Below are 56,111 nucleotides of genomic sequence, written 5' to 3' on the forward strand. Positions count from 1 at the left end.
CACTGGTGAAGCCTTCGGAGGCGAGCACCTGGCCGACCATCTCGTCGACGTCGAGAGCTTCCATGAACAGCGCCGAGCGCTCGACGAATTCCTTCTGGCGGCGCTCGGATTCCTCGGCCTCGGTCAGGATGTCGATATCCCAGCCGGTGAGCTGCGAAGCGAGGCGCACATTCTGGCCGCGGCGGCCGATGGCCAGCGACAGCTGGTCGTCCGGCACCACCACTTCGATGCGCTCGGCGTCTTCGTCGAGCACGACCTTGGCGACTTCCGCCGGCTGCAACGCATTGACGATGAAGGATGCGGCCGAGGGCGACCACGGAATGATGTCGATCTTCTCGCCCTGCAATTCGGCGACGACCGCCTGGACGCGGCTGCCGCGCATGCCGACGCAGGCGCCGACCGGATCGATCGAGCTGTCGCGCGAGATGACGGCGATCTTGGCGCGCGAACCGGGATCGCGGGCGACCGACTTGATCTCGATAATGCCGTCATAGATCTCCGGCACTTCCATGGTGAAGAGCTTGGCCATGAACTGCGGATGGGTGCGCGACAGGAAGATCTGCGGGCCGCGCTGCTCACGGCGCACGTCGTAGACATAGGCGCGGACGCGATCGCCATATTTGTAGTTTTCGCGCGGGATCAGCTCGTCGCGGCGGATGATCGCTTCGCCACGGCCGAGATCGACGATGACATTGCCGTATTCGACGCGCTTGACGGTTCCGTTGACGATCTCGCCGATGCGGTCCTTGTATTCGTCATACTGGCGGTCGCGCTCGGCCTCGCGCACCTTCTGCACGATGACCTGCTTGGCCGACTGGGCGGCGATGCGGCCGAAATCCATCGGCGGCAGCTGTTCGGCGATGAAGTCGCCGAGCTGGGCGTCGGGATTGCGCTCGCGCGCCGAGGAAATGGCGATCTGCGTGGCATAGTCGTCGACCTTCTCGACCACTTCCATCAGCCGCTGCAGCTTCATCTCACCGGTGTTGGGGTTGATGTCGGCGCGGATGTTGGTCTCCTGGCCATAACGCGAGCGTGCCGCCTTCTGGATCGCATCAGCCATGGCGGCGATGACGATCGACTTGTCGATCGACTTTTCACGCGCGACCGCATCGGCAATCTGCAGCAGTTCAAGTCTGTTGGCGCTTACAACCATGTTTTTTCTCCCGAGCCTGTTTGCCGGCCCCTGGGGCCTGGCAGCTCAATCAACTTTCCTGTTCGTGTTCTTCCGTAGCGCCCGGTTCCGTACCCTCCGGTACGTCGTCGTCCGGTTCGCCGCGGCGTTTCTTGGCTTCCTTGCGCGCCCTGTTGTCCTTCGACAACGCATCACGGATGAGGTCGTCGGTCAGGATCAGCCGGGCTTCGGCAACGGCGTCGTAGGGCACGCGCACTGTCGGCTCCTCACCGTAGGCCGCCTTGTCGCGCTCGATCAGCACATCGTTCTCACCGGCTTCGGCGATCTTGCCCTTGAAGCGCTTGCGATCCGCGACAACGACCGATGTTTCCATCTTCACCAGATGACCGGTCCAGGTCGAGAAATCCGATTTGCGCACCAGCGGCCGGTCAATGCCGGGCGATGAGACTTCGAGATGATACGCCTTCTCGATGGGATCGTCGACGTCGAGCGCCGGCGACACCGCACGGCTCACCTCTTCGCAATCCTCGACCGTCATGGTGCCGTCCTCGCGCTCAGCCATGATCTGCAGCGTCAGCCCGTTCTGGCCGGACAGATGCACGCGTACAAGGCGAAAGCCGATGCCGCGCAGCACCGGCTGGACGATCAGCGCGATGCGCGCATCGATGCCGCTTTCGCGGATGATGCGATCGTCGCTCTCGCTTGCCGTTGACGTCATTCGATTCCTGTCGATCATTCTCTAGCCGTCGGCAGGTAATAAAAAAGAGCGGGACCGGGTGGACCCACTCTTCGTCATACCGACCAAGAATTTGAGGCTGATATAAACGATCCGCCCCGGTGTTTCAAGCCCGCCGTCCCAACTGCGCGAATGTCCTGGCGCATTGGGGTTGCGCCAGGTGCATGCCATCCATGCGGCAACGGCCCTTGTTGGTCCTCAAGCCGCGCTCCTATCTATGTTGCATTGCACAAAACGACAGCGATAGCGCGTCACCGCACGCGAAAGGACATGACAATGAACAGCCGCAAGGTTTTTTCCGCCATAGGCGATCTCTTCACCACATTCGGCAGCGCCGTAGCCGCGTCGCGGGCGGTGGAAGCCGGCCGCAAGCCGCGCGCCCAGGATCTGCGCAGCCTCGGCATGGATCCGACGGCTTTCGACAAGATCGGCCGTTTCTGAACTCCGGCCAACGGGCGACATTCGATTTCTGTGTCCCCGCAACAATTGAAGATCTCTCCCTCACGAAGGGCCCAGATCCTGATGCCCAAATCCCGATGCCTGGGACCTGATGCCTAGGTCCTGATGAAGGTAAGATAGGCCGGCCGCCTGCCCTCGCGGACGGCTTTCGCCTCGTAGCGGGTGCCTGGCCAGCCATCGTAGGGGCGATGCCAGTCGACGGCCTCTGAAGCCTGCCAGGCGAAACCGCCATGCGCGCGGCAATGCAGCAGTGTCCAGTTCACATAGGTGTCGATGTCGGAAGCGAAACGGAATTCGCCGCCACGCTTCACAACGCGTGCGAAACGCTCGAGATTGACCGGGCTGACGAAACGGCGCTTCCAGTGCTTCTTCTTCGGCCACGGATCGGGATAGAGCAGGTCGATGCCATCGAGCGAGGCCTGCGGCAGCCAGTCGAGCAGCCGCGTGGCGTCGTCGTCGTAGACCCTGAGGTTGGCCAGCGGCTTTTCCCGCACCGCCATCATCATCTTGGCCATGCCGTTGACGAAGGGCTCGACACCGATAAAGCCGGTCATCGGCGCTTCGGTCGCGCGATGCAGGAGATGCTCGCCGCCGCCAAAGCCGATTTCGAGGCGAACGGCGGAAACATCGGCTTCGAACAGAGCCCGCAGATCCGACGGCGCCTCGGTCGTCAGATCGATCCGATAGGTGTCGAGGCCGCTTTCCAGCGCCGCCGCCTGCTGCGGGCGAACCGGCTTTCCGCGCCGACGGCCGAAGAAGGCTTCTGTCGCGCGGCTTGGCCTGTCCCCGGAACTCATCGGCTGATCAAGGTCCTGTCGCCGCCCTCAGGCAGCGACAGCATCCTTGAGCGCCTTGGCGAGATCGGTCTTTTCCCAGGAAAAAGATCCGTCGCGGCCGGCCTTGCGACCGAAATGACCGTAGGACGAGGTCTTGGCGTAGATCGGCTTGTTAAGGTCGAGGTGGCGGCGGATGCCGGACGGCGACAGGTCCATCACAGTGCGCAGCGCCTCCTCGAGCCTTGCCTCGTCGACCTTACCGGTGCCGTGCAGGTCGACATAGACCGACAAGGGCTGGGCGACGCCGATGGCGTAGGAAAGCTGGATGGTGCAGCGGTCGGCAAGTTTCGCCGCCACAACGTTCTTGGCCAGGTAGCGCGCCGCATAAGCGGCCGAACGGTCGACCTTGGTGGTGTCCTTGCCCGAGAAAGCGCCGCCGCCATGGGGTGCGGCGCCGCCATAGGTGTCGACGATGATCTTGCGGCCGGTCAGCCCGGCGTCGCCATCAGGCCCGCCGATAACGAACTTGCCGGTCGGATTGATGTACCACATGCAATCGTCGGCGATCTTGAGGTCACCCAATGCCTCGCGGATATAGGGCTCGACGACCTTGCGCACCTTCTTGGAATCCCAGCTCGCATCGAGGTGCTGGGTCGACAGCACGATCTGCGTCGCTTCGGCGGCCTTGCCGTCGATATAGCGGACGGTGACCTGGCTCTTGGCGTCCGGCCCGAGCTTGCCTGCATCGCCGTTGTTCTGGTGGCGGGCGGCGGCCAGAAGTTCGAGGATCTTGTGGCTGTAGTAGATCGGCGCCGGCATCAGGTCCGGCGTCTCGCGGCAGGCATAGCCAAACATGATGCCCTGGTCGCCGGCACCCTCCTCGCCCTGGCGGTCGGAGGCATTGTCGACGCCTTGGCCGATGTCGGGCGACTGGCCATGCAACAGAACGTCGATCTTGGCCTTTTTCCAGTGGAAGCCGGCCTGCTCATAGCCGATCTCGCGGATCGCCTTGCGGGCGACCGACTTGAACTTCGCCGGGTTGACGACCGGATGGCCGGCGGCATCCCTCAGGATGTTGCCTTCCTTGTCCTTCTTCAGCAGCGTCTCGGGAACGCGCACCTCGCCGGCGATGACGACGCGGTTGGTGGTCGCCAGCGTCTCGCAGGCGACGCGGACTTTCCACGGGTCCATGCCCGTCTTCTTGGCCTCACGGTAGACCAGGTCGACGATCTCGTCGGATATCCGGTCACAAACTTTGTCGGGATGGCCCTCGGCAACGGATTCCGAGGTAAAGAAGTAGTTCTGCCGCGTCACGGGTGTCCCCTCTTGAAAAAACGATCGGCAGGCTGCCGATTTGGCGCGCCACGTGTTAGCGGGGCGAAGCGCCGCTCGTCAAGCGGTGCCGCCCTTCTGGCATGAATGTCGATGTCGATATTTTGTACCACCAGCGGCCGAAATGCCGCCGGTCGAGTCCTGTTGCGGATCAGTCGGAATCTTCGGACGCCAGCGACTTCACCAGGTCTATGATCCTGCGACGCACCTTGACGTCGGCGATCTTGACGAAGGCCCGGTTGAGTTGAAGGCCCTCCGGGCTGCCGCAGAATTCCACGGCGAAAGCCATCGAAGCATCCTCCGCGAAACCGCGGCCGGCCGGGCTCTCCTGGCCCGGCGCATCCTCGAAAAAGAAGGCGACAGGCACGCCGAGTATGGATGCTATCGCCTGCAGGCGGCTTGCGCCGACCCGGTTGGTGCCCTTTTCATATTTCTGTATCTGCTGAAATGTGATGCCGAGGTTCTCGCCTAGTTTTTCCTGGCTCATTCCCAACATATTGCGGCGAAGCCGGATGCGACTTCCAACATGGATGTCGATCGGATTCGGTTTCTTCTTGTTATCTTCTGTCATTTTTTCCTCGCCGAATTTTTTCGGCTTTGTGATTTTTTTCCTACCCAAACAAAGCCGGAGGCGACTGCCCCAACAGAACGATCCACCGGCTTCGAGAAATTTTCAGGCGTTACAGTATGAGTTTCTAATGTGTCGACTGTCAATTCACCCGTAGCCTTTGCCTTACATTGAACAGGACGGCAGCCAGGGCAAACAGCAACATGATCAGCATTCCGTTAATGCGCAGCTGGCCGGCGGACACGACAGCTTGCCGCGAGATTGGCACACGGACGTCGATGGCCCCGCGCGCGTCGATCGCCAGCGCATCGACGATGCGCCCCCGTGGGTCGACAACCGCCGAGATGCCGTTGTTGGCCGCGCGCAACAAGGGCAACCCGTTCTCCACCGCGCGAATCTGAGCCTGCCTGAAATGCTGATAGGGACCCGGCGTATCGCCGAACCACGCATCGTTGGTAACGTTGACAATAAGCTGCGCTGACGTTGCGTCAACCGCTACCAGTTCGGGAAAGATCACTTCGTAGCAGATAAAGGGCAAGGCGCGGACGCCGTCCGGCAGCGTGATCGCATGCCGCTCATTGCCTGCCGTGAAGGTCACCGGGCCAGCGACCAGTTGTTCGATGCCGAAACGATCGAGCAGGTCGGCGAAAGGCAGGTATTCGCCGAACGGCACCAGATGGACCTTGTCGACGGCGTCAGCGATTTCGCCCTTGTCGTTGATCGCCACCACGGAGTTGTAGTAGCGGCTGCCGGCACCGGCCGCCGCACCGCCTTCCTCGCGCACGACGCCGGCGATCAGCATCTGGCCGGCGTCCAGCATGTCGCCCAGTGCGGTCAAAGCGTCCGGCCGCTCGGTGAGGAGGAACGGGACCGAGGTTTCGGGCCACAGGATCAGTTGCGGCTTTTCATGGCCGGGGTCCGGCGCCTTGGCCGACAGGCCTATCAAGGTGGCGAAGATACGGTCGCGCACCGAGGCGTCCCACTTTTCCGAAAGGTCGACGGCCGGCTGGACGATGCGCACATCGATCGTGCGGGCCTCAGGCGCGGCCGGAGCGTTGAGCCTGAGATAGCCGAAGCCGGCATGAGCGGCGACGAGCACGACAAGCAGCGCGACGCCAAGACGAAGATGCGTGCGCGCCGCCAGCAGCGCCGGCAGCGAGAAGACGAACACGGCGAGCACGTTCATGCCGACCATCCCGGTGACCGAGACGCTCTGCATCAGCAGGGGCACCGGCATCGCCGCGTAGCCGATCGCGTTCCAGGGAAAGCCGGTGAACAGGAAGCCGCGCAGCCACTCGGCCAGCCCGAAGGCGGCGGCCAGGGCCGCGATGCGGCCGATGTCGTTGCTCCACAGGAGCCGGGCGACCATGGCCGCAAAGCCGTAGAAGAAGGCCAATGCAAAGGGGATGCCGACCACCGCGAAGGGCAGCGCCCAGGCGAAACTGTCGGCCTCTACAAGCAGGGCCGAGCCGATCCACCACAGGCCGGCGAGGAAATAGCCGAAGCCGAACCACCAGCCGACGGCAAAGGCCGGCCGCAGCCGCGCAAACAGGCTGCCCGAGGCCTCACCGGTCGCCCCGTCGAGCAGCCAGACCAGCAGCGGAAACGAAATGAAACAAGCGGCAAAGAAATCGTACGGCGCCTGGCCGAGCACCGCCAGGGCGCCCGCGAGGAACGCCACGAGCGCACGCCGCCAACCCCAAAACAGAATTATCCGGCCGGCCAGGCGGTTCATGCATTGTTCCGAGTCGTGCGAATCACGGCAGCAGATTTATCAGGCCGCGGCCTGCGCTCCAAACTTCGGGTGGTCTGCCGTGAAACCCACTCACCACTGCTGGAGCGCATCGCGTTTGAACTGATCAGACGACGCGCCTTAGGTCTTTGTTTTTGTGCATGTCCTCCTCCCAAAACCGAAGTTACTTAGGGCGACATGGATCAGCGGTGCCACCCTTCTATGCGCACGTCGCCGAGCCGTTCGGCCTCTTCCAGCGGAACGGAGCGGATGGTCTGGGTGAAGGTCCAGACATGGCCCTCGGGATCGCGCGCCCGATACTGGCGCTCGCCGTAGAACTGGTCCGCCGGCTCCTGGATTATACCGGCACCCGCCGTCCGCGCCTGCTCGCAATGTGCATCAATGCCGTCTTTCAGCCTGACATAGACCGACTGCGTGTTCTTGCCCGAGACCGAGGCCGGGCTGGCGACGTAGTCGCTCCATTCGGAATCGACAATGATGTAGCAGTCGCCGAACCGCATCTCGGAATGGACGAGCTTGCCGTCGGCATCGCTGACCACCATGCTGCGCTCGAAGCCGAAAGCTGCCTCCAGCCAATCCAGCGCGGCCCGCGGATCCCTGTAGAACACGCCGGATCCCAAGGCGGCGTGCTTGAAGGGGTCTTCGGTCATCCGCAGGCGCTTAAGCCTGCTCGGTGCGCGCCGCGGCGCGGCGGCGACGTTCGCCCTTCTGGTTCTGCACGATGCGCACGCGCTTGACGCGGCGCGGATCGGCGTCGAGCACATGGAACTCGAAGCCAGGGATGGCCTGCACCACCTCGCCGCGCGCCGGCACCCGGCCAAGCGTGTTGAAGATCATGCCGCCGATGGTGTCGACATACTCGCCATGTTCGCCGGCGGCGAAATCCCCGCCGATCATCTTGGCAACCTCGTCGATCTCGGCCTTGCCGTCGACGACGAACACGCCTTCACCGGTCTGGGTGATCATCGGCTCGTCGTCGTCGTGCTCGTCCTCGATGTCGCCGACCACCATCTCGACGATATCCTCGAGCGAGACGAGCCCGTCGGTGCCGCCATACTCGTCGATGACCAGCGCCATCTGCGTGCGGGTCGTCTGCATGCGGCCCATCAGATCGGAGGCCAGCATGGACGGGGGCACGAACAGCACCGGCCGGATCAGGTTCAGTTCGCCTATGGTGCGCGAGAGGTCGACCTGGGTGAGGTCGAGAACCGTGGCGGCGGGTGTCTTCCTGGTCGCCCGGCCTTTCCTGACGCGCGCAATCTTGGTGATATGGGCCAGCACGTCGCGGATATGGACCATGCCGCGCGGGTCGTCGAGCGTCTCGGCATAGACCGGCATGCGGGAATGGCCGGACTGCTCGAACATGCCAAGCAGATCGCCAAGCGTGGTCGTGATCTCGACCGCCTCGATGTCGGCGCGCGGCACCATGACGTCCTCGACGCGCACCTCGCGCAGCCGCAGGATGTTGTTGAGCATGGCGCGTTCGCCCGGCGAAAAGGATTCGACATCGCTCGTCGTCTCGGCGAGCGCGCCGGCGATCTCCTCGCGCAGGCTGGTTCCGTTGCGTTGCCTGAACAGGCCCAGAACGCGGTTGAACAGGGAAGGCCCGGCAGGCGACGGCTCACTGGCAGCGCTGCCGGTGTTGGCAACGCCAGGGGTAATGGTACTCGGACTTGATCCCTCTTCCGACGTATCGGAAGCCTTGGTCGCACTGCCGGCGTCGGGGCGGACGGCAGTTTCAGGTTTGTCGTTCATCTTCGTCCGTCAATTGGTGTTTTGTAGTTACGCGTAGGGATCGGGAATGGCAAGTCTGGCGAGCGCGGCGCGCTCGACGGCCTCCATCTCCTCGGCCTCGGCATCGGTCTCGTGATCATGGCCCATGAGATGCAGCAGGCCGTGGATGACGAGATGGGAAATATGGTTCTCCAGCGGCTTGTCTTCCAGTGCCGCCTCGCGCGCCACCGTCTCCGCGGCCAGTACGATATCGCCGAGCATCGGCGGCAGCGGACCGCCCTTGGGGAAAGGAAATGCCGGAAAAGACAAGACGTTGGTCGGCTTGTCCTTGCCGCGCCAGCCGGCGTTGAGCGCCTGGACATGGGCATCGTCGGAAAAAACGACGCTGAGTTCGGAACGGCCAGCCGCACCCGTCTCGGCGAATGCCGCGGCGGCGGCGGCGCCGACCAGCCGGACAAGCTCGGCTTCGTCCGGCCAATGCCCAGCCTCGACCGTCAGATCAATGTCGACGGGCAGCGGCGGAGCCGGCCCGTTCGGCGTTTCGGGCTCAACCATGAGGTCGCTCGATCAAATCAGCCTTCGGTCCCCAGGCCGCGGGCTAGCTTGCCGTCCCGGTCGTAGGCCTTGACGATCTCGGCGACCAGCGGATGCCTGACGACGTCGCCTTCATTGAAGCGGACCGTCACCATGCCGGTCACACCGTCGAGGATCCGGAGCGCCTCGACAAGGCCGGACTTGGTGTTCTGCGGCAAATCGATCTGCGTTGGGTCGCCGGTGACGATCATGCGCGAATTCTCGCCCAGACGGGTCAGGAACATCTTCATCTGCATCGGCGTGGTGTTCTGCGCCTCGTCGAGAATGACGGCGGCATGCGCCAGCGTGCGGCCGCGCATGAAGGCGAGCGGTGCGATCTCGATCACCTCGGCGGCGATGGCGCGTTCGACCTTGTCGGCCGGCATCATGTCATAGAGCGCGTCGTAGAGCGGCCGCAGGTAGGGATCGACCTTCTCCTTCATGTCGCCCGGCAGGAAGCCCAGCCGCTCGCCGGCCTCGACGGCAGGCCGCGACAGCACGATGCGCTCGACCATGCCGCGTTCGAGCAGCATCGCCGCATGCGCCACCGCCAGGTAGGTCTTGCCGGTACCGGCCGGGCCGATGCCGAACACCAGTTCCGAGCGCTCCAGCGCCCGCATATACGCGTCCTGCGTGAGCGAGCGGGCGTAGATCGTCTTCTTGCGCGTCGAGATCTGGGCGGCGGAAACCTTGCCCTTGCGCTCCAGCGTCGGCAGCGTGAGCTGGTCATCGGCGGCGACCGCCATGCGCACGGCGCCGTCGACATCGGACTGGCCGATATCCACCCCCTTCTGGAGAATGCCGTAGAGATTGTCGAGCGCCCGGCGGGCCTGCTCGGCGGCGGAAGCCGATCCCTTGATGGTCAGCTGGTTGCCGCGCGAGCGGATGTCGACGCCCAGTTTCTGCTCGAGCCGGGCGAGGTTCTCGTCGAACTGGCCGTAGAGGGCGCTGGCAAGCTTGTTGTTGTCGAAAGTCAGTACGATGTGCGCCATGTCAGAAGCCCCAGATGCCGGTACCGGGGGCAGGTTCTTCAGCTCCGCTGCGCTCAACCGTCTCTCCTCATCTGCCGAGGTCATCAGACCAATTCGGCGAACAGGCTATTGTAACCCGTCTTCGTGATTCGCACCTGGATAATGTCACCGATTTCGCCGGCCTTTTCATCAACAATAACGGGCTGAAGCCAAGGTGAGCGTCCGACCTTCTGGCCGGCCTGGCGACCGGGCTTCTCGATCAGCGTATCTATGGTGCGGCCGACGAGACTCAAGCCGAAATCCTGCTGCTGCTTCAAAAGCAGCGCCTGGAGCCGCTGCAAACGCTCGTCCTTGACCGCTTCCGGCACATGGCCGGCCATCTCGGCGCCCGGCGTGCCGGGGCGCGGCGAATATTTGAACGAAAAGGCCGAGGCGTAGTTCACCTGGCGCACCAGCTCCATCGTCGCCTCGAAATCCGCCTCGGTCTCGCCGGGGAAACCGACGATGAAATCGCCCGACAGCGCGATATCGGGCCGCACGGCGCGGATGCGGTCGAGCAGCGCCAGATAATCATCCGCCGTGTGCCTGCGGTTCATCGCCTTCAGGATGCGGTCGGACCCGGATTGCACCGGCAGATGCAGATACGGCATCAGTGCCGGCAGGTCGCGATGGGCCGCTATCAGCTCGTCGTCCATGTCGCGCGGGTGGCTCGTGGTGTAGCGCAGGCGCGCCAGCCCGGGAATTTCGGCCAGCCTGAACAGAAGGCGGCCAAGGCCCCATTCCTCGCCGTTTTCGCCTTGTCCATGCCAGGCATTGACGTTCTGGCCAAGCAGCGTCACCTCGCGCACCCCGGCTTCGGCCAGGCGCTCGGCTTCGGCGACGATCTGTGCCACCGGCCGCGACACTTCGGACCCCCTGGTGTAGGGCACGACGCAGAAGGTGCAGAACTTGTCGCAGCCCTCCTGGACGGTGAGGAAGGCGGTGACGCCGCGCTTGATCACCTCGGCGCGCTTCGGCTGCGGCAAGTGCTCGAACTTGTCCTCGATGGCGTAGTCGGTTTCGACGATCTTCTCGCCGCCGCGCACCCTGGCCAGTACGTCCGGCAGCCGGTGATAGGTCTGCGGGCCGATGACCAGGTCGACGGCGGGCGAGCGGCGGATGATCTCGGCCCCTTCGGCCTGCGCCACGCAACCGGCGACGCCGATCAGCAATTCGCGGCCGGCGGCGGCGAGTTCGGCCTTCATTTCGCGAATGCGGCCGAGCTCGGAATAGACCTTTTCAGCCGCTTTTTCCCTGATGTGGCAGGTGTTTAGCAGCACCAGGTCGGCTTCGCCGATGGTCTGCGTCGCCGTGTAGCCGTCGGCGGCCAGCGCATCTGTCATGCGCTGCGAATCATAGACGTTCATCTGGCAGCCATAAGTCTTGACGAAGACCTTTTTCGCTGCCGCGGAAATCACTGCCTGCTGTCCAGCCGCAGTGCCGATGTCGTCGCTTTCAACCGTGTTCAAGTCCATCCGGCGGCTTCTAACGCCTTTCCGCGACAAAAAACAGACGATTCTGCCTGGGAGCCTTCGGGATTCAGCGGCTCGGGCGCGGCGCGGCCAGTGCCGCCTGCATCATTTCGCGCACGCGGCTTTCCATCAGCTTCGCCGTTTCCTTCCGGTTCGACCCCTTGGCGAAGGCGATCGGCTCGCCGAAATGCACCTCGACATCGAGCGCGCCTTCCGCCATCAGCACCTTGAGGTGCGGCATCAGATCCTCGTCGCCGATCCACGCCGCGATCGGCCGGTGCCGGCGGCCGAGCGGCACGCCATGCAGCCGGGTATAGGCGATCGCTACCGGCTGGATGAAGACCTGCTCCGCCGCGCCCTCCGAAATCGCCATTGAGGCGGCACCGAACAGCGTGCTCTTGAAGGGCAGGACGATGTTGCCGTCGCCCGTCGAGCCCTCGGCAAACAGCACCATGGCATCGCCCTTGGCCATGCGGTTGGCGATCTCGCTCGCCTGGTCGCCGGACGAGCGCTTGCGCTCACGCTCGATGAAGACGGTGCGCTGCAGCTTCGACAGCATGCCGATCAGCGGCCAGCCTTCCATGTCGGCCCTGGCGATGAACTTCACATCGGCAAACGAGCCCAGCACCATGATGTCGGTCCAGGAGATGTGATTTGAGGCAATCAACAAGGGGCGGCGGTCGGACATCGTGCCGTTTACATGGATGCGCATGCCGAGCGCCCTGACGATCAGCCTGTGCCAGATCTTGAGGATGAAGGTTTCCGGCCACCAGCCGGTCTTCATCGACAGGACCTGCAAAGGCACCAGGATCAGCGAACCGGCGACGACCAGCCCTATCGCCAGGAAAATCCTGATTTTTCCGATCATCGCTCCACCCCGAAACCCTGGCTAGCGAAGATCGCGGCGCATGACAAGCGCGCCGGTCGGGCCATGCTCTGGCGACCTGTAATAGTTGGGGCGCTTGCCGACCTCGCGGAACCCGAGACGCCTGTAGAGGGCGATCGCGGCGACATTGGTCTCGTCGACCTCGAGGAAGAGCGCTTCGGCGCGTTGCGCGTGCAGTTCGCGCAGCACCGCATCCATCAACTGCCAGCCGAGCCCCTGGCGGCGATGCGACCGCGCCACTGCAACGGTCAGGATCTCGCCCTCGCCGGCCGCCAGCCGGGCCAGCACGAAGCCGACCGGCGGCTTGGCGCCGTGCCCGGTTTCGCGCGCGGCATAGCCGAACACGGTGTCCTGTTCGAGCAAGGCCGCGAACTCGCCATCGGTCCAGGGGCGGACGAAGTCCTCGCGGTGCAGCAGCGAGACCGCCGGACTGTCGGTGGTCCTGAGCGGTTCGAGCGCGTAATCGCGGCGGCGCGGCTGGAGAAAAGGTATGCGCATTATTTCCCTTGCCTGGAAAGTATGAACCCGGCCTGCGGCTTGGCGTCGGCGCCGCGCAGATAAAGAGGTTTCGGCCTCTCGCCCTCGCCCTTGGCGGCCGCCAGGCGGGCGTAAGTGAGAATGTCCGCGGTCGCCGTCTCGGGTCCGATGTCGAAGGCGCGTCCGGCGGATGCCGCGATCCGCGTCGCGGCGGTTCCGGCGAGCACCGAAGACCGCTCGTTCGCCATGGCCACGGCATCCGCCAGCGTGACCACGGCCGGACCGTAAGTCAAAACCGACATTTCATCATAGAGAGCGGCATGGATCTCCTCGCGGCCGGCATCGAGCGCGGCCAGCACGGCGCGGCCGGGAAATGCCCCTGCCGTCTCGGCCGCCAGCGCCTCGAGCGTCGTCACGCCGATTGCAGGCACCTTGAGCGCCAGCGCCAGGCCACGCGCCGTGGAAACCCCGACGCGCAGGCCGGTGAAGGAACCGGGGCCGACGGAGACGGCGATGGCGCCAAGGCCGGCATAGGCGGTTGCGCCGGCCTTCAGCGCCTCGGCGATGACTGCCATCAGATGCTCGGCATGGCCCTTGCCTAGATCGAGCACCGCGCGGCCGAGTTCCTGCCTCGCCCCGGCATCATAGACGCAGGCGGCGCAGAGGTTGGCGGCACAGTCGATGGCGAGCACTTTCATGAAACGACCGGTTCGAAAAACAATTCCCTGTGCCTGCCACAGCGCGCCACCGCAAGGGGATAGCGCATAATTTGTTAAGCGGCTTCGTTCCGCCGCAGCGGGAACGGTGTCTATGCGGCAGGCGCTATGCGCAGCATGTGGTTGTCCCAGACATAGTCCGGTTCGGACCGTGTCGCGCCATTGCCCTCGACGATTTCGCCGGCTCCGGTGGTAGCCATGAAACCCGTCCCGTCGGGCGCCACGCCGCAGACCTCGACCAGTGCGCTTGACGAGACGAGCCGCCCGCTCGCCGCATCGATCACCACAAGCGAATTGCCTTCCGGCGAAGAGACGGCAATGGTGCCGGCAACCGGATTGGCGGCGACGGAACCGATATAGTTGCGGAAGCCGGACAGGACATCCCGCGGCATGTCGAGGAGCTGCAAATCCTTGCCGCGCGCGGCGCGGCCGACCAGCAGCGGACGGTCGGTGCCGGGCCCCCTGTACTGGCAGCCGAACCAGACGGTGCCGGTCTGGTCGGTGTCCATGTGGCGGATCGACAGCTGGTGCAGCGCCGCCGGCAATTCGTGCTTCTCGACCAGATCGCCGGTGACACGGTCGATGAGCACATAGGACGGCTTCATGGTGGCGATGTTGAGTTCGGCGCGGCCATAATCGGGATGAGTCTCGATGCCGCCATTGGCAACGGCGATCGTCCTGCCGTCGCCCAGGAGCAGAAGCTCGTGGGGTCCCATGCCATAGGTCGGGAATTCACCAAGGCGCTTGAATTTCGCCCACGCGTCGTAGACGCCGACGACGCCGGCCGCGTTGTCGAAATCGTTCTCGGTGGCATAAAGCAAGGCGCCGTCCGGGGAGAACACGCCATGGCCGAAGAAATGCCGGCCGGTGATGCTGGCGATGGTCAGCGGTTCATCGCGCCCGGCGTGATCGAAGACCACGGCGAAGGTGCCGGGCTGGCGGGCGAACACCACTGAGCGCTTCGATATGGGATCGAAGGTGACGTCGTGGCCGCGGTCGGGCAAGTCGATCGCGTGCAGGAGCTTGCCGGCCTCGGACAGGATTGCGGCGCCATAGCTGCCGTCGCGCTTGACGAAGGCGGTGGCGAAGACGGCATCGGCGGCAAGCGTATTTGCCCAGGCCGGCGGCGCCATCGCGGCGGCAAAACCGATGCCCGCGGCTCTCAGGAAATCGCGACGGTCAATGAGGGAGGTTTTCACGCTCAGTCCCCATCCAGCGAGGAAAAACCGGCGGTCAGGCCGAATTCGGCGGTCAGCCTGGTGCCGAACAGGGTCGACAGGCTGGAGGTGATCAGCGCGAGATGCTCGAGCTTTGCGCGCAGCGCCGGGTCGGCGAGCGCCATGTCGATCGGCCCCTGGACCGACTTCGCGGTGGCGACGCCGTTGACCAGCTGGATACGGATCGATTCCGCCATCCAGCGCGCATCGGCCGGCAGCGCATCGCCGAGCTTCGAGGCCTCGAACAGCCCGTCGATGCCGGCAAGGTTTCCAGCCAGCGAATTGGTGGTGTTTTGCGAACGCCAGTAGATCGCCTGTTTCGGCTTGTCCGCCTCCGGCTTGCCGCCCAGGAAGCCTTTCAGGCGCACGTCGCGAACCATGTCCAGCTCGTTGATGAAGATGCCGACCAGTTCCGTCACCGCTTCCGTGCCGTCGCGATAGAGCGGATTCTGCGGCCCCGGATTGGCCCAGAGCGCCGCAAAGCCGTCCGGCCTGTTCCAGGCGTCGGCGACATCGCCGGCCATGGTTTCGATGTTGCCGGCAACCGCCGCGCCATAGGCGCAGCGATAGGGATCGTTCTTGCCGGCAAGCGCATCGGCGCCGTCACCGTAGAGCACGAACTCCAAGGCGCCGAGCCCCTGCATGGCGACGCTCTTGCCGGAAAGCTGTGCCGGATCGGTGGCGCTCGGGTCTTGGGCGGCCAACGCGGCCTGCACCTGTTTCAGGCCGATGCTTTTGCGATCCGGCCAGAACAGCATTCGTTCCAGCCGGTTGTTTTCCTTGACCGGGCCGAACCCGATGATCTCGGCCGACGACCAGGCATCCACCGTGCGCGAGAATTCGGCGCGTGCCGCATCGAGATCGCCCTTTGAGGGTTTTTCGCAAAGCGCGTGCATCGCCTTGTTCAAGCCCGCCGCGCGGTCGTGCAGACTGGCATAGGCCGGCCGGACAAAGCCGTCGATTGCCCGCTGGATGACGTCGGTGGCCTTCACCGCCGCCGATGCGGGGCTGACGCCCAGCAGGGCCAGAGGAAGAAGGATTACCAGCGCGGGACGCTTCAACATCACAGGGACTCCAGGAATTTGAGCAATGCCTCGCGGTCGGCGGCGCCGGCGGCGGCGAAGCGGTCGCGCGATTTCTGGCCCTCGCCGCCATGCCAAAGAATCGCCTCGACCAGGCTGCGGGCGCGGCCATCGTGCAGATAAAAATTGTTGCCGTTGACCGTTTCGGTGAGGCCTATGCCCCATAGCGGCGGCGTGCGCCATTCGTTGCCCGTCGCCTCGCCCACCGCCTGGCCGTCGGCAAGGCCGGGGCCCATGTCGTGCAGCAGGAAGTCGGAATAGGGCCAGATAAGCTGGAAGGCCTGCGCCTTGTTGGGCGCGTCGCGGCGGGTTACGAATTTCGGCGCGTGGCAGGAAACGCAGCCGATCTCGTAGAAGAGTTTCTTTCCGGCGAGCACATCAGGGGCGCCGAGGTCGCGGCGCGCCGGCACGGCCAGGTTCTGCGAATAGAAGGTGACGAGGTCCATGACCGGCGCCGGCGCCTCGGCCGGACCGAGCCGCTCCTGCACGCCGTCCGGCATGGCAAGGCAATCCTTCTCGGCGGCGGTGCAGTCGCCCCAGTGTTTGGGCTCCTCCGGCGTCGAGATGCCGATGTCGCCGGCAAAGGCATCCGCGGCCTGCTGGCGGATTGACGCGGTCTGCGCCTTCCAGCCGAAACGACCAAGGGTGAGCGCGCCGCTCATGCCGTCGCGCACGATGTTCGGCCTGCCGGAAATGCCGTCGCCGTCCCGGTCGTTCGGATCGGCATGGGCGATTATATCAGCGGGCGCGATCTGCTCGATCAGGCCGAGCCCGATCATCGGCGGCGTCAGGCGCGGCGACAGCGTGGTGCGCGGATCGAGCAGGCCGTAGGCCAGATCATCGACCGCGTAAGTGGGCTTGCGCAGTGAAACCACGGTGCCGTCGCCGAGCCCGACTTTTTCCTCGCTGTAGTCGACGCGCATCCGGCCCTCGCCGCGCAGGCCGGGGACGGCAAGATCCTGCAGCTGCGAACCGTAGACCGGATCGGGGATGTTGAGCAGCCTGTGGTCGGCAAGCCCAGCCTTCTCCTCCTCGGTGTTCGCCTCGCGCGCCAGCCGCAGGAACATCGACGTGCTGCCGGTGCCTTGCGGCGGACGGCCGCGGCCGTCCTTCAGATGACAGTTCTGGCAGGCGCGTTCGTTGAACAGCGGTCCGAGCCCGTCGGAAGCCTGCGTCGAGGACGGCGACGACACCCAATTCTTGCGGAACAGGGCGTTGCCCAGCTTGAAGGTGCCTTCTTCCTCGAAGGTGATGTTGGCCGACGATTGCGAGAAGGAATCGCGGTTGACGTCCTTCCTGGATGTGCCGGCGCCGCCTTGCATCAATTCGAACTGCTCGGGTTTCGAGAAGTCCTTGGTCGGCCTGGTAACGGCTGTGACGCGCACCTGATCCTTCGGGCTGAGGTCGGTGCGCGTGGCGGCGAAATTGGCGGGCTGCTGCGAGCCGGACCCGCCCGTGGCGAAGGTCAAAAGAATGATGGCGGCCGAACCGGAAAGCACGACGCTTCCCGGTTTTCTGTTTGACGACAGGCCTTCGGCCCGCCGCCAGCGGCGCAGCAATGCTAGGGTGCGCCGCATTCCCGCATGCCCTTACTCCGCCTCGTCCGCCGATGCGGCATTGAGCTGGCCGTATTTTTCCTCGCCGATCGAGGCAAGCAGATCGAGCTGCGTCTCGAGGAAGTCGATGTGCCCCTCCTCGTCGGCCAAGAGTTCCTCGAACAGTTTCATGCTGACATAGTCGCCGGCTTCGTTGCAGACCTCGCGCGAGCGCTTGTAGGCGGTGCGAGCGTCATACTCGCCGGCAAGGTCGGATTCGAGCACTTCCTTCACGTTCTGTCCGATACGCAGCGGCGCCACGGACTGCAGATTGGGGTGCCCTTCCAGGAAGATGATCCGGGCCACGAGCTTGTCGGCATGGTGCATCTCCTCGATCGATTCGGCGCGTTCCTTCTTGGCGAGCTTGGCGTATCCCCAGTCCTCCAGCAGACGGAAATGGACCCAATACTGATTGACGGCACCAAGCTCCAGGAACAGAGCCTCGTTAAGCCGCTCGATGATCTGTGGTTCGCCTTTCATGGGTTCTGCTCCCGTATTGGACGCGCAGGCCTCTGACGCGATCCAGATGTGAAACGATGTCCACGCCGCTCGCCTGCGAGCGGGCGTGGTAGTTCTCGGTGACCCGAATGATCGTTTCGACCACATTTGGGAAGCAGCCGCAACAGCGACCGCGCTTGTGCATGGCGTGATAGACTTTTGCCGGCACGATGAGCTGCCAGGGATCCTGGTCCAGCAGCCCGACGATCGTCTGCTCAATCTCCTTCTCGGTGATGATGTTGCAATGGCAGATCAGCATAAACTTGCTCGGATGGCTGACGGCGCCTTCCGCGCCGTGTGGCTTGACTCTATCTTCCCCGCGCCGAAGCCCTTTGTGACTTCGGCCCGGGCTTCCAGGCTTCGACGCTTACTGGAACACCTTGTCCGGCGCATCAAGGCTGTCTGAACCCTCAAAGGCTATGGCGTTGAGCTTCAGCGCGCCGACGGCGCGTTCGACCGATTTGGTCTGGTCGACCAGTGCGTCGATTGCCGCCTGCACCGTGGCGTTGCCCTCGGTGTTGCCTTCGGCGATCTGCTGGTCGTAAGCCTCGCCGCCTTCGGCGCGGGCCTTGATCGCCTCCATCTTGGCGACGGTGACATCGAGCTTGTCAGACAGTTCCTTGTCGATGGCCGGATCAGCCGCCTTGACCATGTCCGCCACCGACGGCCCTGAAATAACGGTGCCGTCCAGCCTGGTGTAGCTGGCGTGATAGGCGGCGCGGATGCCGACGGCGTCATAGAGATGGGAATTGTAGGTGTTGTCGGAGAAGCAGTCATGCTCCTCTTCCGGATCGTGCAGCAGCAGGCCGAGTTTCATGCGCTCGCCGGCGAGTTCGCCGTAGGAGAGCGAGCCCATGCCGGTAAAGATGGCCGAAATGGCGGCGTTCGGCTCGCCGTCGACCAGGTTCTTGCGCGCAGCGCCGCCTTCCTTCCAGTCGCCGACCATCTCCTGGAGGTCGGACACCAAAAGCGTGCTGGCTGAGTTCAGATATTCCGCGCGGCGGTCGCAATTGCCGCCGGTGCAGTTCTTGAGATCATAGTCGGTGTAGGGGCGCTCGCCGGCGCCCGGTCCGGTGCCGTGCAGGTCCTGACCCCAGAGCAGGAACTCGATGGCATGGTAGCCGGTGGCGACATTGGCCTCCACGCCGCCGGCCTCCTGCAGCGTGCCGGAGAGGAATTCCGGCGAAAGCTTCGAGGCGTCCACCTTCTTGCCGTTGATCTCGATCTCCTTGTTGGCGATCACATTGGCCGTGTAGAGCGAATTCGCGTCGGATTCTGTGCCGTAGCTCTTGGCGACATAATCGATCAGGCCTTCGTCCAGCGGCCAGGAATTCACCTTGCCTTCCCAGTCGTCGACGATCTTGTTGCCGAAGCGGTAGACCTCGGTCTGCTGGTAGGGAACGCGCGATGCCTTCCAGGCCTCGCGGGCGGCATTGAGCGTCTCGGCCGAAGGCTTGGCCAACAAGGTATCGACCGCCTTGTCGAGCGCCTGCGCGGTGGTCAGCGAATCCTCGTATTTGGCAAGCGCGATGTCGGCATAGGTCTTGATGACCGCCTTGGGATCGCTCTCGGCCTTGGCCGGCAGCACGAACACCGCCGCCGTCAGCAGCGCCGTGGCACTGATCGCCGCAAGCCTGCTGCCATGTCGTGCCGTCATTATCACTCTCCAGTTTTTCGGGAATTTTGTGAACGGCGCGCGCGACAACCGGCGCCAGGCCATGTGCAGGCCGTCATTCGCGGGGCACGCCGCGCTGTCGCGCGGATCGAAGAAGAAAGACACCAAAATGCCTCCAATCGAAAGGGTTCAAGGCCCAGACATCAAAGGGATGCGCCGATGCGCGAGGCCCCATAAAGCTTCAGGACAGATGGAAGTCAACGAAAATCGACAGGAAAACTCAATCGAAACAACAGTTTATAATTATTCTAAACTGCGATAGTCAACTTTAGCCGCCTGCACGTGTGCAGAGTTCGCCATCGAACTGTCCGATTGACAGCCGCCGTTCCGGGTGCGACCCGCAAATGCCCCCTTGCGGCGGCGCCAGACAATTGCCACGTGGCGAGACATCCTAAAATCAAAGTTCGGGATCGGAATGCGATGAAGAACGGCGTGGTCATTGTCGGTGCGGGACATGCGGGCGTGCAGGCGGCGGCAAGCCTGCGCGAGGACGGTTATGACGGGCCGGTGATCCTCGTCGGCGATGAGAACGAGCTGCCCTATCACAAGCCGCCGCTGTCGAAGACCTTCATCAAGGATGCCGAGGCCAAGCCACAACCCTTGCGTGGCGAGGCATTTTACACCGGCAGCGCCGTCGACTACCGGCCGGGCGTTCGGATCGACCGGATCGATGCCGGACGTCGCCGTTTGGAGATATCAGGCGGCGGCGAACTTGCCTTCGATCATCTGATCCTCGCCACCGGCTCGCGCCCGCGCCTGCTGCCGCTGCCCGGCGCGGATCTGTCCGGTGTAGTGTCGCTGCGCTCGCTTTCCGATGCGCGGCTGATCCGGGACTTGAGCACACGGAGCGAAGACGTCGTCATCCTCGGCGGCGGCTTCATCGGGCTGGAGATCGCGGCGACGCTGCGCGCGGCCGGCCGCACCGTAACGGTCGTGGAAGCGGTCGACCGGCTGCTTGGCCGCGCCGTGGCGCCGATCGTGGCGGGCCATGTCCGCCAGCGGCTGGAAGCGACCGGCGTGCACATTCTAACCGGCACCACGATCGCAAGGCTCGAAGGCGAAAACGGCCATGTCACGGCCGCGATCACCTCGTCAGGCGAAAGGCTGCCGGCGCGCATGGTCGTCGTCGGCATCGGCGCCGTGCCCAATGTCGAACTGGCCGCGGAAGCCGGCCTCACCATCGCCAACGGCATTCGCGTCGACAACCAGATGCGCAGCTCGGTGCCGGAAATCCTCGCCATCGGCGACGCCGCCTCCTATCGGCATTGGTTCACCGGCGGCGACGTGCGGCTGGAATCGGTACAGAACGCCACCGACCAGGCGCGGCTTGCCGCGCGCACCATAACGGGCCATGCCGACGCCTATTCGGCCGTGCCCTGGTTCTGGTCCGACATCGGCGACATGAAGCTGCAGATGGTCGGCCTGACATCCGGCGGCGACAGCCATGTCGTGCTGGGCGATCTCGCCGACAACAAGTTCTCGATCTACCACTATGCCGCAGACAGGCTGCTCGGCATCGAATCGGTCAACCGCCCCGGCGACCACATGCTCGGCCGCAAGATGCTGAGCGCCGGCTTCTCGCCAGCGCCACAGACGGTGGCAGCGGGGCCGGACGGATTGAAAGCGGCGCTGGCCGCGTTCCAGAACAAAGAGTCAGTCGAGGCCAGTGCCTAAGATTGCCAATTTTTGCCATAGGCTATAAAATGCCTGAATGAGCACCATGAACATCTCCCTGCCGGAAAGCTTGAAGCATTTTGTCGATCAGCAAGTGACCGATCGCGGCTATGGCACGAGCAGCGAGTATGTGCGTGAATTGATCCGCCGCGATCAGGATCGTCAGCTTCTGCGCGGCTTGCTCCTTGAGGGCGCATCGTCCGCCCCGGGCGCTCCGGTTGACGATGACTATTTCGCCGCGCTGCGGAAACGGGCGCAGGGCCAATAGAGTAAGTGCCCATAAAGGCGATCATTCCTCGAAAACTAGCCCTGCGGGATGTCGAGGATGCTGTCGATTACTATACGCGAGAAGCTGGTTCGCGCGCGGCATTGGGCTACATCGAGGAGCTTCAAAACGCCTACAAACTGCTAGCCAGCCATCCGGCATCGGGCTCTCTGAGATATGGCTACGAAATTGGATTGCCTGGTCTGCGTAGCGTGCAAGTCAGGCGGTATCCATACCTAATTTTTTATCTTGAACAGACCGGCCATATCGATGTTTGGCGGGTGCTGCACGCCAAGATGGACATTCCAGCCTGGTTACAGAATCCGAGCTCCTGACGGCACGTTCACCGGGCTCAGTGTAAGCCGTCAGGAGAAATGGGCGCCGGCCCCTCAGGCAGCGCGAACCTCGCGGATCGAGCTTTCCAGAATGTCGAGCGCCTCGTTCATGATGCCGTCCTGGATGGTGAGCGGCGCCAGGAAGCGGATGACGTTGCCGTGAACGCCGCAGGTGAGCAGGATCAGCCCCTTGTCGAGCGCCTTCAGCCTGACCGCATTGGCCATCTCCGCCGATGGCAAGCCCTTCCTGACGTCGTTGAACTCGACCGCGTTCATGAAACCGGGGCCACGGATGTCGACGATTTCGGGGACGTCGTCGCGGATCGAGCCCAGACGCTGCTTCAGCCTGGCGCCGAGCGAGTTGGCGCGGTCGCACAGCTTCTCTTCCTCGATCACGTCAAGCACCGCGTGCGCGGCGGCAACGCCGATCGGGCTGCCGCCATAAGTTCCGCCCAGCCCGCCGGGGCCAGGCGCATCCATGATCTCGGCGCGGCCGGTGACCGCCGCCAGCGGAAAGCCGCCGGCCAGGCCCTTGGCCATGGTGGTGATGTCGGCGGTCACCTCATGATGCTCCATGGCAAACATCTTGCCGGTGCGGGCAAAGCCGGTCTGCACCTCGTCGGCAATGAGCAGGATGCCATGCTGATCGCAGATCTTGCGCAGCGCGGTCATGAAATCGCGCGGCGCTTCGTAGAAGCCGCCCTCGCCCTGCACCGGCTCGACGATGATGGCCGCGACCCTGGCCGGATCGACGTCGGCCTTGAACAGGCGATCGAGCGCTGCAAGCGAATCGGCCACCGACACGCCGTGCAGCGGCACCGGGAAAGGAGCGTGGAAAACGTCGGCCGGCATGGCGCCGAAGCCGACCTTGTAGGGCACGACCTTGCCGGTCAGCGCCATGCCCATGAAGGTGCGGCCATGGAAGCCGCCGGCAAAGCCGATGACGGCTTGGCGGCCGGTGGCATTGCGGGCGATCTTGATGACGTTCTCGACCGCCTCCGCGCCGGTGGTGACGAAGATCGTCTTCTTCTCGAACTTGCCCGGAAGCATGCCGTTCAGCCGCTCGGCCAGCCGTACATAGCTCTCATAGGGCACCACCTGGTGGCAGGTGTGGGTGAAGCGGTCGAGCTGCGCCTTGACCGCCTCGATAACCTTGGGGTGGCGATGGCCGGTGTTGACGACGGCGATGCCGGAGGAGAAATCGATGTAGCGGCGGCCCTCGACATCCCAGATCTCCGAGTTCTCGGCCCGGTCGGCGTAAATCTGCGTGGTCATACCGACACCGCGCGAGATCGACTGGCTCTTGCGTTCGGAAATGGCTGAGTTCTTCATGATGTCCCTCATAGGGCCGGCGCCCGTTCTGCTTGATCAGATGTCTTCTGGGCTTATTTCATGCTTTCCTCAAGTCGGCACCGCCGGCAGGCGATTGGGCCTGAGGTAGCGCGCCTGACCAGCCGGCGATATCCGTAACCAGGGCAACGGACTGCGTTAACGGGTTCGGAGCCTTCGCGGCGCGCTGTTGAGGATCATTGAACGGAAAAACCCGCCTGTGCGGCGGGTCCCTGGCGCAACTCAGCACCATATCCAAATATCTATCATAGTTGCCTTCACCTCGTCAAGGAAAAAATTCCTATCACGAAAAGCTGCCCGGCCGGGACTGGCCGTCGTCAGGCCTTTGCAAACCCGAGTCGGATGCCTGACACGGGTACGAGTCCGGTTTCCTTTTTCGGGAGATCGACTATCGTGCCGGGATCCGCGAGGCATCGCGATCGGCGAGCGGCCTGCGGCTGAGGGAGCCCATGAGCAGGAACGCGACATCGTCCGTCTCGCCGCCATCGGTCAAACCTTCCAATTTTTCGACTTTTTCCATCGGCGTAGCGCTTTTCACTTGCACGGCCGTCCTGCTTTTGGCCGGCTGCCAGAAACAGGAAGCGGCCGAGAAAAAGCTGCCGATCATGGTGCGCACCGAGACCGTGGCGATGGCCGACTATGCGCCGAGAACCGCGCTGACCGGGGTGATCGCGGCGCGTACGCTGAATAATCTGTCGTTCCGGGTCGGCGGCCGCGTCGCCGAACGGCTTGCCGATGTCGGCCAGCATGTCGACAAGGGCGCGGTGCTTGCCCGCATCGACCCGCAGGAGCAGGAATCCGATTTGCGCTCGGCGCAGGCCGATCTCGACGCGGCGCAAGCGCAGTTGACCCAGTCCGCCGCCGCCTTCGAGCGGCAAAAGACGCTGCTTGCCCAGGGTTACACCACCAGGCGCGACTATGACGCCGCCGATCAGGCATTGAAGGTGGCGCAAGGCAGCCTCGACGCGGCGCAGAGCGCGCTCGCCAATGCCAAGCAGAACCTGTCCTTCACCGAACTCAAGGCTGGCGCCGCGGGCGTCATCACCGCCCGCCAAGTCGAAACCGGCCAGGTGGTGCAGGCTGCGCAGACCGTCTTCACCGTCGCCGAGGACGGCGACCGCGACGCGGTGTTCAACGTCCAGGAGACGTTGGTCGCCAGGACGCCGACCTCGCCGGCGGTGACGATTACGCTTCTGTCCGACCCGCAGATCAGGGCAACGGGCAAGGTGCGCGAAATCTCCCCGGCGGTCGATCCGGCGTCGGGCTCGATCCGGGTCAAGGTCGGCATTGCCGATACGCCCGCCGGCATGCCGCTGGGCGCGGCCGTCATCGGCTCGGTCGGCGCCAAACCGGCCAAGGCGATCCTGCTGCCCTGGCAGGCATTGACGTCCAGCGCCGGCAAGCCGGCGGTCTGGATCGTCGATCCCTCGACCGGTACGGTGACGATGGCACCGGTCGAGGTGCTGGCTTTCAATTCCGGCACCGTCGTCATCGCCAGGGGATTGGAGGAGGGCCAAAGCGTCGTCACCGCGGGCGGACAGCTGCTCAGTGCGGGTCAGAAAATCGAGATATCGGGAGCGGGCCAATGAGCCGGCTGCCGCGCCTCCTGCTTGGCGTGATAGCGCTTGGCGCGCTCGCCGCCTGCTCGAAATCGGAGGAGAAGCCGCCGGAGATCATCCGGCCGGTGCTGTCGGTGGTGGTCGAGCCGCGCACCACGCAGGTCTTCGGCTTCGCCGGATCGGTCGAGCCGCAGGTCAGCGCCGATCTCGCCTTTCGCCTGCTCGGCCGGGTCGTGTCCCGCGACGTCAATGTCGGCGACATCGTCAGCAAGGGCACGACGATCGCGGCACTGGACCCGACCGCCTTGGAGCTGTCCGTCCAGGCGGCCAAGGCCGAGCTCTCCAATGCCGAGGCACAGTTTGCCAACGCCGCCGCCAGCGAGGAGCGCCAGCGCCAATTGCTTGCCACCGCCAACACCACGCAAGCCGTGTTCGATGCCGCGCAGCAGGCGAGGAAGGCGGCCGAGGCCAGTGTCGAGCGGGCCAAGGCCTCGCTGGCCAAATCGCAGGAGCAGCTCGGCTATGCCAGGCTGTTCTCGGATTTCGACGGCGTCGTCACGGCTGTCGGCGCCGAGGTCGGCCAGACGGTCTCCCCCGGCCAGACGGTCGTCACCGTGGCGCGCTCGGACCCGCGCGAAGCGGTGGTCGATATTCCAGACCAGTTGACCGGCCATCTCACGGCCGGCACGCCGTTCCAGGTCATCCTGCAATCGCTGCCGACGATCCGGACCGAGGCCAAGCTGCGCGAGATCGCGCCGCAGGCCGAGGGCTCGACGCGCACGCGGCGCGTGCGGCTGACGCTTACCGATCCGCCGCAGGCCTTCCGGCTCGGCTCGACCGTGACCGCAACGCGCATGACCACGGTGGAGCCGACGATCGAACTGCCGCTGTCGGCGCTCTTCCAGAGGAACGGCTCCGACAGGGTGTGGATCGTCGATGCGCAGACATCGAGCGTGAGCACGCGCGAGATCAAGGTTGCCTCCAGGAACGGCGGAACCTTCACGGTGGCTCAGGGGCTGGAAGCGGGAATGCGCGTCGTCACCGCCGGCGTCCACAGCCTGACCGAAGGCCAGAAGGTCAAACTGCCCGCGGGAGGGGCCTCATGAAGGGCTTCAACCTCTCCGACTGGGCGCTCAACCACCGCTCGATGGTCTGGTATTTCATGCTGGTCTTCGTTGCGGCCGGCATCTTCTCCTACCTCAACCTCGGCCGCGAGGAAGACCCCGCCTTCACCATCAAGACCATGATCATCCAGGCCAATTGGCCCGGCGCTTCGGTCAAGGAGACGGTGCAGCAGGTGACCGACCGCATCGAGAAGAAGCTCGAGGAACTCGACAGCCTCGACTACACCAAATCCGTCACCACAGCCGGCCAGACCGTCATCTTCGTCAACCTGAAGGACACCACCAAGGCGCGCGACGTCGTGCCGAACTGGATTCAGGTGCGCAACATGGTCAACGATATCAAGGCGCAGTTCCCGCAAGGCGTCCAGGGACCGTTCTTCAACGACCGTTTCGGCGACGTCTACGGCAACATCTACGCCTTTACGTCGGACGGGCTGACGCCGCGCCAGCTGCGCGACTATGTCGAGGATGTCAGGACAAAAATCCTGACCGTGCCGAATGCCGGCAAGGTGGACCTGGTCGGTGCCCAGGACGAGGCGATCTACCTTGAATTCTCGACCCGCCAGATCGCGGCCCTCGGCCTAAACCAGCAGGCGATCGTGGCAAGCCTGCAGGCGCAGAACGCGATCACGCCGTCGGGCGTCATCCAGTCCGGCCCGGAACGCATCAGCGTGCGGGTCGGCGGCCAGTTCACCTCCGAAGAGAGCCTTCGCGCGATCAATCTTCGCGTCAACGACCGCTTCTTCCGGCTGAGCGACGTGGCGACGATCACGCGCGGCTATGTCGATCCGCCAACGGCACTGTTCCGCTTCAACGGCCAGGACGCGATCGGGCTCGCCATCGGCATCAAGCCCAACGCCAATCTGCTCAAATTCGGCGAGGCGCTGCATGAGGCGATGAACAAGGTGCTGGCAGACCTGCCGGTCGGCGTCGGCGTGCATCTGGTCGCCGACCAGCCGGTCATCGTCGAGGAAGCGGTCTCGGGCTTCACGCGCGCCTTGTTCGAGGCGGTGGCCATCGTGCTGGCCGTGTCCTTCATCAGTCTCGGCATGCGCGCCGGCTTCGTCGTGGCGCTGTCGATCCCGCTGGTGCTGGCCATCACCTTCACGGTCATGTCCTATCTCGGCATCTCGCTGCAGCGCATCTCGCTCGGTGCGCTGATCATCGCGCTCGGGCTTCTGGTCGACGACGCGATGATCGCGGTCGAGATGATGGTGGCGCGGCTGGAGGTCGGTGATAGCCTGCGCAAGGCGGCGACCTATGTCTACACATCGACCGCCTTCCCGATGCTGACCGGCACGCTGGTGACCGTCGCGGGCTTCATTCCGATCGGCCTCAACAACAGCGCCGCCGGCGAATACACCTTCACCCTGTTCGTCGTCATCGCCGTGTCGCTGCTGGTGTCGTGGATCGTGGCGGTGCTTTTCGCGCCGCTGCTCGGCGTCACCATTCTGCCGGCGACGATGAAGACGAAGCATCACGACCAGCCGGGCCGCTTCACCTCGCTGTTCCGGCGTGCCCTTGTCGGCTCGGTGCGCCATCACTGGCTGACCATCATCGCCACGGTGCTGTTGTTTGCCGCCTCGATCGCCGGCTTCGGCCTGGTGCAGCAGCAGTTCTTCCCGCCATCGGACCGGCCGGAGCTGATCGTCGACTGGAACCTGCCGCAGAATTCCTCGATCGCCGACACGCGCGAGCAGATGGAGCGATTCGAGCAGCGGGCGCTGGTCGGCAATCCCGACATCGACCATTTCTCGTCCTATATCGGCCAGGGCGCGGTGCGCTTCGTGCTCGCCTATGACGTGCAACCGGCCAATCCCTATTTCGGCCAGACGGTGATCGTCACCAAAAGCATCGAGGCTCGCAACCGGGTGAAGCCGGCGCTGGAAAAGCTGCTGCGCGAGGAATTCGTCGGCACCGACGCCTTCGTGAAGCTGCTCGAACTCGGACCGCCTGTCGGCCGCCCCGTGCAGTACCGCGTCGGCGGGCCCGACATCCAGACGGTGCGCGCGCTGGCGCAGCAATTCGCCGGCGTCATCTCGGCCAATCCCAAGCTCGCCGCGCCGACCTTCGACTGGAACGAGCCGCAGCGCGTGCTCAGGGTCGACGTGCTGCAGGACAAGGCGCGGCAGCTCGGCATCACCTCCTCCGACATCGCCAGCGCGCTCAACAGCACCGTCGGCGGCGCCACCATCACGCAAGTGCGCGATGCCACCTATCTGATCAATGTGGTGGCGCGCTCGCGCGAGGCCGAACGCGGTTCGATCGAGACGTTGCAGAACATGCAACTGCCGACCAGCACCGGCGAGGCCATCCCGCTCGCGGCGGTGGCCAACTTCCGCTACGAGCTCGAACAGCCGACGGTGTGGCGACGCGACCGCATCCCGACCATCACGGTGCGGGCCGGCCTGGTCGGCGACGTTCTACCGGCAACGGTGGTCAACGAATTGAAGCCTTCGGTCGATGCCTTCATCGCCAAGCTGCCGCCGGGCTATTCGATCGAGACCGCCGGCTCCGTTGAGGAAAGCGCCAAGAGCCAGGGGCCGATCGCGGCCGTCGTGCCGCTGATGCTGTTTGTGATGGCAACCATCCTGATGGTCCAGCTGCAGAGCTTCCAGCGCCTGTTTCTGGTCGTTGCGGTGGCGCCGCTCGGGCTGATCGGCGTGGTGGCGGCCCTGGTGCCGAGCGGCGCGCCGCTCGGCTTCGTCGCCATCCTCGGCGTGCTTGCCCTGATCGGCATCCTGATCCGCAACTCGGTCATCCTGATCGTGCAGATCGAGGACCTTGTCGCGGAGGGCAAGGACCGTTGGGCCGCCGTTATCGAGGCAACCGAACACCGGATGCGGCCGATCGCGCTGACGGCCGCCGCCGCCAGCCTGGCGCTGATCCCGATCGCGCGCGAAGTGTTCTGGGGACCGATGGCCTACGCGATGATGGGCGGCATCATCGCGGGTACTGCGATCACGCTGCTGTTCCTGCCGGCGCTTTACGTGACGTGGTTCAGGATCAAGGAGCCGAAGCGTCGGGATGAGCCGCCCGCTCTGGAGACCGGCGAACCGGTGCAAGCTCAGACCTGAGACATTGCCGAGTCATTCGTTGTCGTTGGTGGGTGTGGGACGCGATTTGGCCCGCTGCCAAGGTGACGATTTTGAGCTGCGCCAGGCATGCCAGCCTTCCGGCAAGTCGGCCAAGATCTGGATGCTTTCATCCCGCTGCAAAACGCTTTGCAGGTTCACGATCATTATGTCGCCTTCTTCAACAGGTCCGGTTTCGCTGTTGTGGAATTGCCAACTGCCGTCGTCATCGTCATGCGAGACATATGCGATCCAGTCGCCCCGGGTTACTATGCCCCTGTCCAAAAACACCCCGACGTTAGGAGGATCTGCAAACTGCCATTCCTTCATGACGTCCCCTAAGACGATCGGTTCGCAAGACAAGCGAATTCAAATAGCTCTCACAAACCCGTCGCTGGCCCGCAAGAGATTGCGCGTGTAATCCTTCGTCACGCGCCGCTCGACCAAGTCACCCGCCGTCAAATTCTCCACCGCCTCGCCGCTTTGCATCACCATCAGGCGCTCGCACATATGGGTGATGATGGCGAGGTCGTGGCTGACCATCAGGAAGGTCAGCTTGCGCCGCCGGCGTACTTCCTCGAGCAGGTTGAGCACCTCGGCCTGCACCGAGGCATCGAGCGCCGAGGTCGGCTCGTCGAGCAGCAGGATCGACGGTTCGAGGATCAGCGCGCGCGCGATCGCCACGCGCTGGCGCTGGCCGCCCGACAATTGATGCGAGTAGCGGAAGCGGAAGCCGTTGCCGAGACCGACCTCGTCGAGCGCCCGCTGGATGCGCTTTTCCCCGTCGCCAAAACCATGGATGGCGAGCGGCTCCTGCAGCAGGCGGTCGATGGTCTGGCGCGGGTGCAGCGAACCGTACGGATCCTGGAACACCATCTGCACTTCGCGGTAAAAGGCCTTGTCGCGGCGCGCGCCGAGCTTCTTGCCGTTGACCACGATGCTGCCCGAAGCGACCGGCGCAAGGCCGGCGATCGCCCTGAGCAGCGTCGATTTGCCGGAGCCGGATTCACCGACCAGGCCGAAGGATTCGCCCGGCTGCACGTCCAGGCTGACGCCCTTCAGTGCGCGAAAGCGGTCGAAGATGACCTCCAGCCCGTCGACGGCGATTGCTGATGTCATGCCGCCCACTCCGGCTTGCGGTCGAGCACCGGCAACGGGTGACGATCGGCGCCGATCTTGGGCATGCAGTTGAGCAGGCCGCGCGTGTAGGGATGCTGGGCGCGACCGAGTTCGGAGGCCTTGAGCTGCTCCACCACCTTGCCGGCATACATGACGATGACGCGGTCGCAAAAGGACGAGACCAGGCGCAGATCGTGCGAGATGAAGATCAGCCCCATGCCGCGCTCGCCGACCAGCCGGTCGAGAATGCCGAGCACGTCGAGTTGCACGGTGACGTCGAGCGCCGAGGTCGGCTCGTCGGCGATCATCATTTCCGGCCCGGCGATCAGCATCATGGCGATCATGGCGCGCTGGCCCATGCCGCCGGAGACCTCGTGCGGATGCAGGTCGAAGACACGCCGGGGGTCGCGGATCTGCACCGCCTCCAGCATGGCCAGCGCGCGCTCCCGCGCCTCGGCCTTGGAGACCTTCTCATGGGTGCGCAGCGTCTCGACGATCTGGCGGCCGATGCTCATCACCGGGTCGAGCGAATATTTCGGATCCTGCAGGATCATGGCGATGCGATTGCCCCGCAGCGCGCGGCGCTCACGTGGCGATGCGGCCAGAAGGTCGATGCCGTCGAAAGCCAGCCTCTTCGCCGATATCCGCGCCTGGGGCGGCGTCAGCCCCATGATGGCACGGCCGGTCTGCGACTTGCCCGAGCCGCTCTCGCCGACGATGCCGAGCCGCTCGCGGCCTAGCGAGAAGGAAACGCCGCGCACCGCCTCGATCAGCCCGGTGCGCGTCGGGAAGGTGACGCGCAGATCGTCGACTTCGAGCAATGCGCGTTCCGGCCGTGTCCTCGTTTCGCCGTTCATTGGTCGCCGCTCCGCGGGTCGAGCGCGTCGCGCAGGCCGTCACCAAGCAGGTTGAAGCCGAGGCTGACGATCAGGATGGCGAAGCCCGGCGCGCCGGCCACCCACCATTGGTCGAGCACGAAGCGGCGGCCCGAAGCGATCATCGTGCCCCATTCGGGCAGCGGCGGCTGCGCGCCGAGCCCGAGGAACCCGAGGCCGGCGGCGGTGAGGATGATGCCGGCCATGTCGAGCGTCACGCGGATGATCAGCGAGGAGATGCAGAGCGGCATGATGTGGCGCAGCACGATGCGGAAGGGCGAGGCGCCCATCAGCTCCACCGCCTTGATGTAATCGGAATTGCGCACAGTCAGCGTTTCGGCACGCGCGATGCGGGCATAGGGCGGCCAGGAGGTGATGGCGATGGCGAGCACCGCGTTCTCGATGCCGGGGCCGAGGGCCGCGACAAAGGCCAGCGCCAGGATCAGCTTGGGGAAAGCGAGGAAGATGTCGGTGATGCGCATCAGTATGGCATCGGTCCAGCCGCCGGCATAGCCGGCGACGGTGCCGACCACGAGGCCGATGGGGGCGGCGATGATGGCGACCAGGATGACGACGTACAGCGTCCAGCGCGAGCCGTAGAGAATGCGCGAGAGGATATCGCGGCCGAGATCGTCGGTGCCGAACCAGTGCTCAGCACTTGGCGCCAGCAGGCGCGCATTCTTCAGATCGCCGAAGGTCGGCGAATAAGGCGCCAGTACCCCTGCAAGGGCGGCAATGACCAGCAGCGCGATGATGATGAGCAGGCCGAGAAAGGCCAGCCGATTGGCGGAAAAACGCCGCCACGCGACATAGGCGCGGCCGAGCCTCGCCTGCATGCGCGAGGCCGGCCGCTCGCTGAGCAGCCAGTCGCGGCGGGAGAGGGGGGCGGCGTCGGAGGCGGTCATGACGATGCCTCTTGGCGCTGTCGGCCCCCACTCCGGTCTGCTTCGCAGACCAACTCTGCCCCGTTCGACGGGGGAGAGGAAAGGTGGCCCGAAGGGCCGGGGTGGGCCGCAGCCGAGCCTGAAAGTGGGATTCCTCTGCTCATCTTACCTTGGTCCTCGGGTCGAGCACGCGGTAAAGCAGGTCGGACAGAAGATTGATGGCTATGAACACCGAGCCGATGACGATGGTGCCGCCGAGCACCGCGTTCATGTCGGCATTCTGCAGCGAATTGGTGATGTAGAGGCCGATGCCGGGCCAGGAGAAGACCGTCTCGGTCAACACCGAGCCTTCCAGAAGTCCGGCATAGGAGAGCGCGATCACGGTCACCATCGGCACGGCGGCATTGCGCAAGGCATGAGCCCAGATGATGCGGGTTTCCGACAGGCCCTTGGCGCGCGCGGCGACGATGTATTCCTGCGTGAGTTCGTTGAGCATGAAGGAGCGCGTCATGCGGCTGATATAGGCGAGCGAGAAATAGCCGAGCAGCGAGGCCGGCAGGATGATGTGGCGGAACGCGTCCCAGAAGACATCCCACTGCCCCTGCATCGCCGAATCGAGAAGGTAGAAGCCAGTGATCGGCGTGAAGGTGTATTCGTAGACGACGTCGAGCCGCGCCGGGAAAGCCACCCATTGCAGCTTGGCGTAGAACAGGACGAGCCCGAGCAGGCCAAGCCAGAAGATCGGCACGGAATAGCCGATCAAGCCGATGACGCGGACCACCTGGTCGATGAGGCTGCCGCGCCTGACGGCAGCCAGCACACCCAGCGGCACGCCGAACAGCGCGCCGATCAGTGTCCCCAACGTCGCCAGTTCCGTCGTTGCCGGAAGGGCGCGGCGGATGTCGGTCATGACCGGATTGGTGGTCAGCACCGAGGTGCCGAAATCACCGTTGAGAGCATTTTTGACGTAAATGTAGAACTGCTCGATCAGCGGCAGGTCGAGACCCATCTCGCGGCGCGTGCGCTCCACGACATTGGCCGGCGCCCGGTCGCCGAGCACGGCCAACACCGGGTCGATGGGGATGACGCGGCCGATGAAAAAGGTCACCGCGAGCAGACCGAGATAGGTCGTGATCGCGATCACCAGGAAGCGGCCGATCGATGAGAAAATGGTGACGGCGCGGGCGCTGCCGCGCCCTGCCGCCGCCTGATTTTCAGCTACGCTCATCCGCCGGCGCTATTCCTTGGAAACCGGCCCAACGAAATTGGTGTCGAAGCTCGGGCCGAGCGCGAAACCCTTGAGGTTCTTGCGCAACCCGGCGACTTCCAGCTGCTGATGGATGATGACGAAGGGACTGGTGTCCAGGATCTTCTGCTGCAGATCCTTGTACATGTCGGCGCGCTTGCCCGAATCCTTCTCCAGCAAAGCGGCTTCGGTTTGCTTGGTCAGGTCCGGAATATCCCAGGCGTTGCGCCAGGCCAGCGTCTTGGACTTGCCCTCATCCGAATTGTCCGGGTTCGAGGCAAAGGTCTGGGCATTGGAGTTCGGATCGAAATAGTCCTGGCCCCACTGACCGATATAGATGTCGTGGTTGCGGGCGCGGTACTTGGTCAACGTCTGCTTGCCGTCGCCGGGAATGATCTCAAGCTTGATGCCGGCCTGGCCGAGCGTCTGCTGGATCGATTCCGCCATGCCGGTTGTCGGCTGGCCGGTGCGCACATCCATGGTCACGCTGAAGCCGTCGGGCAGGCCTGCCTTGGCCAGCAGTTCCTTGGCCTCGGCGACGTCGAGCTTGAACGGGTTCTTGTCCAGTTCTCCGAGCACGCCCTTGGGCAGGAAAGTCTGGTGGATTTCACCGATGCCCTTGAGGATGGTCGAGCTCAGCGCGTCATAGTCGACCAGATATTTGAAGGCCTGGCGGACTTCGGGCTTGGCGAGGTTCTGGTTCTTCTGGTTGAGGCTGATGTAGTAGACAGTTCCCTTCGGCGCACTGGTTGTGGTGAGGTCGGCGTTCTTGGCAATGGCGTCGAGGTCGTTCGGCTCGAGATTGCGGGCGACGTCGATGTCGCCGGCCTCAAGCGCCAGGCGCTGTGCTGAGCTTTCCTTCATGTTGCGGTAGATGACGCGGGCAAGCTTTGCCTTTTCGCCGTAGTAATTGTCGTTCCGTTCGAGCACGACGGCCTCGTTGGCGCGCCACTCACGCAGCTTGTAGACGCCCGAGCCGGCATAGCCGGTCTTCAGCCAGGCATTGCCGAAATCATTGTCCCATTTGTAGTCGGCGCTCGGCGTGACCGCCGCGACATGTTCCTTGACCAGCTTGGCGTCGACGACCGAGGCGACGGTGGCCGACAGGCAGTTCAACACGAAGCTCGGCGCATAGGCCTTGTCGACGATGAACTGGAAGGTGGTGTCATCGACCGCCTTGGCCTTTTCGGCGACATTGTCGCCGCTGATCCCGAACTGGTCGATGATGAAGGCCGGGCTCTTGTCCAGCTTGACGGCGCGTTCGAACGAATAGGCGACGTCGGCCGCGGTGATCGGGTTGCCCGAGGCGAATTTCAGGCCGGGCTTGAGCTTGAACGTGTAGGTCAGGCCATCGTCCGAGACGGTCCAGCTTTCGGCGAGGTCGCCCTTGACCTTGGAGGTGTCGCTGAGGTCGAGCCGGACCAGCAGGTCATAGGTGTTGCCGGTGACCTCGGCGGTCGACAGCTCGAACGCCTCGCCCGGATCCATGGAGATGATGTCGTCGATGGCAAAGCCTTCGACCAGCGTGTCGGCTGGCGTGACCGCGCCAGCCGGCGCTCCCGCGAGAAGCAGCGCCGACATTGCGGCACCCGCAAGCAGAATGCGGGATCGTAGAGCAAGCTTTTCCATCATCATGGTGATTGTTCCCTGTTTTGTTGACCTGAGTTCCCGGCTCAGGGTTGCGGTGTTTTTCCAGGCCGACAAGGGCCCCCTTTGACCACTTACCGTCGTGGTTTTTGTCCAGTTGGTCAACAGCATATCCGGCGGCCTCGCGGCGGGCAACGAGCATTTATGCGTCGGCTCACTGGATCATAGTGGCAGGCGGGCGAGCGGGAGCATGCGAAGGCCAACAGAGGCCAGCAGTCGAGAAAAAACCCTGACTTGAGAGTTACTTCAGAGCAGCGACCAGGCCGGCATCGGGAAAGCAGGTGGCGGGCTTGCCGTTCTTTTCCTGCCAGGCGCCGATCGAGCGGCGGGTCTTGAAGCCGGGCAGCCCGTCGGCGCTGCCGACATCATAGCCCTTGGCCTCCAGCGCCCGCTGCAGGGCGGCGATATCGGAGCGGTGGAGGTCACCGACCGCGCCCCAGTTGCCGGAAAAATTGGCATCGCCATGGGCGATGCGATCGGCGCCATGGCCTATGAACAGGGCATAGAGGTCGCTGGTGTTGTATTGCTTCAGCACGTAGAAATTGGGCGTGGCGATGAAGCCCGGGCCGCTGCGGCCGGCCGGCATCAGCAGGAAGCCCTCGGCCTTCAGCTCGCTCGCCGGGAATGCCTTGCCGCCGACACGCTTGATGCCCATTGCGGCCCATTGCGAGATTGTCTTGCCCTGGTCGGGGCCTTCGAGCGAACAGGAGACGCTCTCGGGAACGGTCACTTCGAATCCCCAGCCACGTCCCCTCACCCAGCCATAATGGACGAGATAGTTGGCGATGGAGGCGAGCACGTCAGGCGTCGAGCTCCAGATGTCGACGCGCCCGTCGCCATCGAAATCGACGGCATGCTTGAGGAACGACGTCGGCATGAATTGCGGCTGGCCGAGCGCGCCGGCCCAGGACGATTTCATCGCATCCACCGGGGCCAATCCGCGCTGGACGATCTCGAGCGCCGCCAGCAGCTCGGTGCGGAAGAAGTCCTTCCTCGTCGACATGAACGCCTTGGTGCCGAGCACCTCGAAGGCGTCGTAAGGCATCTTCGCCGCGCCGAACCCTGTTTCGCGGCCCCAGATCGCCAAAAGGACCTCGCCCGGCACGCCATAGCGCTTTTCGATCGCGGCGAGTGTCCTGGCGTTGGCCGCCTCGCGCGTCCGCCCGCCCGATGTGACCGCGCGGATGGTCTTCTCGGCGAAATAGGCGCCGGGCGAGCCGAACTCGGCCTGATGCTGCTTCTGCGGCGTCTTCGGCTTCTCGCCGGGCATGACAAGATCGGGCAGCTTGAGATTGGGTTTGACGCCGTCGAAAGCGGCATCGAAGGTCTGCTTGGAAATGCGCTTGGCCTTGGCGTCAGGCCACAGATCGCTCCGGAGCCAGGCGCGGAACTGGTCGTCGATCTTGGCGGCCGAGGCGGGAGGGGTGAGGAACAGTGCAGCCAGTATCGCCAGGAAAAACGCAAAGCAGAACTTGCGGAGGCCGCGTTCCTTGGCGCCCCCCTCTGGCCTGCCGGCCATCTCCCCCTCAAGGGGGGAGATCGACTGTTGTCTCTGCCTTCGCCAAACACCGCCGTTGAAAAGGAGATGCCGGCTGCGAAATTGCCAATCTCCCCCCTTGAGGGGGAGATGTCCGGCAGGACAGAGGGGGGCGCCACGGAACGCCAACTTTTGAGGATGCGGGATCATCGTGACAAGCATCCTTCCCCGCAATCGCGTCAAAACGCCGTCCTGGAGCGCAGCGCTGCCGCCAGCGTGCCTTCGTCGAGATAGTCGAGTTCGCCCCCGACCGGCACGCCATGCGCCAGCCGCGTTATCTTCACCTCGAAACCGGACAATTGATCGGTCAGGTAATGGGCCGTGGTCTGGCCCTCCACCGTGGCATTGACGGCCAGGATGATCTCCTTGACCTCGCCGCCGGCGACGCGGTCGACCAATGAGCGGATGTTGAGCTGATCGGGGCCGATGCCGTCGAGCGGCGACAGCGTGCCGCCCAGCACGTGGTAGCGCACGTTCATCGCCGCCGCCCGCTCCAGCGCCCACAGATCAGAGACGTCCTCGACGACGATCAGCGTGCCGGCGTCACGGCGCGGATCGGTGCAGATCATGCAGGGGTCCGACGTGTCGACATTGCCGCAGGTGGAGCAAATGCGCACCTTGTCGGCCGCCTCGCCCATGGCGGCGGCGAGCGGCGACAGCAGCTGTTCCTTCTTCTTGATCAAATGCAGCGCGGCGCGCCTGGCCGAGCGGGGACCGAGCCCCGGCACTTTGGCCAGGAGCTGGATCAGGCGTTCGATCTCGGGACCCGCGATTCGCTTGGACATTGCCCTGATCTAGAGCAATTCCGCGAAAAGTGCGAAGCGGTTTTGCGTCCGGACCGCGTCTCCAACCAGCACCGGCAGGCCGTCAAGTGCGGCCCGCCTCAGTTGGTTTCGAGCGGACGGCTCTGGCTGACGATCATCGCGCCGATGGCATCGGTGTTCTCAGGCGTCGACTGGAATCCCATCGCCGCTTCCTGCGGCGCGCCCTGCACCGAGGAAATGACCTTCGTGTTCAAGGTCCCGCCAAAACGAGCGGCATCCGGTTCCTCCATCGGCTCCTGCATCGCCACCATCGTCGGCTTCTCCTGGACGCGCGCGGATTTTGCGGCCGGGGCAGCCGATGCCGTCACGTAGGTCTGCTGGGCCGCCTTGCCGGAGCGCACCGGCTCCGCCGCCGCAGTCACGTAGGCCGCAGCGGTGCGATCGGATGTCTTGGCCGTCGGCTCGGCGGAAGCGACACGAGTCGCGGCTACTCCGGGCAAGGCTGCTGGCTGCTCGGCCGAGGCGACCGCGACCGTCGGCTCGTCCGGCAGCGGCTGCCAGTTGCGGCCGCGCTTCTCGTAGAACGCATTGCCGCCGGCGACCATGGTGTAATGCATATTCTTGTAGGGGAAGCGCAGGCCCGCGGTGTGGAAATACATCGTGTTCTTGAGCTTGGCCTTGCGCTCGCCCTTGAGCACGGCGTCGGCGGCTTCCTCGACATCGGGCATGGCACGCGAATTCATCGGCCTGGTCATGACGCCGGGCGCGAACTGGCCGCGCTCGCCCACCACCGCGCAGATGGTGTCACCATGTTTGCCGGAGCGCAGCCGGTTCATCACGACAATGCCGACGGCGATCATGCCATCGCGGCTCGACCGGTTGGATTCGAAGAACATCGCCCTTTCCAGGCATTCCCTGTCCTTCGGCGTGTGGTAGCCGCGAGAGCTCAGGAAACTCGGCGTGATGGCGTCGGTCAGGCTGGACATGCCGTGTGACGCGGTCTGGCTGCAAGCGGCCAGGAACAGGGGAGACGTGACGACGCCGAGCAACAGCGGCGTCTTCCATCGCGTGGCAATCAACAGGTAACCCTCTCACTTCGATGCCCGCCCCCAGGCTGCGGCAAGAATGAGACACTTTCGGGCAAAATGATGGCTAAAACGTTATTGGTGAGATGCTGTTGCCAAACTGGCACAGTTACGTGGCAAGATCCGGACTTCAAGCCTTTGTTTTATGCACGCCCTTGTCCAGGCCGAGACCGCTTTTGGACGACATGCATTATCGCCCGGCTGAAATCGCTGCCGGCCGTCCTGGCTCAATTTCTTCGAATTTCTCCGAGAACAGCCCGCGCTTCAGGAACAATGCTCGCGCATTGCGGGCGACCGGCGCGATCTTTCCCGGCCAGTCGCTGTCGATGAACTCGGACCTGGTGAAATCGGGGTTGGCCTCTCCGGCAGCCTCCAGGAAATCCGCGATCTCCAGCACGATGGCGCGTTCTTCCTTCGAGAGCGCCGAAGTGCCCGCTTCGATCGAGGGGCGATGCACGAAATCCTCGAACAGGTTGAAATAGCCCTTGATGCCGACGAGATCGACGCCGGCATCAGAATCGGCCAGGATTTCCAGGATCTCGTAGATCCTGTTGCGGATACGCTGCTCGATCAGCCTTTCGGACGGCTCTTCGGCCATGGCCAACTAGTCTTTGGCTTTATGCATGTCGTTATCCCCAAAACCGTCGCACACTCTTGGGCGACATGCATCTAGAACGGCAGTTTCATTCCCGGCGGAATCGGCAGGCCGGCGGTCAGCGCCTTGGTCTTTTCCTGCATGATCTGCTCGACCTTGGCCTTGGCGTCATTGTGAGCGGCCAGAAGCAGGTCTTCGAGGATCTCGACCTCATCCTCCTTGAACAGAGACGGGTCGATCTTCAGCGACTTCATCTCAAACTTGCCGGTCAACGTGACAATGACCAGGCCGCCGCCGGCCTGGCCGACGGCTTCGACCGTGGCGATCTCGTCCTGCATAGCCTGGAACTTGGCTTGCATTTCCTTCGCCTTGCCCATGAGGCCGAGAAGATCTTTCATGGTCCGATCCTTTGCAGAGTCGTGGTTTCGTCAGGGTTCGTCGTCGTCCGCCGGCGGCTCGACCGGCACTTCGGCTTCGACCGCGTCGGCTTCCGGCGCGTCGGGGATGCGCACGTCGATGATCCTGGCGCCGGGAAAACGCGCCAGGATGGCGGCGACCGTCGGATCGCTCTTGGCGTCGAGCAAAGCGTTCTCGCGCCTGGTCGATTCCATTTCGGCCAGCGTCTGGCCGCCCTCTTCCTTCGACAGCGACACCAGCCAGTTGCGACCGGTCCAGGCGCGCAGCTTGGTCGTCAAATCGTTAAGCAGCATTTTGGGCGCATCGTCGGTCAGGCTGACGTCGATGCGGCCGGGCTCGATGCGCACGAGGCGGATGCAGCGCTTGACCAGCACCTTGAAGGCGATGTCGCGCTGCGCGTCGGCAAGGGCGACAATATCGGCCAGCGATTTCAGCGGTATTGGCTGCGCCTCCGGCGCCGGCTGCACAGGCGCAATGAAGGCGGCCGGAGCGGGCGCGGCTTCCACCAGCCGCATGGTCTGCGCGCCGCCCGACCCGCCGGGCATGCGCGCCTGCGCCACTGCGCTGGCGCCGTTGCCACCAGGAGCGCCGCCATTACCGGGGCTCGCCGGCGCGCCGTTCGAACGCGGCGCGGCGCCCGGCGCCGGCAGGCCGTTCTCCAGCGATCTCAATGCTTCGTCCAGCGTCGGCAGGTCGGCCGCATGCGCCAGCCGGATCAGCACCATCTCGGCGGCACTTACAGGGCGGTTGGACGACTGCACCTCCGGGATGCCCTTGAGCAGCATCTGCCACGTCCGCGACAGCACCTTGATCGAGAGCGTCCGCGCGAAATCGGCGCCGCGCTCGCGCTCGTCCTGCGACAGCGCCGCGTCGTCGGCGGCGGCCGGAACGAAACGCAGCCGGGTGACGAGATGGTTGAATTCGGCAAGGTCTGTCAGCACGGCGGCCGGATCGGCGCCGGTGTCGTATTGCGCGCGCAATTCCGCCAGTGCCGCGGCAACGTCACCCTTCATGACATGTTCGAACAAATCGACGACGCGGGCGCGATCGGCGAGACCCAGCATCGCGCGCACGGCTTCGGCGCTGACCGCACCACCGCCATGCGCGATGGCCTGGTCGAAAATCGATTGAGCATCGCGCATCGACCCCTCGGCCGCGCGCGCGATCATCGCCAGCGCGTCGTCTTCCGCCTCGATGCCTTCCAGGCCCGCTATCCGGGCGAGATCAGCCTTCACCACAGCCGCATCGATGCGCCTCAGGTCAAAGCGCTGGCAGCGCGACAGCACGGTGATCGGCACCTTGCGGATTTCGGTGGTGGCGAAGATGAACTTGACGTGCGGCGGCGGCTCTTCCAGCGTCTTCAACAGGCCGTTGAAGGCCTGCGTCGACAGCATGTGCACTTCGTCGATGATGTAGACCTTGTAGCGGGCCGAGACCGGCGCGTAGCGCACCCGTTCGATGATGTCCCGGATGTCGTCGATGCCGGTGTGCGAGGCGGCATCCATCTCGATGACGTCGACATGGCGGCCTTCCATGATCGCCTGGCAGTGCTCGCCGAGCACGGCAAGGTCGACGGAAGGCTGGTCGATTGTTGCCGTTTTATAATTCAGGGCCCGCGCGAGAATGCGCGCGGTCGTGGTCTTGCCGACGCCGCGCACGCCGGTCAACATCCAGGCCTGGGCGATGCGGCCGGTGGCGAAAGCGTTGGTGAGCGTGCGCACCATCGGCTCCTGGCCGACCAGTTCGGAGAAATTCGCCGGACGGTACTTGCGCGCCAGCACGCGATAGGCGCCAGCCTTGCCTATCTCCAGGCTTTTTGGTCCCGAATTTCCGGCTTCGCTCATTCGCCCGCAAAACTCCAAATGGCCGCGCCAAAAGGCGGCCGATTCCTGCGCATAGTTTCGCCCGCGCTGCAATGCGTCGTCAACGTCGCGAGAAGGGCCGATGAGGTGGGAGGCTGGAACAATGACCCGTTCCGGGCTCGTTAGGGCTGCTTCCTTCCGGACCTGACCCGGTTGGCGAGTGGATCGTCCACCACCAACCTCCCTCCGTCCATATCGGCAATTCGGCGACGAAATGCAAGGGCGCAGGCAAATCGGCTGCACCAGCCACGAGATTCGCTTGCAGCCTCGATGCAGCCGCTCTAGCGTTCATGACTCTGAGGAAAACACCAAAAGCAAGGGAAACGCCGATGCTGCCGGGCCTGAAGGCCGGATTCACGCTGGATACCCGGCTGGAGGCGGACAGCGAGCAGTTGATGTGGCTTGGGCTGTGTGAACTGCGCGTGATGAACGACCGCCGCTGGCCATGGCTGCTTCTGGTGCCGCAGCGGCCGGGCGTGGAGGAAATCCACGACATGACGCCGCTCGACCAGACAATGCTGACCTTCGAGACCAATATGGTGGCGCAGGCGCTGAAGAAGGTGACCGGCTGCACCAAGATCAACACCGGCGCGCTCGGCAACATCGTGCGCCAGCTGCACATCCACGTCATCGCCCGTTCGGAAGGCGATCCCGGCTGGCCCGGCCCGGTGTGGGGACACGGCCTGCGCGAGCCCTATCAGCGCTCCGAGCTGCGCCGGTTTGCCGAAACGATAAGGGCGGCGCTATAAGCCTTCCCGTGTCCATCCCGAACATGTCCATCCCGAACGCCCAGAGTCCGCATGAGCTTTAGCCTGTTTGACGCGCCCTTGCGCGAGCCGAGCCAATTCGTCGGCTTCGCCGGCAACAGTATCGACCGACAATCCGAGAACCGCGCCGACGATTCGGTCGACAAAGCGCTCGCCGATCCCGGAACCAGGCTGCTTTTGATGCAGGGCGGCCGGCTCTACCTGAAGGTTCGTGACGGCAGCTTCGATCCCTGGTTCGGCGTCGCCGAAAGCCTGCCCTTCCAGACCTTGCCCGGCAGCGGTGTGCTGCTTGGATTCTCCGACCAGGGCCCGGTGCTGGCGGTGACCGCCGGTCTCGAGCCGGAACAGCTTCCCGAAACAGTCAAGGCCATCGACTACCGCTCGGTCTACATGCAAGGCCTGATCGACGAAGCGGCCGCCGGAGCGATGGCGCAGGGCGCCGCACTGCTCGCCTGGCACGCCAGCCATCGTTTCTGCAGCAAATGCGGGACCGAGTCACAAATGCGGGCCGGCGGCTACAAGCGCCATTGCCCGAATTGCGGCACCGAGCATTTTCCGCGCACGGATCCGGTGGCGATCATGCTGACGGCGACGCGCGAGAAATGCCTGCTCGGGCGCGGCCGGCATTTCGCGCCGGGCATGTACTCCGCCCTTGCCGGCTTCATCGAGCCGGGCGAGACGATCGAGGCGGCGGTGCGCCGCGAGACGCTGGAGGAGGCCGGCATCCGGCTCGGCCGCGTCGTCTACCACGCCAGCCAGCCCTGGCCATTCCCCTATTCGCTGATGATCGGCTGCTTCGGCGAGCCGCTCAATGAAGACATCCAGGCCGACCTCAACGAGCTGGAAGACTGCCGCTGGTTCTTGCGCGACGAGGTGCGCCTGATGCTGGCCAGGGAGCATCCGGGCAATCTGATCACGCCGCCGAAGGGAGCCATCGCGCATCACCTGATCCGCGCCTGGGTCGACAGCGAATAATGGAAATCAGGAGAGGGAAATGATCCGCCATACCGTCGTGTTCACGCTGAAGCATCCGCCGCACTCGCTGGAGGAAAAAAGGTTCCTGGTCGACGCCAAAAAAATCCTCTCGGCGATCAGGGGCGTCACCCATTTCGAACAATTGCGCCAGGTCAGCCCCAAGAACGACTACCAGTTCGGCTTCTCCATGGAATTCGCCGACCAGGCCGCCTATACCAGGTACAACGACCATCCCGGCCACGTCGCCTTCGTGCGCGACCGCTGGATTCCTGAAGTCGAGACCTTCATGGAGATCGACTATGTGCCCCTTGGCTGGTAGCTCAATCCGCTACCTTCCACTGCTCGCGTGACTCACTTGCCGGATAGACGCCGAGGATCCGCACTTCGCGCGAGAAGAAGCGAAGCTCGTCCAGCGCCAGCTTGACCAGCGGATCGTCGGGGTGGCCCTCGATGTCGGCGTAGAACAGTGTCGCCGTGAAGGCGCCGAGCTGGTAGCTCTCGAGCTTGGTCATGTTGATGCCGTTGGTGGCGAAACCGCCCATCGCCTTGTAGAGGGCGGCCGGCACGTTGCGGACGCGGAAGATGAAGGTCGTCATCATCTTGGCGGCAGGCGACGGGCGTTCGGCCCACTGCTTGTTCTTGGTCAGGACGACGAAACGCGTGACGTTGGAATCGGTGTCCTCGACATTCTCCTCGATGATGTCGAGTTCATAGAGCGTTGCGGCCAATGCCGGGGACAGGGCGGCCATGGTGCGGTCCTTGACCTCGGAGACCATCTTGGCCGCGCCCGCCGTGTCGCCGGCGACAACCGCCTTCCAGCCATTTTTGCGGACGTATTTGCGGCACTGGCCGAGCGCATGGATGTGGCTGTGCACGGTTTTGATCTCGTCACGCTTCACACCTGGCAGCACCATCAGCTGGAAATGGATGGGCAGGAAATATTCGCCGACGATGTGCAGCCTCGATTCCGGCAGCAGATGGTGAATGTCGGCGACGCGCCCGGCGATGGTGTTCTCGATCGGGATCATGGCGAGATCGGCCTTGCCGGTTTCGACCGCGTTGAACGCATCCTCGAAGGTCGGGCACGGCAGCGGCTGCATCGAGGGATAGACGTTACGGCACGCGGTGTCGGAATTGGCGCCGGGCTCGCCCTGGAAGGATATTCTGTTGGTCTTTTCAGGCATGGCCAATTCTCGTTGAAGGGGTGTCGGTTCGGCGCTCAGTTTGAAAGGATCGTCCTGGCCCGTTCCAGGTCTTGCGGCGTGTCGACGCCGAGCGGCAGCGACCGCACGATCTCGGCGTCGATGCGCATGCCGGCTTCCAGCGCCCGCAACTGCTCCAGCCGCTCGCGGCGCTCCAGCGGCGACGGCTTGAGCGCCACGAAGCGCTCGAGCGCCGAGCGGCGATAGGCATAGAGGCCGATGTGATGATAGAGAGCGCCCTCGCCCCAGGGCGCGGTGGCGCGGGTGAAATAAAGCGCCCTCAGCCTGGTGGCCGACAATGGCGAGCCAACGATCTTGACGACGTTGGGATTGGTCTTTTCCTCGTCGCGCTCGATCTCGACGCCGAGCGTGGCGATGTCCACCGCCCTGTCCTCGAACGGCCTGAGCGAGGCCACGATGATCGCGGGATTGATGGTCGGCAGGTCACCCTGCACATTGACGATGGTTTCGACCTTGTTTGCCGGATCCAGCACCGTCAGGGCCTCGAATATCCGGTCCGAACCCGATTCGTGGTCCGAGCGCGTCATCACCGCCTCGAAACCATGCGCGCGCACCGCTTCCGCCACGCCTTGCGTGTCGGTCGCCACCACCACACGGCCAAGCCCGGCCTCGGCGGCGCGGCGCGCGACATGGACGATCATCGGGGCGCCGGCAATGTCGGCCAGCGGCTTGCCCGGGAGCCGGGTCGAGGCCATGCGGGCGGGGATCAGGATCAAGGTGGACATCGGTTTGGCGGGCGTTCGAAACGAGGAGGGGAAAGTGGCAAAAGGTCTCACTGGAAGCGCCCTTATAGGTGTTGCAACGCCGGAGCAAAAGACCTAGTTTCCGCGCGATTTGACCGGCTCTGGAGGGCAGGTCTCGATACCGACGGACGGAGTGGACGGATCGGTCCGCCGGAAAAGGGAGCAAGGGGCGTATGGATTCCAACGAAGTCAACAAGCTGCTCGCCGGATTGCTCGGAACCGTTTTCGTGGTGTTCTCGGTCGGCATCGTGTCGGACGCGCTGTTTGCCTCGCCCGCTCCGGAAAAGCCCGGCTTCGCCATCGAGGCCGCCGAGCCCGCCGAGGGCGGCCCCGCCGCTCCGGCAGCCGCCGAAAAGCCGATCGCGGATCTTCTGGCCAACGCAAGTGCCGAACAGGGCGCTGCCATCTTCAAGAAATGCCAGGCCTGCCACTCCGGCGAGAAGGGCGGCCCCAACAAGGTCGGCCCGGATTTGTGGGATCTCATCGACCGCCCGGTCGCCGAGCATGAGGGCTTCGCCTATTCGGCCGGCATGAAGGAGTTTTCCAAGGGCGGCACAGAGAAGTGGACCTACGACAACATCAACCACTTCATCACCTCGCCGAAAAAATTCGTGAAAGGCACGGCGATGGGCTTTGCCGGCCTGCCGAAGGAAGAAGACCGCGCCAACGTCATCGCCTATCTGCGCACGCTGTCGGACAATCCCAAGCCGCTGCCCGCGCCGGGCGCTGCCGCCGATGCATCCGCCCCCGCCAAGCCCGCCGAAGGGGCCGCACCGGCCAAGCCGGCCGAAGGCGCAGCTCCTGCCAAGCCAGCGGCGCCTGCGGCTCCCGCCGCACCAGCTCCGGCCGCCCCGGCACCGGCGCCTGCTCAATAAACCGGATATAGTCTCGACGACCTTGAAAAAGCCGGGTTCTGCCCGGCTTTTTCGTTAGGAAAACCGCCTCTACGGCGACAAAGCCGCGCATGGCGGTTTTCACGCGCGGCAAATCATCTAGATTGCCTTTCTGGATGATGGCACGCATCGCGAAGAGGACAGTGGATGACGCTTGGCCCAGTGCTTCTCAAATCGTTGCTGGCGGCAGCCCTGCTGGCCGCGGGGTTGCAGGCGGCCCTGGCCGATGAGTGGCGCACCACCTCATCGCTGATCGGCGAATCCAAATATGGCGACAATTTCCAGCACTACGACTACGTGAACCCCAACGCACCCAAAGGCGGCACGCTGAATTCGGTGGTACTGGGCACTTTCGACAGCTTCAATCCCTATATCGTGCAGGGTTCACCGGCCGCCGGCCTGGTCGGGTTCGGCGGCGGCCTGCTCTACGACACGCTGATGGAGCAGGCGACCGACGAAGGCAGTGTCAGCCATCCGCTGATCGCCGACGCCTACAAATACCCGGCCGACTTTTCCTCGGCGACTTACCGGCTCGACCCCCGCGCGAAATGGCATGACGGCCAGCCTATCACCGTCGACGACGTGATCTGGTCATTCCAGGTGCTGAAGGCGAACAGCCCGATGTACAGCCGCTATTTCGAGAATGTCACGGATGCCGTGGCCGTCTCGGATCGCGAAGTCGAGTTTCATTTCAGCCAGAAGGGCAACCGCGAGCTGCCTAAAATCCTGGGTGACCTCGCCGTGCTGCCGAAACATTGGTGGGAAGGCACGGATGCCAACGGCAAGAAGCGCGACGTCACCAGGCCGACGCTGGAGCCGCCGCTCGGCTCCGCCGCCTACAAGATCGCCAGCTTCAAGCCTGGCTCGGAAATCGTCTGGCAGCGCGTGCCGGACTATTGGGGTGCCAAGCTGCCGGTGAAGGTCGGCCGCGAGAATTTCGACAGGCAGCGTTTCACCTACATCCTTGATGACAATGCCGCCTGGCAGGCCTTCACCAAGGGCGGACTTGACGACATCAAACCGGAAAACAGTTCGAAGCGCTGGAAAACATTCTATGATTTCCCGGCGGTCAAGGCCGGCGATGTCATCAAGCAGGAATTCAAGACCACCTCGCCAGAGCCGATGCAGGCTTTCATGCTCAACCAGAGGCGCCCGCTGTTCCAGGACCGCCTGGTGCGGGCCGCGCTGACCTATCCTTTCGACTTCGAGACGATGAACCGTACGCTGTTCTACGGGTTCAACACTCGCACCAGCAGCTATTTCCAGGGAACTGAACTGGCCTCCAGCGGCTTGCCGCAAGGCAAGGAGCTGGAAATTCTTGAACAGTATCGCGACAAGCTGCCGCCCGAACTGTTCACCCAGGAATTCAAGCTGCCGGTCTACGATTCGCCGCAAGCCGAGCGCAAATACCTGAAGCAGGCTGTCGACCTCTTCGCCAAGGCTGGATGGGTGATCAAGGGCGGCAAGATGGTCAATGCCAAGACCGGCGAGCCGTTCAAGTTCGAGATACTCGGCTGGAACGACACCGACCAAGTCATCTCCAGCCCCTATATCGCCAATCTGCGCAAGATCGGCGTCGACGCCACGTTGCGCATCATCGACCAGACCCAGTACGTCAACCGCGTCAACAATTTCGACTACGATGTCATTATCGGGCAACTCGGCCAGTCGGAATCGCCTGGCAATGAGCAGCGCGACTTCTGGAGTTCCAGGGCAGCCGACCGACCGGGGTCGCGCAACTACGCCGGCATCAAGAACCCGGTCGTCGATGCCCTGGTCGACCGCATCATCTTCGCCACCGACCGCGACGATCTGGTTGCCGCCACCCATGCGCTCGACCGCGTGCTGCTGTGGAACTACTACGTCGTGCCGCAGTACTATCGAGCCGTGGTCTGGCTGGCTTACTGGAACAAATTCGGCATTCCCGCCAAACAGCCGAGCTATATCGGCGCCGACCAGAATTCCTGGTGGATCGATCCGGAGAAGGAAAAGGCGCTGGCGGCCAAATACAAGGGCAACAATTGATGGCGGTGCTGCCCCGTCGCGATTTCCTGGGCCTGGGCAGTGCCGCCGCTGTCGCCGCCCTGTTGCCCGGAAAAGCCTTTGCCAATATTGCGACCGGCACCAAACTGCACGGCCTGTCCGCCTACGGCGACCTCAAATACAAACCGGATTTCACGCATTTCGACTACGTCAATCCGGATGCACCCAAGGGCGGCCAGATGAATTTCGCGCCGCCGAACGCCACGCTCAACCAAAGCTTCCTGACCTTCAACACGTTGAATTCCCTGGTATTGAAAGGAGATGCGCCGCCGCGCACCGAACTCTGTTTCGATTCCTTGATGGCAAGCGCGCTCGACGAGCCGGATGCGGTCTACGGCCTGCTTGCCGAGTCCGTCACCTTGTCGCAAGACCGCAACGGCTTCCGCTTCGCGCTGCGACCGCAAGCGCGTTTCCACGACGGCTCGCCGCTAACCGCCGAAGACGTCGTCTTCGCGTTGAAGCTTTACAAAGAGCAAGGGCATCCGAACCTTTCCCAGGCGTTGCGGTATATGACCGACGCGGTCGCCGAGGATCCACTCACCCTCAACCTTACCTTCAACGGCGAACAGTCCGCGCAAAACATCCTCAGGATCGTGGCGATGCCGATCGTGTCCAAGGCCTTTTATGCGGTCAATGATTTCAATGCCTCGACGATGACGCCGCCGCTCGGCTCGGGACCATACAAAATGGGGCGAGTGGCCGCGGGACAGACAGTCGAATATGAGCGCGTGCCCGACTATTGGGGCCGCGACCTCCCGGTGAATCGCGGCCAGTATAATTTCGACCGTATCCGCATCGACTTCTATCTCGACCGGCAGGCGGCGTTCGAAGCCTTCAAGAAGGGTGACACGCATTTTCGCGAGGAGTTTACCGCGCGGGTCTGGGCGACCGGCTACGATTTTCCGGCGCTCAAGGACGGCAAGGTCGTCAAACGGGAATTTCCCGGCGAGAAGACGCCAGACATGCAGGGCGTCGCACTGAACCAGCGTCGTGCGCAATTCCGCGATGAGCGGGTGCGACGGGCGATCGCCCGGTGTTTCGATTTCGAATGGATGAAGCGGGCGTTGTTTTATGGCTCTTACGAGCGCTCTCAATCGAACTTCGAACGGTCGGATTACAAGGCCGAAGGCTTGCCCTCGCCTGAGGAACTGGTCCTGCTGGAGCCATTCCGGGCCGAGTTGCCACCGGAGGTTTTTGGCGAAGCCGTGACGCAGCCTCTGTCCGACGGGTCAGGCCATGATCGCAAGCTGCTGGGCGAGGCTTCGAGATTGCTCGCGCAAGCCGGCTGGAAGCGGGCGGGCAATTTCGTCGTCAACGACAAGGGCGAGCGGCTGCGGGTGGAAATGCTGACGGAGGATGACGGCATCGTTCGCATCTACACCCCATGGTCCGAGAATATGAAGGCGATCGGGATCGACGCTTCGATCCGGCAGGTCGATTCGGCGCAATATGAACAGCGGCAGAGCGATTTCGACTTCGATCTTACCGTGCTGCATTGGTCGATCGGGGCGACGCCGACTGATGACAGCCTGGAGATGCTCTATGATTCTCGAATGGCGAAAATCCCGGGGCAGCGCAACTACCCCGGAACAGAAAGCAAGGCCATCGACGCGTTGATCGTGGCAGCCGGCAAGGCGCGAAGCCGGTCCGAACTCGTCACCGCGCTCAGAGCGCTCGATCGGGTCTTGCGCGCGCGGCTGGACTGGATTCCAACATACTATCTGGCGAATCACCGCGTCGCCTATTGGGACATGTTCGGCTTCGTCGAGCAAAAGCCTGATTTCGGCTTTCCGGTCGAGACGCTGTGGTGGTTCGACAAGGGCAAGGCGGCAAAAATTGGCAAAGGCTGAATTTCTTGCGGGCGTAAGCACCGCCCCTCACCTGCCTGCCGGCATCCTCGGCCCGTATAGTGACGGGGAAAGAGGCGCGTTCATCGACGGTTTCGTCAATCACATGCGTCGGGAGGGCACCATCTGATGGGCGCCTATATCCTGCGCCGCATCCTTTTGATGATTCCGACCCTGTTCGGCATCATGGCGATCTCGTTCGCCGTCATCCAGTTTGCGCCCGGCGGCCCGGTCGAGCAGGTCATCGCCAAGCTGACGAACCAGGGTGGCAGCGACCGTCTGGGCGGTGGCGGCGGCGATGCGGGCGGCGGTAATTTCGATGCCGCCGGTGACGTCGGTTCAAAATATCGCGGCGCGCAGGGGCTCGATCCGGAATTCATCAAGAAGCTGGAGAAGCAGTTCGGCTTCGACAAGCCGCCGCTCGAGCGCTTCGGCCTGATGCTGTGGAATTATATCCGGTTCGATTTCGGCGACAGTTATTTCCGCGACATTTCGGTGCTCAACCTGATCCTGGAAAAAATGCCGGTGTCGATCTCGATCGGGCTGTGGATCACGCTCCTGTCCTACCTGATCTCGATCCCGCTCGGCATCCGCAAGGCGGTGAAGGACGGCAGCCCCTTCGACATCTGGACCAGCGGCGTCGTCATCGTCGGCTATGCCATTCCGGGTTTCCTGTTCGGCATCATGCTGATGGTGCTGTTTGCCGGTGGTTCGTTCTGGGACTGGTTCCCGCTGCGCGGCATCGTCTCGGACAATTGGGACCAGTTGTCATGGCCGGCCAAGATCGGGGACTATCTCTGGCACATGACCTTGCCGCTGACGGCGCTGGTGCTGTCGGCCTTCGCCACGACGACGTTGCTGACCAAGAATTCCTTCCTGGAGGAAATCCGCAAGCAGTATGTGGTGACCGCCCGCGCCAAGGGCCTCTCGGAACGGCAGGTGCTCTATGGCCATGTCTTCCGCAACGCCATGCTGATTGTCATCGCCGGTTTTCCCGGCGCCTTCATCTCGGCCTTCTTCACCGGTTCGCTGCTGATCGAAAACATCTTCTCGCTCGATGGGCTCGGCCTGCTCGGCTTCCGGTCGGTGGTCGAACGCGACTATCCCGTGGTGTTCGCCAACCTCTACATCTTCTCGCTTCTCGGCCTGTTCGTCGGATTGCTGTCCGACCTCATCTACACCTGGGTCGATCCGCGCATCGATTTCGAGCGGAGAGACGTTTGATGTCGGAGGCAAGTGTTACCGCCGGGGTCGTGCCGGAGCGGATGCCGCGGCCATTTCTGTCGCCGCTCAACAAGCGCCGCCTGGAGAACTTCAAGGCCAACCGGCGCGGCTACTGGTCGCTGTGGATCTTCCTTGTCCTGTTCGTGCTGTCGCTGTTCGCCGAATTCATCGCCAACGATAAGCCGATCATCGCCTCCTACAAGGGCGAGATCCTGTTTCCGGTGCTGGTCGCCTATCCCGAAGAGAAGTTCGGCGGCTTCTATGCCGTCACCGACTATCGCGACCCAGTGATCCAGGACGAGATCAACGCCAATGGCTGGATGATCTGGCCGCCGATCCGCTATTCCTACCAGACCGTCAACAATGCCATTCCCGAAGCAGCCCCGGCCAAGCCGTCCTGGCAGTATGACGCCAAGATGCGCTGCAACCAGTACCCGCAAGGGGCTGATGATCCGGCCTGCACCATCGGCAACTGGAACTGGCTGGGCACCGACGACCAGGCGCGCGATGTGCTGGCGCGGGTCATCTACGGTTTCCGTATCTCGGTGCTGTTCGGACTGATCCTGACCGCCGGCTCGGCTTTGATCGGCGTCGCGGCCGGCGCCCTACAGGGCTATTTCGGCGGCTGGACGGACCTGCTGTTCCAGCGCTTCATCGAGATATGGTCGGCTATCCCCGTGCTCTATCTCCTGCTTATCGTCGCCGCCATATTGCCGCCGGGCTTCTTCATCCTGCTCGGGCTGATGCTGCTGTTTTCCTGGGTGGCGTTGGTCGGCGTGGTGCGGGCCGAATTCCTGCGCGCGCGCAATTTCGAGTACGTCAACGCGGCGCGCGCGCTCGGCGTGCGCAACCGCACCATCATGTTCCGGCACCTGTTGCCCAACGCCATGGTGGCGACACTGACCTTCCTGCCGTTCCTGCTCTCAGGCTCGATCTCGACGCTGACCTCGCTAGACTATCTCGGTTTCGGCCTGCCGCCGGGCTCGGCCTCGCTCGGCGAATTGCTCAAGCAGGCGCAGCGCAATCTCAACGCGCCGTGGCTCGGCATTTCCGGCTTCGTCGTCATCTCGCTGATGCTGTCGCTGTTGGTCTTCGTCGGCGAGGCGACACGCGACGCCTTCGATCCGCGCAAGACGTTCCGATGAGCGACGCCCCCTTGCTCTCGGTCCAGGACCTCAGCGTCGCTTTTGCGCAAGGCGGACAGCAGTCGCTGGCCGTCGATCACATCTCCTTCGACATCGCCAAGGGCGAGACGGTGGCGCTGGTCGGCGAATCCGGCTCCGGCAAATCGGTCTCGGCGCTGTCCGTGCTGAAGCTCTTGCCCTATCCCAGCGCCAGCCACCCCTCGGGCAGGATCCTGTTCCAGGGCGCCGACCTGCTCGCCATGAACGAGAAGCAACTGCGACGGGTGCGCGGCAACAAGATCACCATGATCTTCCAGGAGCCGATGACCTCGCTCAATCCGCTGCACACGATCGAGCAGCAGATCGTCGAGATCCTGAAGCTGCACCAGGGCATGGCCGACCGCGCGGCCAAGGCGCGCACGCTGGCCCTGCTCAACGAGGTCGGCATCCGCGATCCGCAGAAACGGCTCGACGCCTATCCGCACCAGCTGTCCGGCGGCCAGCGCCAGCGCGTCATGATCGCCATGGCGCTGGCCAACGAACCGGAACTCCTGATCGCCGACGAGCCGACGACAGCGCTCGACGTCACCGTACAGGCGCAGATCCTCGAATTGCTGGCCGGCCTGAAGAGCCGCAAGGGCATGTCGATGCTGTTCATCACCCACGACCTCGGCATCGTGCGCAAGATCGCCGACCGGGTGTGCGTGATGACCAAGGGCAAGATCGTCGAGATGGGGCCTACCAAGGACATCTTCGCCAATCCGCAGCACGCCTATACGCGCCATCTTCTGGCGGCCGAGCCCAAGGGCAAGCCACCCGCGGCCAACAGCGCCGCGGCACCCGTGATGACCGGCAAGGACATCAAAGTCTGGTTTCCGATCAAGCAGGGCTTCTTCCGACGCACCGTCGACCATGTGAAGGCGGTCGACGGCATCGATGTCACCGTGCGGGCCGGCCAGACGCTGGGCGTGGTTGGAGAGTCCGGGTCGGGCAAGACCACGCTCGGCCTGGCGCTGGCGCGGATGATCTCGTCAAGCGGAACCATCCAGTTCAACGGGCGCGACATCAACCAGCTCTCGTTCAACGCCATGCGCCCGCTCAGGCGCGAATTGCAGATCGTCTTCCAGGATCCTTTCGGCTCGCTGAGCCCCCGCATGTCCATCGCCGAGATCATCGAAGAAGGCTTGAAGATCCACGAGCCGAAGCTGTCGCTCGACGAGCGCGACGACAAGGTGGTCGACGTGCTGAAGGAAGTCGGGCTCGACCCGGCGACGCGCAACCGCTATCCGCACGAATTCTCCGGCGGCCAGCGCCAGCGCGTCGCCATTGCTCGCGCCATGGTGCTCAACCCGCGTTTCGTCATGCTGGACGAGCCGACCTCGGCGCTCGACATGAGCGTGCAGGCGCAGGTCGTCGACCTCCTGCGCAGCCTGCAGGCCAAGCATGACCTCGCCTATCTCTTCATCAGCCACGACCTCAAGGTCATCCGGGCCCTGGCCAACGATGTCATCGTCATGCGCAATGGCCAGATCGTCGAAGCCGGTCCTTCCGAACAGATTTTTGAAAAGCCGCAAACCGACTATACTCGGGCGCTGATCTCGGCCGCCTTCAAGATAGAAACCGCCCCGACGGGGGTCATCAGCGAGTGACTCCTTCCTTCGCAATTCCGGACGGAAAGCCGCCTTGCGCCTTTCCCGCAATTGCTCCAAACCGAACAACAGGACAAAATCCATAAATGGAAAAAGGCAAAATCCTGCTTGCCGTCACCGGCTTTCACCCGCAGCGCTGGCGCGAACTGCTGTCCGCAGAGCGCGAGGTGGTGCTCGAGCCGGACGGCGCCAGCGATCCTTCGATCACCTATGCGGTGGTGTGGAAACAGCGGCCGAACCTGTTGGGGTCGCTGCCCAATCTGCGCGCCATCTTCTCGATCGGCGCCGGTGTCGACCACATCTTCTCCGATCCCAGCCTGCCGGACGTGCCGATCGTCAAGGTCGTCGCCGGCAACCTGGCCCAGCACATGACCGAATATGTCGTCTGGCGGGTGCTCGATCATCACCGCCAGGGCCTGCTGTACCGGTCGCAGCAGCCGAAGAAGATATGGCGCGAGCCGGCGCAGCGCACCGCTGAAGATATCTCTGTCGGCATCATGGGGCTCGGCAGTCTCGGCCGCGCGGCGGCGTCGGCGCTGCTGTCGCTCGGCTTCGCGGTCAATGGCTGGTCGCGCACGGACCGGCCGATGGAAGGTGTCGCGACCTATTGCGGCGAGGCCGGGCTTATCCCGTTCCTCAATGCCACAGACATACTGGTCGTGCTGCTGCCGCTGACGCCGGATACCAAGGGTATCATCAATTACGGCGTGCTGAAGGAATTGCGCAAGCGCAACGGTCTTGGCGGCTCGGTGCTGATCAATGCCGGTCGCGGCCGCCTGCAGAAGGATGCCGACATCGTGCGCGCGCTGGACGACGGCACGCTGAAGGAAGCGAGCCTCGACGTGTTCGAGGTCGAACCGCTGCCGAAGACCAGCCCGCTATGGGCCCATCCGAAAGTGTTCGTGACGCCGCATGCCGCGGCCACGTCCGATCCCGTCCACCTGGCGCCGATCATGCTGCGCCAGATGGACGCCTTCGAGCGGGGCGAAAAGCTGGAGAACCTGGTGGACCGCAAAGCGGGATATTAGGCCGCTGGCATGTGGTCATCGGGATCGCCTTAGGCGACCTGCGTCAGCCGGGCAGAGCGAACTTCTTCTGCTTGTCCGGCTTGCCGCAATCGCGGCGCTCGATAGACCGGTTCATGGCGTCGATCTCGCCGCTTGCCTTGTCGGCATCGCGCTTGGTCTTGGAGCGGATATCCGGAATGAACGGGCCGAAGCCCATCGCGGGGTTGGAGAATGTCGGCTTGGCCTGCTGGGACAGATTGTATTGCCGAGCCAGGGCGTTGCGTTGCGCCAGCAACTGGCCGCAAGGCACGCTGTCATATTGCAGTGAAGACTGGACGTTTTCGTCCTGGCGCTCGGACATGGAGTTGCCGACACAGCCCGCCATAACGAGGCAAGAGGCCAAGGCCATCATGTTCCAGCGCATGGAAAATCCCTCCGTACGACACTGCCCCGACATAATCCGGCATGCGATTGGGGCTTTTTCGCAGCAGAGGCACCCACAGGCCTCAGACCGCGTCGCCTGACTGCTGCCTGGCGCTTGGCTGTAGGCCGAGTCAGCAGTCTCTTGCAACAGGCTTCCCGCGCCCGAATTAGCCACTATCTTGGAACAATGCGCGCCAGCGACCTGCTCCATCCCCGGCCCGAGGGCCTTTACTGCCCGCCGGGCGACTTCTTCATCGACCCGGTGCGGCCGGTCAACCGGGCGCTGATCACGCACGGCCATTCCGACCACGCACGCTCCGGCCACGGGTCGGTGCTGGCGACGCAGCAGACGCTGGACATCATGGAGCTTCGCTATGGCGAGGGTTTTGCAGGCACGACACAGACGGCAGGACTGGGCGAGCGAATTGCCCTCAACGGCGTCGACATCAGCTTTCATCCGGCCGGCCATGTGCTGGGCTCGGCGCAGATCGCGGTCGTGCATCAGGGCATGCGCATCGTCGCCTCCGGCGACTACAAGCGGCAGCAGGACGCGACATGCCTGCCGTTCGAGCCAATCGCGTGCGACGTCTTCATCACCGAGGCAACATTCGGCCTGCCGGTGTTTCGCCACCCGCCGGACGAGGAGGAGATCGCGCGGCTCCTGAAATCGGCGGCGCAGTTCCGCGAACGCTCGCATCTCATCGGAGCCTACGCGCTGGGCAAGGCGCAACGGGTGATGCGTCTGTTGCGCGACGCCGGCTACGACAGGCCGATCTATATCCACGGCGCGCTGGCCAAGCTCAGCGACTACTACCAGAGCCAGGGCATCGATCTCGGCACGCTGGAGCCGGCGACAGTGGAGAGCGCCAGCAAGGATGATTTCACCGGCGCCATCGTCGTCGGTCCGCCGGCCGCCTTCGCCGATCGCTGGGCGAGGCGCTTTCCCGATCCGATCTCCTGCTTCGCCTCGGGCTGGATGCGCATCCGCCAGCGCGCCAAGCAGGGCGGCGTCGAGCTGCCGCTGATCATTTCGGATCATGCCGACTGGGACGAACTGACCGCCACGATCAAGGAGACCGGCGCAGAGGAA

Annotated in this window: 55 protein-coding genes and 1 other RNA gene (2 of these 56 cut by a window edge); 18 read left to right on the forward strand and 38 right to left on the reverse strand. The window is 63.9% G+C overall.

The genetic code is table 11. The annotated features are described in order from the left end of the window. Both nusA and rimP read right to left on the reverse strand, forming a co-directional pair. Window positions 1-1,153: the 5' portion of a transcription termination factor NusA gene (gene nusA / locus FJ946_RS14050; RefSeq protein WP_140496790.1), read on the reverse strand. The gene continues 443 nt to the left of window position 1, outside the view; 1,153 of the gene's 1,596 nt are visible here — the first part of the coding sequence; it begins with the start codon at window positions 1,151-1,153; the stop codon falls past the left edge of the window. Between the two features lie 49 nt (window positions 1,154-1,202). After that, window positions 1,203-1,850 (reverse strand): ribosome maturation factor RimP, encoded by a 648-nt coding sequence (gene rimP / locus FJ946_RS14055; RefSeq protein ID WP_140564854.1) that lies wholly within the window; start codon window positions 1,848-1,850, stop codon window positions 1,203-1,205. Window positions 1,851-2,144: 294 nt separating this feature from the next. Here rimP and FJ946_RS14060 point away from each other — a divergent pair, with 294 nt between their 5' ends. Further along, complete coding sequence (locus tag FJ946_RS14060; protein WP_140496794.1) at window positions 2,145-2,309, forward strand: hypothetical protein; 165 nt, start codon at window positions 2,145-2,147, stop codon at window positions 2,307-2,309. A 113-nt stretch (window positions 2,310-2,422) separates the two neighbouring features. Here FJ946_RS14060 and FJ946_RS14065 read toward each other — a convergent pair whose 3' ends face one another. From FJ946_RS14065 to FJ946_RS14150, 18 genes are all read right to left on the reverse strand, one after another. Next, window positions 2,423-3,124: a tRNA (guanosine(46)-N(7))-methyltransferase TrmB gene (locus FJ946_RS14065; protein ID WP_140523870.1), complete on the reverse strand. Its 702-nt coding sequence runs from the start codon at window positions 3,122-3,124 to the stop codon at window positions 2,423-2,425. A gap of 27 nt (window positions 3,125-3,151) precedes the next feature. Continuing rightward, window positions 3,152-4,417: a methionine adenosyltransferase gene (metK, locus tag FJ946_RS14070; RefSeq protein ID WP_140496798.1), complete on the reverse strand. Its 1,266-nt coding sequence runs from the start codon at window positions 4,415-4,417 to the stop codon at window positions 3,152-3,154. 169 nt (window positions 4,418-4,586) lie between these two features. Then, window positions 4,587-5,006 carry a helix-turn-helix transcriptional regulator gene (locus FJ946_RS14075; protein WP_140496800.1) on the reverse strand — a complete coding sequence of 140 codons (420 nt, stop codon included), beginning with the start codon at window positions 5,004-5,006 and terminating at the stop codon, window positions 4,587-4,589. A 139-nt stretch (window positions 5,007-5,145) separates the two neighbouring features. Next, entirely contained in the window at window positions 5,146-6,738 is a 1,593-nt protein-coding gene (gene lnt, locus FJ946_RS14080; RefSeq protein WP_140496802.1) for an apolipoprotein N-acyltransferase, read from the reverse strand. Window positions 6,739-6,938: 200 nt separating this feature from the next. Further along, on the reverse strand, window positions 6,939-7,406 hold the full coding sequence (locus FJ946_RS14085) for a VOC family protein (RefSeq protein ID WP_140496804.1): 468 nt from the start codon (window positions 7,404-7,406) through the stop codon (window positions 6,939-6,941). Between the two features lie 10 nt (window positions 7,407-7,416). After that, window positions 7,417-8,511, reverse strand: a complete 1,095-nt coding sequence (locus FJ946_RS14090; protein WP_140496806.1) for a hemolysin family protein — start codon at window positions 8,509-8,511, stop codon at window positions 7,417-7,419. 27 nt (window positions 8,512-8,538) lie between these two features. After that, window positions 8,539-9,045 carry an rRNA maturation RNase YbeY gene (gene ybeY / locus FJ946_RS14095; RefSeq protein WP_140559675.1) on the reverse strand — a complete coding sequence of 169 codons (507 nt, stop codon included), beginning with the start codon at window positions 9,043-9,045 and terminating at the stop codon, window positions 8,539-8,541. Window positions 9,046-9,062: 17 nt separating this feature from the next. Next, a complete protein-coding gene (locus tag FJ946_RS14100; protein ID WP_224518987.1) occupies window positions 9,063-10,055 on the reverse strand; it encodes a PhoH family protein in 993 nt (330 codons plus the stop codon). Window positions 10,056-10,138: 83 nt separating this feature from the next. After that, window positions 10,139-11,548 (reverse strand): tRNA (N6-isopentenyl adenosine(37)-C2)-methylthiotransferase MiaB, encoded by a 1,410-nt coding sequence (miaB, locus tag FJ946_RS14105; RefSeq protein ID WP_140564856.1) that lies wholly within the window; start codon window positions 11,546-11,548, stop codon window positions 10,139-10,141. Window positions 11,549-11,612: 64 nt separating this feature from the next. Beyond that, window positions 11,613-12,413, reverse strand: a complete 801-nt coding sequence (locus FJ946_RS14110; RefSeq protein ID WP_140513156.1) for a lysophospholipid acyltransferase family protein — start codon at window positions 12,411-12,413, stop codon at window positions 11,613-11,615. Between the two features lie 21 nt (window positions 12,414-12,434). Further along, window positions 12,435-12,929 (reverse strand): ribosomal protein S18-alanine N-acetyltransferase, encoded by a 495-nt coding sequence (rimI, locus tag FJ946_RS14115; protein WP_140550098.1) that lies wholly within the window; start codon window positions 12,927-12,929, stop codon window positions 12,435-12,437. Next, window positions 12,929-13,606 (reverse strand): tRNA (adenosine(37)-N6)-threonylcarbamoyltransferase complex dimerization subunit type 1 TsaB, encoded by a 678-nt coding sequence (gene tsaB / locus FJ946_RS14120; RefSeq protein WP_140547203.1) that lies wholly within the window; start codon window positions 13,604-13,606, stop codon window positions 12,929-12,931. The genes rimI and tsaB overlap by 1 nt, the downstream gene beginning before the upstream one ends. A gap of 110 nt (window positions 13,607-13,716) precedes the next feature. Beyond that, window positions 13,717-14,823, reverse strand: a complete 1,107-nt coding sequence (locus FJ946_RS14125) for a DUF1513 domain-containing protein (RefSeq protein WP_140564857.1) — start codon at window positions 14,821-14,823, stop codon at window positions 13,717-13,719. Window positions 14,824-14,825: 2 nt separating this feature from the next. Then, window positions 14,826-15,905: an imelysin family protein gene (locus tag FJ946_RS14130; RefSeq protein ID WP_140564859.1), complete on the reverse strand. Its 1,080-nt coding sequence runs from the start codon at window positions 15,903-15,905 to the stop codon at window positions 14,826-14,828. Beyond that, entirely contained in the window at window positions 15,905-17,500 is a 1,596-nt protein-coding gene (locus FJ946_RS14135) for a di-heme oxidoredictase family protein (protein WP_140564860.1), read from the reverse strand. The genes FJ946_RS14130 and FJ946_RS14135 overlap by 1 nt, the downstream gene beginning before the upstream one ends. Window positions 17,501-17,512: 12 nt before the next feature. After that, the gene (gene bfr / locus FJ946_RS14140; RefSeq protein ID WP_140496826.1) at window positions 17,513-17,998 is read right to left on the reverse strand and encodes a bacterioferritin; all 486 of its coding nucleotides are present in this window, start codon (window positions 17,996-17,998) and stop codon (window positions 17,513-17,515) included. Then, window positions 17,964-18,275, reverse strand: coding sequence for a (2Fe-2S)-binding protein (locus FJ946_RS14145; protein WP_140523850.1), 312 nt, complete (start codon window positions 18,273-18,275; stop codon window positions 17,964-17,966). The genes bfr and FJ946_RS14145 overlap by 35 nt, the downstream gene beginning before the upstream one ends. A 108-nt stretch (window positions 18,276-18,383) precedes the next feature. Then, window positions 18,384-19,673: an imelysin family protein gene (locus FJ946_RS14150; RefSeq protein ID WP_140564862.1), complete on the reverse strand. Its 1,290-nt coding sequence runs from the start codon at window positions 19,671-19,673 to the stop codon at window positions 18,384-18,386. A 438-nt stretch (window positions 19,674-20,111) separates the two neighbouring features. Between FJ946_RS14150 and FJ946_RS14155 the strand changes: the two genes are divergently transcribed. Genes FJ946_RS14155 through FJ946_RS14165 form a run of 3 tightly spaced genes read left to right on the forward strand, consistent with a single transcriptional unit; the run spans window position 20,112 to window position 21,965 of the window. Continuing rightward, complete coding sequence (locus tag FJ946_RS14155) at window positions 20,112-21,365, forward strand: FAD-dependent oxidoreductase (protein WP_140564864.1); 1,254 nt, start codon at window positions 20,112-20,114, stop codon at window positions 21,363-21,365. A 37-nt stretch (window positions 21,366-21,402) separates the two neighbouring features. After that, entirely contained in the window at window positions 21,403-21,633 is a 231-nt protein-coding gene (locus tag FJ946_RS14160) for a type II toxin-antitoxin system ParD family antitoxin (protein WP_140496834.1), read from the forward strand. Window positions 21,634-21,644: 11 nt separating this feature from the next. Beyond that, on the forward strand, window positions 21,645-21,965 hold the full coding sequence (locus FJ946_RS14165; RefSeq protein ID WP_181167626.1) for a type II toxin-antitoxin system RelE/ParE family toxin: 321 nt from the start codon (window positions 21,645-21,647) through the stop codon (window positions 21,963-21,965). A gap of 54 nt (window positions 21,966-22,019) precedes the next feature. Here the strand turns inward: FJ946_RS14165 and FJ946_RS14170 are convergent, their stop codons facing one another. Further along, a complete protein-coding gene (locus FJ946_RS14170) occupies window positions 22,020-23,297 on the reverse strand; it encodes a 4-aminobutyrate--2-oxoglutarate transaminase (RefSeq protein ID WP_140564866.1) in 1,278 nt (425 codons plus the stop codon). A gap of 406 nt (window positions 23,298-23,703) precedes the next feature. After that, the gene (locus FJ946_RS31130) at window positions 23,704-23,922 is read right to left on the reverse strand and encodes a hypothetical protein (protein ID WP_224618226.1); all 219 of its coding nucleotides are present in this window, start codon (window positions 23,920-23,922) and stop codon (window positions 23,704-23,706) included. On the opposite strand from FJ946_RS31130, the gene FJ946_RS14175 reads away from it, so the two are divergent. Genes FJ946_RS14175 through FJ946_RS14185 form a run of 3 tightly spaced genes read left to right on the forward strand, consistent with a single transcriptional unit; the run spans window position 23,921 to window position 29,075 of the window. Further along, the gene (locus FJ946_RS14175; protein ID WP_224655873.1) at window positions 23,921-24,904 is read left to right on the forward strand and encodes an efflux RND transporter periplasmic adaptor subunit; all 984 of its coding nucleotides are present in this window, start codon (window positions 23,921-23,923) and stop codon (window positions 24,902-24,904) included. The two genes, FJ946_RS31130 and FJ946_RS14175, sit on opposite strands and share 2 nt — an antisense overlap. Continuing rightward, a complete protein-coding gene (locus FJ946_RS14180; RefSeq protein ID WP_140564868.1) occupies window positions 24,901-25,980 on the forward strand; it encodes an efflux RND transporter periplasmic adaptor subunit in 1,080 nt (359 codons plus the stop codon). Before FJ946_RS14175 ends, FJ946_RS14180 begins: the two co-directional genes overlap by 4 nt. After that, a complete protein-coding gene (locus FJ946_RS14185) occupies window positions 25,977-29,075 on the forward strand; it encodes an efflux RND transporter permease subunit (protein WP_140564869.1) in 3,099 nt (1,032 codons plus the stop codon). Before FJ946_RS14180 ends, FJ946_RS14185 begins: the two co-directional genes overlap by 4 nt. A gap of 12 nt (window positions 29,076-29,087) precedes the next feature. Here the strand turns inward: FJ946_RS14185 and FJ946_RS14190 are convergent, their stop codons facing one another. The 13 genes from FJ946_RS14190 to ffs all read right to left on the reverse strand — a co-directional run bounded on the left by FJ946_RS14190 (window position 29,088) and on the right by ffs (window position 41,287). After that, on the reverse strand, window positions 29,088-29,402 hold the full coding sequence (locus FJ946_RS14190; RefSeq protein WP_140564871.1) for a hypothetical protein: 315 nt from the start codon (window positions 29,400-29,402) through the stop codon (window positions 29,088-29,090). Window positions 29,403-29,441: 39 nt separating this feature from the next. Then, a complete protein-coding gene (locus tag FJ946_RS14195; protein WP_140564872.1) occupies window positions 29,442-30,191 on the reverse strand; it encodes an ABC transporter ATP-binding protein in 750 nt (249 codons plus the stop codon). Further along, entirely contained in the window at window positions 30,188-31,048 is an 861-nt protein-coding gene (locus FJ946_RS14200; RefSeq protein WP_140513126.1) for an ABC transporter ATP-binding protein, read from the reverse strand. Before FJ946_RS14200 ends, FJ946_RS14195 begins: the two co-directional genes overlap by 4 nt. Beyond that, window positions 31,045-31,971: a nickel transporter permease gene (nikC, locus tag FJ946_RS14205; RefSeq protein WP_140496850.1), complete on the reverse strand. Its 927-nt coding sequence runs from the start codon at window positions 31,969-31,971 to the stop codon at window positions 31,045-31,047. The genes FJ946_RS14200 and nikC overlap by 4 nt, the downstream gene beginning before the upstream one ends. 139 nt (window positions 31,972-32,110) lie before the next feature. Further along, on the reverse strand, window positions 32,111-33,178 hold the full coding sequence (locus FJ946_RS14210) for an ABC transporter permease (RefSeq protein WP_140564874.1): 1,068 nt from the start codon (window positions 33,176-33,178) through the stop codon (window positions 32,111-32,113). 9 nt (window positions 33,179-33,187) lie between these two features. Next, on the reverse strand, window positions 33,188-34,831 hold the full coding sequence (locus FJ946_RS14215; RefSeq protein WP_140564876.1) for an ABC transporter substrate-binding protein: 1,644 nt from the start codon (window positions 34,829-34,831) through the stop codon (window positions 33,188-33,190). Window positions 34,832-35,084: 253 nt separating this feature from the next. Next, the gene (locus FJ946_RS14220; RefSeq protein ID WP_140564877.1) at window positions 35,085-36,362 is read right to left on the reverse strand and encodes a lytic murein transglycosylase; all 1,278 of its coding nucleotides are present in this window, start codon (window positions 36,360-36,362) and stop codon (window positions 35,085-35,087) included. Window positions 36,363-36,559: 197 nt separating this feature from the next. After that, complete coding sequence (gene recR, locus FJ946_RS14230; RefSeq protein WP_140513120.1) at window positions 36,560-37,165, reverse strand: recombination mediator RecR; 606 nt, start codon at window positions 37,163-37,165, stop codon at window positions 36,560-36,562. 98 nt (window positions 37,166-37,263) lie between these two features. After that, entirely contained in the window at window positions 37,264-38,223 is a 960-nt protein-coding gene (locus FJ946_RS14235; protein ID WP_140732237.1) for a cell wall hydrolase, read from the reverse strand. 196 nt (window positions 38,224-38,419) lie between these two features. After that, complete coding sequence (locus FJ946_RS14240) at window positions 38,420-38,827, reverse strand: hypothetical protein (protein ID WP_140496863.1); 408 nt, start codon at window positions 38,825-38,827, stop codon at window positions 38,420-38,422. A 71-nt stretch (window positions 38,828-38,898) separates the two neighbouring features. After that, the gene (locus tag FJ946_RS14245) at window positions 38,899-39,222 is read right to left on the reverse strand and encodes a YbaB/EbfC family nucleoid-associated protein (protein WP_140496865.1); all 324 of its coding nucleotides are present in this window, start codon (window positions 39,220-39,222) and stop codon (window positions 38,899-38,901) included. A gap of 30 nt (window positions 39,223-39,252) precedes the next feature. Continuing rightward, the gene (locus tag FJ946_RS14250; protein ID WP_140559691.1) at window positions 39,253-41,085 is read right to left on the reverse strand and encodes a DNA polymerase III subunit gamma/tau; all 1,833 of its coding nucleotides are present in this window, start codon (window positions 41,083-41,085) and stop codon (window positions 39,253-39,255) included. A gap of 105 nt (window positions 41,086-41,190) precedes the next feature. Next, window positions 41,191-41,287, reverse strand: an RNA gene (gene ffs / locus FJ946_RS14255) — signal recognition particle sRNA small type. 145 nt (window positions 41,288-41,432) lie between these two features. Here ffs and FJ946_RS14260 point away from each other — a divergent pair. Genes FJ946_RS14260 through FJ946_RS14270 form a run of 3 tightly spaced genes read left to right on the forward strand, consistent with a single transcriptional unit; the run spans window position 41,433 to window position 43,164 of the window. Then, complete coding sequence (locus FJ946_RS14260) at window positions 41,433-41,852, forward strand: HIT family protein (protein ID WP_140556749.1); 420 nt, start codon at window positions 41,433-41,435, stop codon at window positions 41,850-41,852. 51 nt (window positions 41,853-41,903) lie between these two features. Further along, window positions 41,904-42,845, forward strand: coding sequence for an NAD(+) diphosphatase (nudC, locus tag FJ946_RS14265; protein WP_140496871.1), 942 nt, complete (start codon window positions 41,904-41,906; stop codon window positions 42,843-42,845). A 19-nt stretch (window positions 42,846-42,864) separates the two neighbouring features. Continuing rightward, entirely contained in the window at window positions 42,865-43,164 is a 300-nt protein-coding gene (locus tag FJ946_RS14270) for a Dabb family protein (protein WP_140564879.1), read from the forward strand. A 1-nt stretch (window position 43,165) separates the two neighbouring features. Here FJ946_RS14270 and FJ946_RS14275 read toward each other — a convergent pair whose 3' ends face one another. Then, entirely contained in the window at window positions 43,166-44,029 is an 864-nt protein-coding gene (locus FJ946_RS14275; protein WP_140564881.1) for a prephenate dehydratase, read from the reverse strand. A gap of 35 nt (window positions 44,030-44,064) precedes the next feature. Further along, on the reverse strand, window positions 44,065-44,793 hold the full coding sequence (locus FJ946_RS14280) for a 3-deoxy-manno-octulosonate cytidylyltransferase (RefSeq protein ID WP_140564883.1): 729 nt from the start codon (window positions 44,791-44,793) through the stop codon (window positions 44,065-44,067). 191 nt (window positions 44,794-44,984) lie between these two features. Between FJ946_RS14280 and FJ946_RS14285 the strand changes: the two genes are divergently transcribed. The 7 genes from FJ946_RS14285 to FJ946_RS14315 all read left to right on the forward strand — a co-directional run bounded on the left by FJ946_RS14285 (window position 44,985) and on the right by FJ946_RS14315 (window position 54,619). Next, on the forward strand, window positions 44,985-45,686 hold the full coding sequence (locus tag FJ946_RS14285; protein WP_140496880.1) for a cytochrome c family protein: 702 nt from the start codon (window positions 44,985-44,987) through the stop codon (window positions 45,684-45,686). A 165-nt stretch (window positions 45,687-45,851) separates the two neighbouring features. Continuing rightward, window positions 45,852-47,729: an extracellular solute-binding protein gene (locus FJ946_RS14290; RefSeq protein WP_140564885.1), complete on the forward strand. Its 1,878-nt coding sequence runs from the start codon at window positions 45,852-45,854 to the stop codon at window positions 47,727-47,729. Continuing rightward, a complete protein-coding gene (locus FJ946_RS14295) occupies window positions 47,729-49,597 on the forward strand; it encodes an extracellular solute-binding protein (RefSeq protein WP_140523801.1) in 1,869 nt (622 codons plus the stop codon). Before FJ946_RS14290 ends, FJ946_RS14295 begins: the two co-directional genes overlap by 1 nt. A gap of 126 nt (window positions 49,598-49,723) precedes the next feature. Beyond that, window positions 49,724-50,818, forward strand: coding sequence for a microcin C ABC transporter permease YejB (locus tag FJ946_RS14300; RefSeq protein WP_140496886.1), 1,095 nt, complete (start codon window positions 49,724-49,726; stop codon window positions 50,816-50,818). After that, window positions 50,818-51,963: an ABC transporter permease gene (locus tag FJ946_RS14305; RefSeq protein ID WP_140564887.1), complete on the forward strand. Its 1,146-nt coding sequence runs from the start codon at window positions 50,818-50,820 to the stop codon at window positions 51,961-51,963. Before FJ946_RS14300 ends, FJ946_RS14305 begins: the two co-directional genes overlap by 1 nt. Next, the gene (locus FJ946_RS14310) at window positions 51,960-53,591 is read left to right on the forward strand and encodes an ABC transporter ATP-binding protein (RefSeq protein WP_140564889.1); all 1,632 of its coding nucleotides are present in this window, start codon (window positions 51,960-51,962) and stop codon (window positions 53,589-53,591) included. The genes FJ946_RS14305 and FJ946_RS14310 overlap by 4 nt, the downstream gene beginning before the upstream one ends. An 86-nt stretch (window positions 53,592-53,677) precedes the next feature. Beyond that, complete coding sequence (locus FJ946_RS14315; protein ID WP_140496893.1) at window positions 53,678-54,619, forward strand: glyoxylate/hydroxypyruvate reductase A; 942 nt, start codon at window positions 53,678-53,680, stop codon at window positions 54,617-54,619. Between the two features lie 43 nt (window positions 54,620-54,662). Here the strand turns inward: FJ946_RS14315 and FJ946_RS14320 are convergent, their stop codons facing one another. Next, window positions 54,663-54,959, reverse strand: coding sequence for a hypothetical protein (locus FJ946_RS14320; RefSeq protein ID WP_224655872.1), 297 nt, complete (start codon window positions 54,957-54,959; stop codon window positions 54,663-54,665). Window positions 54,960-55,208: 249 nt separating this feature from the next. Here FJ946_RS14320 and FJ946_RS14325 point away from each other — a divergent pair, with 249 nt between their 5' ends. Next, window positions 55,209-56,111 carry the 5' portion of a ligase-associated DNA damage response exonuclease gene (locus tag FJ946_RS14325; RefSeq protein ID WP_140564890.1) on the forward strand. It continues 108 nt past the right edge of the window, so 903 of the gene's 1,011 nt are visible here — the first part of the coding sequence; the start codon lies at window positions 55,209-55,211; the stop codon falls past the right edge of the window.

The organism is Mesorhizobium sp. B2-4-7, from assembly GCF_006442685.1.
Classification (GTDB): Bacteria; Pseudomonadota; Alphaproteobacteria; order Rhizobiales; family Rhizobiaceae; genus Mesorhizobium.

Coding starts and splice junctions, on each gene's coding strand:
- FJ946_RS14270 (WP_140564879.1), top strand. CDS start 42,865: ATGATCCGCCATACCGTCGTGTTCACGCTGAAGCATCCGCCGCACTCG.
- FJ946_RS14305 (WP_140564887.1), top strand. CDS start 50,818: ATGTCGGAGGCAAGTGTTACCGCCGGGGTCGTGCCGGAGCGGATGCCG.
- FJ946_RS14180 (WP_140564868.1), top strand. CDS start 24,901: ATGAGCCGGCTGCCGCGCCTCCTGCTTGGCGTGATAGCGCTTGGCGCG.
- FJ946_RS14260 (WP_140556749.1), top strand. CDS start 41,433: ATGCTGCCGGGCCTGAAGGCCGGATTCACGCTGGATACCCGGCTGGAG.
- FJ946_RS14190 (WP_140564871.1), bottom strand. CDS start 29,402: ATGAAGGAATGGCAGTTTGCAGATCCTCCTAACGTCGGGGTGTTTTTG.
- FJ946_RS14135 (WP_140564860.1), bottom strand. CDS start 17,500: ATGCGGCGCACCCTAGCATTGCTGCGCCGCTGGCGGCGGGCCGAAGGC.
- tsaB (WP_140547203.1), bottom strand. CDS start 13,606: ATGAAAGTGCTCGCCATCGACTGTGCCGCCAACCTCTGCGCCGCCTGC.
- FJ946_RS14300 (WP_140496886.1), top strand. CDS start 49,724: ATGGGCGCCTATATCCTGCGCCGCATCCTTTTGATGATTCCGACCCTG.
- FJ946_RS14250 (WP_140559691.1), bottom strand. CDS start 41,085: ATGAGCGAAGCCGGAAATTCGGGACCAAAAAGCCTGGAGATAGGCAAG.
- FJ946_RS14315 (WP_140496893.1), top strand. CDS start 53,678: ATGGAAAAAGGCAAAATCCTGCTTGCCGTCACCGGCTTTCACCCGCAG.
- FJ946_RS14185 (WP_140564869.1), top strand. CDS start 25,977: ATGAAGGGCTTCAACCTCTCCGACTGGGCGCTCAACCACCGCTCGATG.
- FJ946_RS14175 (WP_224655873.1), top strand. CDS start 23,921: ATGGTGCGCACCGAGACCGTGGCGATGGCCGACTATGCGCCGAGAACC.
- FJ946_RS14285 (WP_140496880.1), top strand. CDS start 44,985: ATGGATTCCAACGAAGTCAACAAGCTGCTCGCCGGATTGCTCGGAACC.
- FJ946_RS14310 (WP_140564889.1), top strand. CDS start 51,960: ATGAGCGACGCCCCCTTGCTCTCGGTCCAGGACCTCAGCGTCGCTTTT.
- FJ946_RS14075 (WP_140496800.1), bottom strand. CDS start 5,006: ATGACAGAAGATAACAAGAAGAAACCGAATCCGATCGACATCCATGTT.
- FJ946_RS14220 (WP_140564877.1), bottom strand. CDS start 36,362: ATGGCCGGCAGGCCAGAGGGGGGCGCCAAGGAACGCGGCCTCCGCAAG.
- FJ946_RS14280 (WP_140564883.1), bottom strand. CDS start 44,793: ATGTCCACCTTGATCCTGATCCCCGCCCGCATGGCCTCGACCCGGCTC.
- FJ946_RS14130 (WP_140564859.1), bottom strand. CDS start 15,905: ATGTTGAAGCGTCCCGCGCTGGTAATCCTTCTTCCTCTGGCCCTGCTG.
- FJ946_RS14100 (WP_224518987.1), bottom strand. CDS start 10,055: ATGGCGCACATCGTACTGACTTTCGACAACAACAAGCTTGCCAGCGCC.
- FJ946_RS14085 (WP_140496804.1), bottom strand. CDS start 7,406: ATGACCGAAGACCCCTTCAAGCACGCCGCCTTGGGATCCGGCGTGTTC.
- FJ946_RS14290 (WP_140564885.1), top strand. CDS start 45,852: ATGACGCTTGGCCCAGTGCTTCTCAAATCGTTGCTGGCGGCAGCCCTG.
- FJ946_RS14155 (WP_140564864.1), top strand. CDS start 20,112: ATGAAGAACGGCGTGGTCATTGTCGGTGCGGGACATGCGGGCGTGCAG.
- FJ946_RS14275 (WP_140564881.1), bottom strand. CDS start 44,029: ATGCCTGAAAAGACCAACAGAATATCCTTCCAGGGCGAGCCCGGCGCC.
- FJ946_RS14295 (WP_140523801.1), top strand. CDS start 47,729: ATGGCGGTGCTGCCCCGTCGCGATTTCCTGGGCCTGGGCAGTGCCGCC.
- FJ946_RS14320 (WP_224655872.1), bottom strand. CDS start 54,959: ATGTCCGAGCGCCAGGACGAAAACGTCCAGTCTTCACTGCAATATGAC.
- rimI (WP_140550098.1), bottom strand. CDS start 12,929: ATGCGCATACCTTTTCTCCAGCCGCGCCGCCGCGATTACGCGCTCGAA.
- FJ946_RS14200 (WP_140513126.1), bottom strand. CDS start 31,048: ATGAACGGCGAAACGAGGACACGGCCGGAACGCGCATTGCTCGAAGTC.
- FJ946_RS14145 (WP_140523850.1), bottom strand. CDS start 18,275: ATGCTGATCTGCCATTGCAACATCATCACCGAGAAGGAGATTGAGCAG.
- ybeY (WP_140559675.1), bottom strand. CDS start 9,045: ATGGTTGAGCCCGAAACGCCGAACGGGCCGGCTCCGCCGCTGCCCGTC.
- FJ946_RS14195 (WP_140564872.1), bottom strand. CDS start 30,191: ATGACATCAGCAATCGCCGTCGACGGGCTGGAGGTCATCTTCGACCGC.
- nikC (WP_140496850.1), bottom strand. CDS start 31,971: ATGACCGCCTCCGACGCCGCCCCCCTCTCCCGCCGCGACTGGCTGCTC.
- rimP (WP_140564854.1), bottom strand. CDS start 1,850: ATGACGTCAACGGCAAGCGAGAGCGACGATCGCATCATCCGCGAAAGC.
- FJ946_RS31130 (WP_224618226.1), bottom strand. CDS start 23,922: ATGATCGGCAGCTTTTTCTCGGCCGCTTCCTGTTTCTGGCAGCCGGCC.
- FJ946_RS14170 (WP_140564866.1), bottom strand. CDS start 23,297: ATGAAGAACTCAGCCATTTCCGAACGCAAGAGCCAGTCGATCTCGCGC.
- FJ946_RS14060 (WP_140496794.1), top strand. CDS start 2,145: ATGAACAGCCGCAAGGTTTTTTCCGCCATAGGCGATCTCTTCACCACA.
- FJ946_RS14065 (WP_140523870.1), bottom strand. CDS start 3,124: ATGAGTTCCGGGGACAGGCCAAGCCGCGCGACAGAAGCCTTCTTCGGC.
- lnt (WP_140496802.1), bottom strand. CDS start 6,738: ATGAACCGCCTGGCCGGCCGGATAATTCTGTTTTGGGGTTGGCGGCGT.
- nudC (WP_140496871.1), top strand. CDS start 41,904: ATGAGCTTTAGCCTGTTTGACGCGCCCTTGCGCGAGCCGAGCCAATTC.
- miaB (WP_140564856.1), bottom strand. CDS start 11,548: ATGGACTTGAACACGGTTGAAAGCGACGACATCGGCACTGCGGCTGGA.
- bfr (WP_140496826.1), bottom strand. CDS start 17,998: ATGAAAGGCGAACCACAGATCATCGAGCGGCTTAACGAGGCTCTGTTC.
- FJ946_RS14240 (WP_140496863.1), bottom strand. CDS start 38,827: ATGGCCGAAGAGCCGTCCGAAAGGCTGATCGAGCAGCGTATCCGCAAC.
- FJ946_RS14210 (WP_140564874.1), bottom strand. CDS start 33,178: ATGAGCGTAGCTGAAAATCAGGCGGCGGCAGGGCGCGGCAGCGCCCGC.
- FJ946_RS14090 (WP_140496806.1), bottom strand. CDS start 8,511: ATGAACGACAAACCTGAAACTGCCGTCCGCCCCGACGCCGGCAGTGCG.
- FJ946_RS14215 (WP_140564876.1), bottom strand. CDS start 34,831: ATGATGATGGAAAAGCTTGCTCTACGATCCCGCATTCTGCTTGCGGGT.
- FJ946_RS14110 (WP_140513156.1), bottom strand. CDS start 12,413: ATGATCGGAAAAATCAGGATTTTCCTGGCGATAGGGCTGGTCGTCGCC.
- recR (WP_140513120.1), bottom strand. CDS start 37,165: ATGTCCAAGCGAATCGCGGGTCCCGAGATCGAACGCCTGATCCAGCTC.
- FJ946_RS14160 (WP_140496834.1), top strand. CDS start 21,403: ATGAGCACCATGAACATCTCCCTGCCGGAAAGCTTGAAGCATTTTGTC.
- FJ946_RS14150 (WP_140564862.1), bottom strand. CDS start 19,673: ATGACGGCACGACATGGCAGCAGGCTTGCGGCGATCAGTGCCACGGCG.
- FJ946_RS14245 (WP_140496865.1), bottom strand. CDS start 39,222: ATGAAAGATCTTCTCGGCCTCATGGGCAAGGCGAAGGAAATGCAAGCC.